This window comes from Williamsia muralis, from assembly GCF_051487485.1.
Lineage (GTDB): Bacteria > Actinomycetota > Actinomycetes > Mycobacteriales > Mycobacteriaceae > Williamsia > Williamsia muralis_B.
Genome location: NZ_JAHVCV010000008.1, coordinates 173015 through 230501, shown reverse-complemented (window position 1 = coordinate 230501; position 57487 = coordinate 173015). Strand labels below are relative to the sequence as shown.

Here is a 57487-nt window from a genome sequence, read left to right as displayed (position 1 = left end):
TTGCGGGTTGCCGGTGTCGTCCACCGCAGCGATTCGAGCACAAAGATGTACACGTGGATGAGTGCCGCAATCGCGGTGAATATGAGGCCTACTACCGTCACGTCGTTGTCCCGTCCGCAGTCATGTGGTCTTCGCTACCGATGTCGGCACGAATATCCGCCGACTGCGAAGACTGCCACAATGAACCGGTGAGCACATCGGCTGCATCGATCACCATCACTTACTGCACTCAGTGCAACTGGGTACTTCGGGCGTCGTGGATGGCAACGGAGTTGCTGAACACCTTCGGTACCGAACTGGGGTCAGTGACCCTGGTGCCAGGTACCGGCGGTGTGTTCACCATCGAGGTCGACGGACAGCTGGTGTGGGAGCGCAAGCGTGACAACGGCTTTCCGGACGTCGTCACTCTGAAAAAACTCGTGCGCGACATCGCGGTGCCGGATTGGAATCTCGGGCACGCCGATACTGCGGCCGAGTAGTACTCGACGTCGCCTGAGCGCGTCGTCGAATATAGGTTTCCCACCCCTGCTAGGAACCTCCGGCAACGAAGTCTCTTCAGATCGTGCGCAGAAGTTGTTTCGAGATAGGCCCACCGGCTTTGAACGCCGGCCACTAGAGCGCGCGTTGGCGATCCGACAACCTCAACCCGGAGCCCTCATCGCGGTCGGGGCCGCACCTGGGAAACGCGTCTCGAAATCGAGTACACCCACCCACGTCGGAACCACGCCGATCCGATGCATCGTGGCGCCATCGGCACGCAACCCGTCGAAGTAGGTATCGGCTTGTGCCGGTGGCATGTCCCGTCGCATGACGAGCTCGTATTCGGGCACGATGCCGTCGATGTCGGTGATTACCGCATTGCCTCGCATCAGTAGGACATGCGGCGTTTCCGACACCGTGTCGATGGTGATCGCCACTGCCGGTCGTCGACGAAGCGCCGAGACTTTTGCGGCCCCGGCGAACGTGGCCATGACCAATTCGGTACCCGTCCACCAGTGATTCATCGGGAAAACCCGCGGGCTGCCGTCGGCCGCCACATACGCGAGCCGAGCAGGCGATGCGAGGCTCAGAAGTTCGCGGGCCACGTCCGTCTCGAGCAGTCCGATGTCGCCCTGCGGAAGCATATTCGGGTCGATGTGCGCCGCGGTTGTCACCGGACTTCCACCAGTCGCCTCAAGTTGTCGAAGCAGCTGTCCCATCCGCCGCGGGCGCCGTCTTCCGGACTCAGCGGTCCCGGTGCGAGGAGGTGGAAGGTCATGGCGGTGGTGCCCGGCGTTGTTTCTTCGAAGGTCACCGTGCAGACGGAGACGCTGTCGGCGTTGGTCGGATCGCCCCAGGTGAAGACGAGGCGGCTTGGTGCCGAAACCTCCTGATAGACACCACCAGTGGCGAATTCCTCCCCGTCGGGGCTGATCATCACCCCGCCGTAGCTGCCGCCCGGTCGTGCGTCGCCATGCATACGGTCACGTGGCATGGTGAAACCCTCGGGGCCCATCCACTGCGCAGCCTGGTCGTTGTCGACCCAGGCGTTGAATACCGCCTCGGGAGTGGCAGCGAACTCTCTGACGATCGTGAACTCGCGAGTTGCCGTGTCTGTCATGATGTTTCCTTTCCTTGGCCGGACCCGGTGATCCGGTTGATGTGTTGTTCGAGACGGTCGAAACTGCCGTCCCAGAAACGGCGATAGCCGGCCAGCCAGTCGCTGGCCGCAGCCAACGGCTCGGCTTCGAGAGAACACGGTCGCCACTGCGCGTCGCGGCCCCGCGAGATGAGTCCGGCCCGTTCCAGGACCTTGAGGTGTTTGGACACCGCCGCCAAACTCATGTCGAACGGCTCGGCCAGCGCCGACACCGTCGCCTCCCCTTCCGCGAGCCGAGCTAGCAGAGCCCGTCGCGTGGGGTCGGCGAGTGCCGCGAACACGGCACTGAGTTGATCGTCCGGCACGTCGTTCTCCCTTATTCAACCAACTGGTTCTGAACCAGTGGGTTGAATACTACGGACTTGGGAGTGGCTGTCAACCCGTTGTGGCCCCTATTGGCGCGCATGAACTCCGACTCCGGTCAGAAACTCCGGCTGCAACCGGAGGAAGTCGACGAAGTCGGAGGGTCTACACAGCCGGCAACGCGGGCCCACAGCAGAACCTCCGACTCCAGCCAGGAGCTCCGGTTGCAACCGGAGGAAGTTCACGAAACCGGAGGGTCTGCCCAACCAGCCGGCCAGGGCCGAACCCAAAACCTCCGACTCCAGCCACAACCTCCGGTTGCAACCGGAGGAAGTCCACGAAACCGGAGGGTCTACGCAACCAGCCGGCCAAACCAAAACCTCCGACTTCAGCCAGAAACTCCGGTTGCAACCGGAGGAAGTCGACGAAGTCGGAGGGCCTACCCGACCAGCAGGGGAAACGGTCAGAGAATTGGGGCCGGCGCATAGCCGGCGGCGTCGGGATACTGATCGACGAGTTTGCCCACCTGAGCGACGACGTCGGCCACCTGGTGCTCTGCTGCGCCGATGAATGCCGATTTGTCGGCAAGCGCGGCGTCGAGCCCGGCGCGGTCGAGCGGGATCCTGTCGTCGGCGGCCAGACGGTCCAGTAGGTCGGGATCGCGACCGTCTTCGCGCATGGCGAGGGCCACGGCGACGGCATTTTCCTTGATCGCCTCATGCGCGACCTCGCGACCGACGCCTGCACGAACCGAGGCGATGAGGACCTTGGTGGTCGCCAGGAACGGCAGGTACCGGTCGAGTTCCTTTGCGATCACCGCGGGGTAGGCACCGAACTCGGCGAGCACCGTCAGGAACGTCTCGAGCAGTCCGTCGATGGCGAAGAAGGCGTCGGGCAAGGCCACGCGGCGCACCACCGAGCAGAACACGTCGCCCTCGTTCCACTGCGCGCCGGCCAGTTCCGCAGCCATCGATCCGTAGCCGCGAAGCACCACGGCGAGCCCGTTCACCCGCTCGCAGCTGCGGGTGTTCATCTTGTGCGGCATCGCCGAACTGCCGACCTGCCCTGCCTGGAAACCTTCCGTGACCAGTTCATGGCCTGCCATCAGGCGGATGGTGTGAGCCAACGACGAGGGTCCGGCAGCGACCTGGACCAGCGCCGAGACCACGTCGTGGTCGAGCGACCGCGGGTACACCTGACCCACCGACGTCAGCGACTTCGAGAACCCGAGGTGGTCGGCAACTCTCGACTCGAGCCGGGACAGTTTGTCGACGTCACCGTCGAGGAGGTCGAGCATGTCTTGGCTGGTGCCCATCGGGCCCTTGATCCCGCGGAGCGGGTAGCGGTCGATCAGCTCGCGCAAGCGGGTGAGCGCGATGAGCAGTTCGTCGGCCGCCGACGCGAATCGCTTGCCCAGGGTGGTGGCCTGCGCCGCGACGTTGTGGCTGCGACCGGCCATCACCAGCGTGGAGTACTGGGCGGCCCGGTCGGCCAGGCGTGCCGCAGTGGCGACACCGTGTGCATGGACGTGCTCGAGCGACCGCAGGATCTGCAATTGCTCGACGTTCTCGGTGAGGTCGCGGCTGGTCATCCCTTTGTGGATGTGCTCGTGGCCGGCGAGGGCGTTGAACTCCTCGATGCGCGCCTTCACGTCGTGGCGGGTGACCCGTTCACGGTCGGCGATGGAGGCCAGGTCGATCTGGTCGAGCACACGTTCGTAGTCGGCGATCGCCTCATCGGGCACGTCGACGCCGAGTTCCTGCTGCGCTTTGAGGACTGCGACCCAGAGTTGCCGCTCCAGGACGATCTTGTGATCGGCGGACCACAACCGCACCAGATCTGCCGACGCATAGCGACCGGCCAGCACGTTCGAGACCCGCGGTTTCTCGGTCGGCGATTTTGTTTCAGACACGCCTCATTATGCGACATGTCAGCCACGGCTCCCGCACACGGCGGTCACGACCGGCGCATCACACCGCGGCGACGGGTGCGAGCTGGTCGATGACCTCGCTCAGGGCGGTGCGGGTCACCTTGACCACGTCCTCCACCGAGTCGGCAAGGGCCCCGATCACCACACCGTCCTCGACAGCCATCAACTGTTCGATCCCACTGGGATCGGTGCTGCGGCCCGACTTCTCGAGAACCTCGAAGTGAGTGTTACGCAACGTGTTTCGGTGGTCGATGAGAACCTGTTGCAGTCGCGGCACCCGCGCACTGAGGACAATTGACTCGAACCGGCAGGTCAGACGCTCTCGCGACGTGTCCTCCCCGATGAAGACATCGGCGAGTACTTCGGCCGTCGCCTCTGCCCCGCGGCGACGCCGAGTCAACCCCCGGCCCCTCTCGATGATCGCATCACAATCATTCGAACAGGCGGACGCCACTGCCTCGGCAACCAAATCCTCAAGTGAGGCAAAGTAATACGTTGTGGAGGCAAGCGGAAGCTGCGCCCGGTCGGCCACCGCCCGATGCCGGACGGCGTCAAAACCGCCTTCCAGAAACAATTCCCCGGCGGCGGCGATCAATCGCGCCCTTCGGCGCGTCCCCTTGGGGGTCGCTGCTGCTCTCACCCCGCCATGGTGGCAAAGGGCACGCGGCGGCGGGATCGTTTCGGCAAAAAACTGACCTCCGGAAAGGATTTCGGTGATGCTCGCTCAGCTGAGCACCGGACGGAGGAGTTGCAACGCCCGCTCGATCTCGTCGGTTGCGCCGGCGAAACTCATCCGCACGGTTCGGTGTCCCTTGTGGGTGTCGAAGTCCAGACCCGGCGCCATGGCGACCCCGGTCTGCTCGAGCACGCCTTCACACCAGCCCAGCGAATCGTCGGTGATCGCACCGACATCGGCGTACACATAGAACGCGCCGTCGGGAGGTGCCACGTCGGTGATGCCGAGCGCGGCGAGGCCGCCCACCAACAGCTCGCGATTTCGCGCGTAACGCCGTACGTGCCCGTCCAGTTCGGCACGTGACTCGGGGGTGAACGCTGCGACCGCGGCGTGCTGGCTGATGGTCGGTGGACAGATGGTCATGTTCGCCGTGAGTCGCTCGACGGGCCGCCGCAGAGGTTCGGGCACCAGCATCCAGCCCAGTCGCCAGCCGGTCATACAGAAGTATTTCGACACCGAACCCATCACCACCGACTGGCGCGACGTCTCCCATGCGCATGAGGTGGGCCGCCCGTAACTGATGCCGTGGTAGATCTCGTCCGAGATGAGCAACGTGCCGTGGGTGTCGCACCAGGCGGCGAGATCGGCGAGTTCCTCGGGCGCGAGGATTGTTCCGGTGGGGTTCGCCGGGCTGGCGACGATCAATCCGGCCGGCGGCCGATCGAGCTGTTCGAGCATGTCGACCGTCGGCTGAAACCGCGTTTCGGGTCCACAGTCGAGTTCGAGTACCTGGCAACCCAGCGCCGAGAGCGTGTTCCGATATGCGGGATAGCCCGGTCGGGCCATGGCCACCGTGTCACCTGCGTCAAAAGCCGCGAGGAAGATCAGGGTGAATGCACCGGATGAGCCCGTGGTGATCACGACGTCGTCCGCACTCACCTCCACTCCGTAGGTGTCGCGGTGATGCGCCGCGATCGCCTCGCGCAGCGGCGCGATGCCGAGCGACTCGGTGTAGCCCAGTGGAAAGGCATGCAAGGCGGCCGCGGTGGCCTCGAGGACCGGCGCCGGAGCCGGGGTCGAAGGCTGACCGGCGGCCAACGAGACGACGTCGAGGCCGCGGGCCCGTCTTTTGGCGATCGCTGCCAGCACGTCCATCACATGGAACATCTCGACCTGGGATCTGTCCGATTGCGACCGCATCTGTCGAAGTTAGCGCCTGCCGTAAACGACATCGCGTCAGAGGGTCGAACGGTCGCTCGGCGCCGCGCCGCAGGTACCGTGTATCTCGCAATGACTACCACAGGCAACCGCTTCCAGCGACCCGGAAGCAACGACGACGGCATTTCCGGACTCGCCGATCTGGCGATACCCCGTCGTTCCCTGCTCACGGCCGGTGCCGGCCTGGGCGCCATGGGGCTACTGGCAGCGTGCGGATCCGGTGACGGGTCAAAGCGCGTGGCACCTCAGCCGGCCCGCGCGGACGACCCCAAGACCACCTCTACCGCGCCGACTGTTCCGCAGAGCGGGACTGCCGAGATGTTCAGTGGCAGCTTTGTCTCCGCCAAAATGCTTGGACGTCAGACCAATTGGATCGTCGCACGGCCGGCCGGCGTCACCGGCGAGTTGCCGGTGGTGGTGGTGCTGCACGCCTTGAACACCGACCAGAGGGCGGCTTTCGGCGGGGGCCTGGAGATGCAGAACCTGATGCAGGACTGGGTGAACCAGGGCAATGCGCCTTTTGCCCTCGCTGCCGTGGATGCGGCGCGCAGCTACTACCACCCCCGCGCCGATGGCACCGACGGCGGCGCGATGGTGCTCGACGAGTTCCTGCCGCTGCTCGACGGCACCCCCGAACTGCAGCTGCGCACCGATCGCATCGGGTTCTTCGGCTGGTCCATGGGCGGCTACGGCGCACTGCGCCTGGGCGCACTGCTGGGCGCACCACGCGTATCGGCCATCGCAGTCAGCTCCCCCGCGCTGTGGGGCGACCCAGCGACCTTCCCGCCGCGAGCGTTCGACAGTCTCGCCGACTACCAGGCCAATTCGCTTTTCGGGCAGCAAGATTCGTTCATGAAGATCCCACTGCTGATCGAGTGTGGATCCAGCGACCAGTTCTTCACCTACACCCGCCAATGGATGGCGGGACTGCGTCCACCACCGGCTTTCGGCACCTCACCCGGCGGACACACCAACCGATACTGGCGCGGCGTCCTGCCGGGGCAGATCGCATTTCTCGGCCGAAACCTAGCTGCCTGAGTCGCCCGCCGGCGGCCTACAAATCGGCTTAAGGCCTTCTTCGGCGGCAATCAGATCGAGATACGGCCTTCTTCGGCTGCCAGGCCGATGTCGCTGCGGTAATGCGCACCCGCCAGCTTGACTGCCGACAGTCGCTGGTAAGCCTGGGCCCGTGCGGCGGCCAGGTCTTCTCCGACACCGACGACGCTGAGCACACGCCCGCCACTGGAGACCACCGATCCATCAACCGATGCGGTACCGGCGTGCAGCACGCCCTCCGCATCGGCACCGGTGATCGGATCGCCCGTGCGGGGTCGACCCGGGTAGTTCTCGGCTGCCAGCACCACGGTGACGGCGGCCCCGGGCTCCCACTCCAGAGGCGGCAGCTGGTCCAGGTGCCCTGTCGCGGTGGCGTTGAGGGCGACGCCCAGCGGCGACTTGAGAAGAGCGAGAACGGCTTGGGTCTCGGGATCGCCGAAGCGACAATTGAATTCGACCACTGCCGGTCCGTCTGCGCCGATGGCCAGACCGGCATAGAGCAGTCCCGAGAACGGGATCCCGCGCCGGGCCAACTCCGCCGCGACCGGTGCGACGACCTCGTCGACGATCCGTGTGGTCATCTCCTCGGGCAGCCACGGCAACGGCGTATATGCGCCCATGCCACCGGTGTTCGGCCCCGCGTCGCCATCGCCGACCCGCTTGTGGTCCTGGGCGGGCAACAATGGAACCACCGTCTCACCGTCGACCAGACAGAAGAGCGACACCTCAGGGCCGTCGAGGAACGACTCCAGCAGTACCGGGTGGCCGCTCTCGAGGAGGTCGGCCGCGTGGGCGCGGGCGGCAACGCGGTCGGCAGTGACCACCACGCCCTTACCTGCGGCAAGGCCGTCGTCCTTGACAACCCAGGTGGGACCGAAGCGGTCGAGGGCGGCATCGAGCCGGGCCGGGCTGTCGACGATCTCGCTGTGCGCCGTACGCACCCCCGCAGCGGCCATCACATCTTTGGCAAAGGCCTTGGAGCCCTCGATCTTTGCTGCCTGCTCACCAGGTCCGAAGGTTGCGAATCCGGCTGCCCGCAGAGCATCGGCAACACCGACCACCAAGGGGACCTCGGGGCCGATGACCACCAGGTCTGCCTCGATCTCCCGGGCCAGCGCCACCACGGCGTCGGACGAGACGATGTCGACCGCATGATTGGTGGCCACAGCTGCAGTGCCGGGATTGCCGGGGGCAACATGCAGATCGGTGACCGAGGGGTCGCGGTCCAGGCCCAATACGAGGGCGTGTTCGCGGCCGCCCGATCCGATCACGAGTACTCGCACGTGCCAGACCTTACCGTCCGCCGCGATCAGCGCGAACCGGCCACCAAAGCCTCGAGTGCCTTCTTGCGTCCTTCACTGCCGAGTCGCTCGTCGACCACGATGCAGAGCGCCGGTGCCAGGGCGATCACCACAAGACACGTCACCACCGACACCCCGTTCGCTGCCAGCAGCACCGCGACCGCCAGGATGGCGCCCGACCCGACGGCCAACGCCACATTGATTCGATCGAAGCCCAGCAGGAAGCCGTACAGCAGGAAGACCGACCCGATGAAGACCCCGACGGGCAGCACCACGGACACCACCGCGGCCAATTCGCTGATGGTCGCCTTGTGTTCGATGAACAGTGCCGCCACGTGAAGTCCCGCCCCCATCATCGCGATCGACATGAAGACGATGATGTGGAAGTACCCGAAGACAAACGCTTTGCCACGCTGCAGGTGCAGGGCGTGGCCGGCCGGAACGATGAAGTAGACCCACCACATGCCGAACGTGATGCCAACTCCGGCGAGGCCGAGGATCGCCGTCTCCAGAGTCCATCCGGCCGAGTGGACCACCGCCTGCAGCGCCACGGTGGTGCCGACGATGCCTTCGCCCAAGGTGATGATCGCGAGCAGACCGTACCGCTCGGCGATGTGATGGGCGTGCCACGGCGTTGTGCCCTCATCGCCGATGTTCTCGGCGATCGCCGGAACCGCCATCTCGCAGACGACCAGCACCCCGATCACCAGCAGGGTCTGCAGCAGGGTGGTGTCGAGGAAGATGGCCGCAATCCAGGCAATTTGCACAACACTGATGCCGGCTGCGTACGTGAGGCAGGTCCGGCGGTAGTCAGGGCTGCTCAGGGCGGCGCGGACCCATTGGATCACCATGGCCAGGCGCATCACCACATACCCGAGGACGAGCACGCGGTTGTCGACGACACCGCCCTTGTCCACCGACGCGAACAGCGGCTCGATACCCAGGGCGAGGATCAGGACACCCACCATCTGCAGCATCGTCGTCAGGCGATACACCCAGTCGTCGGTGTCGAATGCCGAAGCGAACCAGGTGAAGTTGATCCACGCCCACACCGCCGCGAACGTGCAGAACACGAACCCGATCACGGCGGTCTTGTAGTGCCCTTCGGCGACGAAGTGCGCGACTTCGCTGCCGGCAAACGCGAAGGCGACCACAAATGTGAGATCGAAGAACAACTCGAGGCTGGTTGCCGCGCGCCCGTCCTCATGCGGGTCGCGGCCGCGCATACGGGTCACCCGGTGCCTGAGTTGGGCGACACTCGCGGTGGCCGGACGGACGTTGCTCTCGGGCTCGCTCATGTCGGAGACACCTTCTCTGTCAGGCTGTCCTTTTCGCCGAACAGCACTGCGAGCTTAGAAGAAGGTGCCTCCGATCGTTGATCAGGCGGGCGCGGAGAGGTCGTAGAGCGTCACGCCGTCCACTGTTGTACTGGCGAAGTTGGCCTCCACCCACTCGGTGATGTCCGATCCGCTGCCGCTGCCCATCATGCCCCCGCCGCTCATGCCGCCCATCATGCCGCCGCCCGTGGCGATGAAGTAGTGGATCTCGCCGTCCTGCACGTACTTCTGGAACTCCGCGAGCGTCGGAGACGGGTCGCTGCCGTTGAAGCCACCGATCGGCATCACCGAACGCTCGGTCGCGAGCTGGTAGCCCGAGGCACTGTTCGATCCGATGGCGGCCGCGACCCACGTGTAGTCGTCGGCATCGGTGTTCAGCAACGCCACCAGCTCATCGCTCGGGCGCGAGCCCTGCAGTAGACCGCCGCCGGTACCACCCATGCCTCCTGGCCCGCCGGACAGCTCGGACGTACCGTCCTGCGGCACCTGGGCGCCCGCTTGTCCGGGAGGCATGGTGCGGCCCTGACCGTTGGGCATCCCCGGCACGGTGCCTTGAGTGTTCGACATGCCGGGAGGCATACCGCCGCCTGCCGCACCCCGGGCCATTCGCATACCGCCGCCTGGACCGAACCCTCCTTGCGAGGAGGGGCCTGCGCTCGGGATCGATCCCGAGCGTGCGCTGCTCACCGTGTCGATGGCGTATGCCGCCGGCCCCGCGAGCCCGAGGACGACCGCGACCAGAGCCGCGACCAGCGCACCGCGCCGCGCCGCGGTGTTCCGCAGACTCGACAGGAGCAGACCCAGTGCAGCGACGATCGAGCCGACGAGGACGATATATCTCAGCCACGGCATGAAGTCGGCGGATCGACTGAGCAATACAAAAGACATGACGCCGGCCGCCAATGCCGCGGCAGTGAGAGCTGCCGGTACCCAACGCTTCTCGCGTCGACGCCAGCACTCCACCGCGCCCGCACCCACCAGAGCGGCAACGGCCGGCGCAAGCGCCACTGTGTAGTACGCGTGGAAGATCCCCGCCATGAAACTGAAGACCGCCATCGTCGTGATCAGCCACAAGCCCCAGACGACCAGCAGGGCGCGGCGACTGTCGGTTCGGGACGCTCTGCCGCGCAACACGATCGCAGCGATTCCCAGGATGAACGCGGCCGGGATCAGCCAGGCGATCTGACCACCCTGGCCTGAATCGAACATCCGGGTGATGCCGGTTTCACCCCACATCCCGCCACCTGCGCCGGGGCCGGTGAACGTCGCTCCACCGGGCGTCGCGAGTTCATTGACGCCTCCCGTGGCCGGGGCACCGAACCGTTCGGCCATTCCGCCGCCCGGGCTCACGCTACCGGTCTCGTTCCCGTTGAGACGTCCGAAACCGTTGTAGCCCAATGTGAGTTCCAGAATGGAGTTGTTCTGCGATCCACCGATGTAGGGCCGCGAGTCCTTCGGCCACAATTCCACGGCCAACACCCACCATCCGGCCGACACGATCATGGCGCCGAGCGCTGCGAAGAGATGGCCCAGTCTCTTGAGCCAGGTCTTCTGCCCGAATGCGATATAGGTCAACGCGAGCGGCGGTATCACCAGGAACACCTGCATCTGCTTGGTGAGGAAGCCGAAGCCGACGAACACACCCGTCAGGATCATCCAGCGTATCCGTCCGTCGTCGATGGCTTTCAGCGTTGCCCACACCGCGGCGATCATCAGCAGCACCAGCAACGCGTCGGGATTGTTGAACCGAAACATCAACGCCGCCACAGGGGTCGACGCAAGTGCCCCACCGGCGATCAGCCCACCCGCCGGGCCGAATCGATGACGCACGATCCAGTACAGCAGCGCCACCGACGCGACACCCATGAGTGCCTGTGGAGCGATGATCGACCACGAGTTGAGCCCGAAGACACGGACGGAGATCCCCGGGATCCACAACGACATCGGCGGCTTGTCCACCGTGATCGAGTTGGCGGCATCCGAGGACCCGAAGAACCAGGCCTTCCATGACTGGGACCCCGCTTGGATGGCCGCCGAATAGAACGAGTTGGCCCAGCCATTGATGCTCAGATTCCATAGGTAGAGCAGGCCGGTCGCGACAACAAGGATCGCGAAGGCCGGCCATTCCCACCGTGGCCGGGCCGACGCCGCTGACGGCGAATCGGGGGCATCGGGAGCAGGATCGGCCGGCGGTCGATCGATGAGCACAGTCATGCCGAGACCTCTTTCACAGTGCGGTGCGATGCGCGAAACACCCAGCGGAATCCGAGGAAGCGCAGGATCGTGGCTACGAGGTTGGCCACCACGAGCACAACCAACTCGGCGTGCTTGGACGCATCCGGAGCCCAGATGTGGACCAAGAGAAGCGATCCAGCTGTCAGAACCCAACCGAACACGAAGATCGCGATCCCCTGGAGATGATGCTTGGCGGCATCGTCCCGTCCGCGGACCCGAAAGGTGAACGCGCGGTTGGCGGCGGTGTTGAACACGGCCGTGATCAGCAACGACAAGAAGTTGGCCGTCTGTGCCCCGACGATCGAATGCAGAGCCAGGTAGAGCACCGCGTAGGCGATGGTGGAGGCCACCCCGACCACACAGAACCTGGCCAGTTGACCCACCATCCCACGCGGCACCCCGGTCACCTGCGGCCCGGAATCGTTGCGGCCGAAGCTGTCCCGCAGATCCGATACCGGCAGCCGTCCACTGGCGAGAGCTCGTCCGACACGCCAACAACCCTTGACGTCCTCGGTGGCCGTCTTGACGATGTCGACCTTGCTGGCCGGATCGTCCACCCAGTCCACCGGCACCTCGGCGATCCGAAGCCCGGCCCGCTGTGCGATGACAAGCATCTCGGTGTCGAAGAACCAGCCGGTGTCATCGACCATCGGCAGCAGACGCCGAGCCACGTCGGCGCGAACCGCCTTGAATCCGCACTGCGCGTCGGAGAAAGTCGCCCCCATCGTGGTGCGCAGCAGCAAGTTGTAGCCACGAGAGATGAACTCTCGCTTCGGTCCTCGAATCACCCGCGACGAGCGGGTCAGCCGAGAGCCGATCGCCAGATCCGAATGTCCCGACACCAGCGGCGCAACCAACGGCAGCAGTGCATTGAGGTCGGTCGACAGGTCGACGTCCATATACGCGACCACCCGTGCATCGCTGTCCTGCCACATCGCTTTGAGCGCCCGGCCCCGACCCTTCGCGTCGAGATGCGCCACGCGCACCCGCCGCCCGCCATCGATCGCCGCAGCCAGACGGCAGGCGATCTGCAACGTGGCATCGATGCTGGCGTTGTCCGCGATGGTGATCCTGGCCGAGTAGGGCATCTGGGTGTTCAGGTACTCGGCCAGCTGATGCACACACCTGCCCAGGTCGAGCTCCTCGTTGAAAACCGGGACAACTATGTCGAGAACCGGTCCTGGTGGCGTGTGGTCGAAGACGATTGCGGCGGTCTCGCTCGGCGCATCGTCGAGGGTGTCTGCTGTCATGGCACACACTCTGGAATCCGGACCTGCCGCACACCTCGGGCGTAGCTGTCAAAAAGCTGTGTTGTCTGGCTCGCTCCGCTCGCTTTGTCGGCGTGGCCATCGGGCGGTTGCTCTTCCCTTCTCCTCACATCGCTGCGCTCGTTCGTCGGCAGTCCAGATCAACCGCGGCCACACCTCCGGCTTCGCTTCGGCTGCGTAGCGAGTCGCGATATCGCACGTACCAATATGCTCATCCCATGGCATCTGTTTTCAGCATGATCATCAACGGCGACATCCCCGGACGGTTCGTGTGGAAAGACGACGACGTGGTGTCGTTCCTGACCATCAACCCAGTCACCGACGGTCACCTGCTGGTGGTGCCGCGCCAAGAGGTCGACCATTGGGAAAGCGTGGATCCCGAGCTGTTCGGAAAGATCAACACGGTGGCGCAGACCGTCGGCCAGGCCGTGAAGGAAGCGTTCGACGCGCCGCGGATGGGTTTGCTCATCGCCGGACTGGAGGTTCCGCACCTGCACGTCCACGTGTTCCCGGCCTGGCAGCTCGAGACCTTCGACCTCGCCACCGCCGACAAGGACCCCGACCCCGCGGCCCTGGATGCGGTTGCCGACAAGATCCGGGCGAAGCTACGCGAACTCGGTCATACCGATCACGTGGCCGACTGACTCACCGGCTTCCTCAGCGCTCGCGCGGCAACCGGACCCAGAAGGTGGCACCGCCACCCGGTGTGTCGTCGACCCCCACGGTTCCGCCATGCGCGGCAACAAGGGCTGCGACGATCGACAAGCCGAGACCGCTGCCCGAGGAGTGCTCGGTGCGGTGGCGCGAGGCATCGGCCCGGTAGAAGCGCTCGAACACCTGGGTTTTGTCCTCGTCGCGTAGGCCTGGTCCGGTGTCGGCAACCTCCAGAACCGCGTCATCTCCGCTGGTGCCGACCCGCACGGTGATGGTGGCCTGCGGCGGGGTGTGCCGGATGGCGTTGCCGATGAGGTTGCTCAGCACCTGGGCCAGGCGGTCGGCGTCACCCTGCACTTCCGGAAGGCCGGGGCCGTCGAGCACTTGCACCGAGATGTCCCGATCGGGTGCGGTGGCCCGCGCGCTGTGCACCACGTCGGAGGCGAGCGCGAGCAGGTCCACGGGCGCATGCTTGATCGGGCGATGCGCATCAAGACGCGCGAGCATCAGCAGGTCCTCGACAAGCAGTCCCATCCGTCCGGCTTCGGTTTCGATCCGCGACATCAACTGCGCCGTGTCTGTCATCGCGCCCTGCCGGTAGAGCTCGGAGAACCCCTTGATCGACGTCAGAGGTGTGCGGAGTTCGTGGCTGGCGTCGGCGACGAATCTGCGCATCTTGTCCTCGGAGCGACGAGCCTGCTCCTCTGACGCGGCGGTCGCGGCAAACGCGTTCTGGATCTGGTGGAGCATGGTGTTCAGCGACGCACCGAGTCTGCCGACCTCGGTGTTGGGTGCAGCCGGTGGTACGCGCTGGTCGAGGTCGCCGGCGGCGATCGCCATCGCCGTGTTCTCGACGCGCTGCAACGGCCGTAAACTGCTGCGCACCAACAGGTATCCCAGCGCTCCGACCAGAAGTACCACTCCCACGCCGATCCCGAGTTGCAGCCATATCAGCCGCGTGACCGTGTCGTCGACGTCGGTCAGCTTGATGGCGACGATGGCCGTTCCGGTGGGCGAACTCGTCATGATCACCCGCCATCGGGGATCTCCCCCGTCGGCCGATGTGACCGTCACCGGGTCCGACCCGAGTTTGCTCAGGTCGCCGAGGTCGGGTTGACCGCCGAAGTCGTTGATCTTCAGCACGGTTCCGTCAGCGCGCTGCACGTACACAAAGTAGGGCGTCGGAGGCCGGCCGATCTGAACGTCCTCGGGCTTGGGGAGTTGTGGGGGCAGCTCTTTCGGCCGCGCCCAGGTCTGTGAGGCCTCGCGCAACGACTTGTCCGTGCGGTCCATCAGGTTGTTTTTCATCGCCGACGTCACGGCGATACCCGACACCAACAGTCCGAGCATGACGAGCACCAGTGTCAGCGCCACCAGTGACACCCGCAGGGGTACCCCGCGGCGTGGGACTGTGGCCGCCGCGGTCACCGAGGCTCGCGCATCACGTAACCCACGCCGCGCAATGTGTGGATGAGCCGCCGGTCGCCGGTGTCGACTTTGCGGCGGAGGTAGGAGACATACGATTCGACGACGTTGACCTCGCCACCGAAGTCGTAGTTCCAGACATGGTCGAGGATTCGCGGCTTCGACAGGACGGTTCCGGCATTGATCATGAAGTAGCGCAACAACGTGAACTCGGTCGGCGACAGGGAGATCAGCTCGCCGTTCTTCCACACCTCATGGGTGTTGTCGTCGAGCTCCAGGTCGGCGAAGGTGATTCGCGGGTTCTGCGCCGGCTTGTCACCGAAACCTCCGCGCCGCAACAACACTCGCAGACGCGCCACCACCTCCTCGAGACTGAACGGCTTGGTGACGTAGTCGTCTCCCCCGATGGTCAGCCCGGTCACCTTGTCTTCCAGGGAATCGCGGGCCGTCAGGAACAAGGCGGGCGCCTCCACACCGTCGGCCCGGAGGCGACGCAGCAGGCCGAACCCGTCCATCCCCGGCATCATCACGTCCAGGATGAGTGCGTCCGGACGAAAGGTCCGGGCACGGTCGATGGCACGCGGACCGTCCGGCGCCGTCCGGACATCGAACCCCTGGAACTTCAGAGACACCGACAACAGTTCGAGAATGTTCGGTTCGTCGTCTACCACCAGCACTCGTGCACCCTGATCACTCATGGCACCCACTCTGCCGACCCATACTTTTGAGAAACTGCCAGCAAGCTGGGAGGTTCCTGTGAACCGGCAACCACCGCATCGAGCGCCTCGTCATCCACTGAGTGTTTTGTGGAAAGGAGCTGGATACCCAGGTTTGGGGCGGGCCTCCCCCAGGAACAACTCGAGGTCGCGTGCCCTCGCCCTTGCCGCATCGACGGCGGCCCGACCGGCCTTCTCCAGCAGATGCAAGCCGATCGACCCGTCGGGCCGCTGATGCCAGCCGCCGACGATGCGGCCATCCCACCACACCGTCTGCCCGCCGTTGCCGTTGCTGTCGAAGAGGTGCCCCGCATGCGGACCGAGATACCAGTCGCGCTGCTTCCAGCCCATCACGGTGGGGTCGAGTTCGGGTAGCAGCACCGCAGTCGGTGGCGCAGGTTCCACCTCGTCGAGGTCGTCGGCCAACACGAACCCGGTCAAGCCGTCATCCAGGTCCACCTCCACCACGTCGAGCTCCGACAGCGCTTTGCGGACAGCAGTTTTCGTCGAGCCCAGCCACCACACGATGTCGGTTTCGGTACCGGGGCCGAATTGCCGCAACCATCGCCGGATCAGGTTGCGGTGGCCGGTCCCCGCGTCTTCGGTGGGCAGGGGTTCACCGAGCCAGTCCTGCATCGAGATCCATCGAGGCTTGGAGCGCAACCAGTTGCCGTCATTGGGACCGCGCACGATGTCGCCTGCCGCACTCAGATGGCTGAGAATGCGGGGTCCCATCTGGGACACCCCGCCCCACGACTTGCCTTCACCGTGCCGGATGGCGCCGGCGAGTGCGGGCAACTCGTTGCGCAGTTCAGTCGACGAGGCCGACCGTCCGTCGGTGAGGGCACCCAGTACCGCCGCGCGGGCCTCGGCTATCCACCCCTCGGGATCGGGGAAGTTGTCGTCGCGGCGCAGGTCTCGAAGCATGTTGGTGCGTTCGCTTGCCGCGACCCTGGTACCCACCGCGCTCACCGCGTCGGCCAGTGTCGGCCGCGGGAACACAAAAAGGGTCCGGCGCATCGCCAGTTGCTTGACCAGCGTGCGGTCGACGTAGAGCGCCCGTTCCATGTCGGTGATGTCGAAATGTGCCATCCGTGCCCATGTCGAGATGTAAACGGTCGACGGTGTGGTCGCGTGCAGACCCACCACCGATTCGGCGACCTCCTCGGGCGAACGGGCGTGATCAGCCGGGAGCAGCCGATGCCGGCGCATCAACCGCGCACGACGCTGCTCGGTGCCGATCGCGAGCCGAGTCATGAGCCCGAGCGAACCGCCACGGCCTCGATCTCGACGAGCTGGTCGTCGTAGGCCAGAACCGTCACCCCGAGAAGGGTGCCCGCCGGCTTGTGGTCGCCGAACTCCTCGGTGACCGCGTCCCACGCAACCACGAGATCGGCCTGCAGCTTCTCCGCGACGTACACCGTGACCTTTACGACGTCGGTCATTTCGGCGCCCGCATCGGCAAGGGCGTCCCGCAGGTTCGCCATGCACTGGTGCGCCTGCCGGGTGACGTCACCCGGCGAGACCGTCGCCCCCTCGGCATCGATGGGTGCGGCACCGGCGGTGAAGATCAACGCCCCCGGCGAGACGGTTGCACTGCTGGTGTGTCCACCCGAGGACCCATTGATCTGCACTGATGACATGGCGTCATCGTAACCGTCCGCTCCGACGCGCAGATTCGCTCCACGTGCTCGCAAACGAGCCGGTTGCACGCGGCGCGTGCGGCGGCACGTGGAGCGAATTCACCGGGGTCACTCGCCCTCGCGCCTGCGGGCGCAGCGGCCACAGCACTGACACAATGCGTCCATGGGAAATGAGGTGACACCGCAAAGCGCCTACTTTGTCCTCGGGATGCCCGACCATGCTCGAGTCGGAGCCGGCCGCGACATCAGTCAGGCCCAGGTGTTCTTCGACGAAGACCATGCGGTTGCCTCGGTCGACGAGCATTACGAGCTCGCTCGGTCGAACACCTCCGAGCACGTCTTGGCCGCCACCGAGTGGTTTGTGCTCACCGCACTGATCGGCGACGGGCTCGGCCCTGCCTACGGCGAACACTTCCTCACCTATCGCACCGATGACGTGCTGTGGGCCATCGCGGGCGGGTTCACCCGCCCCGAGGAGATGACCGACTGGCTGCCCTTCATCTTTGCTGCCGAGGATCTGCACGACCACTGGTCACCCGGCGGGGTGGAGCATGGCCTCGTGCCCAGCAGCGCCAAGCGGACCGACACCATAGATCTGTCCCGATTGTGGTTCGCACCCGTCATGTCACAGCGTGTCTATCCCGTGCGGGCTCGCTGACACTTCCCTGCGACCGCACCGGAACTCAGCGACACGGGTGCCTATGCGAAAAATATGCACCTTGCCGGTGAAGTATCCCCATGTGCGCGAAACACGCTGAAACGCTGCCGGCAACGGCACCGAAGTCATGAGCGGAACCTCTTGGCGGTTGCCACCCCGGACCGGCGTGACGGGCGCGTTGGTGACAACCGCAGCATTGCTGCTGGTGCTCGGCGGATGCAATGACGACGATTCATCCTCGTCGAACAGCCGCGACGGGCTGGCGCCGATCCCGACGCGGACCACACCACCGACGGCGTCCGTGGTGCCGGCAACAGATCCGGGCGGCACACTGCAGGTGGACGACTTCACCGTCCTCCCGACGTTCACGTGCCTGAAAGACACTCCCCCGCGGTCTGTGGTGACCGTCGGGTGGCGCGCACCATCGGCCACCGGAGTGGAGCTCCGCCTCGACGGCCAACTGCTCCCGGTGGGCATCAAGGAGCAGGTGCCTTTCCAGGTGCCTGCCGGAGGACCGACCGGAATCGGGGCATCGGTGGTCTTCGCGTGCGACGGACCGGCGCAACACACGATCGACGTCACCTGGACCGCTAACGGGATCGGCTCAACCTCACGCACCGTCACCATCACCAAGGAGCCCACCGATGGCTGAGCCGAAATTGCCTGTCCCAGCGGTCAATCGCAGACGTTTCCTCACCGGCGCCGCAGCGCTCGTCGGCCTTCCCCTGCTCGGCGGGTCAGTCCTCACCGCATGCGCCTCGGGCAAAGACAACGCCGGCGGGGTCACCTGGTTCGAACCGACTGTCCGGGCGAGCGAGAACGGTTCGCTGAAAACACAATTGAAGGTCGCCCGCAGCGATGTGGCCATGGGCGGCGGGAAGGTCTCGGCGGTCACCTACGAGAGCAGCTACCCCGGGCCGACGCTGGACGTGCGGCCGGGTGACCGCATCGAGGTGTCGTTGATCAACGACATCGACGAACCCACCAACCTGCACACACACGGATGGCACATCTCGCCGAAACAGCCGAGCGACGACGTTCTCATGGCCATTGAGCCCGGTGAAACCTTCGACTACTCCTACGACCTTCCCGCTGACCATTCCGCGGGCACGTTCTGGTACCACTCGCATCAGCACACCATCAGTGACACACAGGTTTTCGGCGGTCTGTTCGGGGCCCTCATCGTGCGCGGCGAGCTCGATGAACTGCCCGGCGTGAAGGGGCGACCCGAACGCCTCCTGGTCCTGAGTCAGACCGAAATGCAAGACGGCAAGATGGTTCCGGGCGACAAGAGCTCGAACAGCCTGCAGCAGACACTGGTCAACGGCACCTTCCAACCCACCACCGAGATCGCACCGGGCGAAGTGCAACGGTGGCGCATCATCAACGCGAGTTCCTTGTTCCTGCGTCTGCAGCTCGACGAACATCCGATGCATGTGATCGGGATCGACGGCGCTGCCCGCACCTCGGTGTCCACCGTCGACGTTCTGCAGGTGGTGCCGGGTGGACGCGCCGATGTACTCATCGAAGGCGCCAACATCGGCACCTATCAGATGCGGTCGTTGAGCTGGGATGAGTTCGGCCCCTTCTACTCGTCGATGGTGCCCGCACCGATGCCACTGCTGAACCTGGTGTCGCAGGGGGACACGCAGACACCCGAGCCCATACCGGGCGCCCTGCTCCCCTTCGACGACCTGCGTGACGCTGCCATCGACCGCCGACGGGAGTTCGTCTTCGAGGAGATGGAACCGCGCGGAACCGGCGACACCGAGCACTTCATGTACTACATCAACGGCGCGATGTTCGACCACCACGTGGTCAACGAAACGATGACACTCGGCGACACCGAGGAGTGGCATTTCATCAACCGAACCTACGAGCCTCACCCAGTTCACATCCACGTCAACGACTTTCAGGTGGTGGCGATCAACGACCAGCCGGTCGATGAGCAGCACTACCGTGACACGGCCATGCTCCCGCCGTTCGGAACACTCACCATCCGCCACCGGTTCGAGGACTTCACGGGCCAGTTCGTCATGCACTGCCACATCCTCTTCCACGAGGATCACGGCATGATGCAGTTGCTGGAAGTGGTTGACAGACAAGCATGACCGACACCGCCAGAAACCGCCGAGGTCAGCGCGCGGTCGGCAACACGCTCCAGGTTGTCGCCGGACTGATCCTCGGCCCGATCGCCGTCGCGGCGCTGCTGCAAGGTCTTCCGATCGAATCCGGCGCAGTTGTGCTCGCGGTGTCCGCGGTCGCTACGCTCGCGGTGGCCGGTGCCGTCGCGGCACGATTCCGCTCGGTCCGGCCCGGGGCGATCGCCTTCGCAGTGTCGGCAACCCTGGTCAACGTCCTGGTGGCGCTGGTCGTGCTCGACTTCTGAGGGCCGACCCCCACCGGACGGACGACCTGCCCGGTTCACGATCGTGTGCTTACATCATGTGATGACAACACCGGACAGTGTCACTGTTCAGCTGCTCGGTGATGTGTCGCTCCGAAGGGGCGACCGGGTGGTGGACCCGCGGGCAGTGGGCGGTCCACGCTGCGCAGACGCACTCGCCTACCTGACGGTGTACCGGCATCGCGACGTCTCGATGACCGAACTGGCTGCGATGATCTGGCCGGGCACCCGGCCACAATCGTGGAACGCCACGCTACGCAACGTGATCTCAAAAGTCCGCGACACCCTGGAGGCGGTTGCGGTACCCGGCGAGAGCATCAGGTCACGCCAGGGGTACGTGAGGTTCCTGCCACCCGACACCGTTGCGGTGGATCTCGAGATCGTGCGACAGCACGCCCGGATGTCACTTCAGCCCGCGCGCGTTCGGGCCGACCGCGCCCGAGTCGCCCATCGTCTTCTCGCGAATCCACCCTTGCGCGGTGTGAGCGGGGACTGGGCCGACGAGGTCCGGGCCGAATGCGACGATCTGCGAATCGCGGCTCTCACCATCGACGCGCACTCGTCCCTCGAGGCCGGTGATTTCGAACGATCGATCTCGTGCGCCGAGACACTGATCGGTCTCGATCCACTTCGTGAACGCGCGTATCGCCTTGCCATGCGCGGATATCTGGGCCTCGGTGACCGCGCGCAGGCCGTGGCGGTGGCTGCGCGCTGCCGTAGGGCACTGTCCGAAGAACTCGGGATCGACCCCTCCCACGAGACGCAGGAACTCCTACTCCATGCGCTGCGCCACAAGACGGCGACAGTTCCGCCCGCCGACAGCACGTCCTCTCACTCGACGACCACCGCAGCCGCAGTTGTGCCCTCGGTGCCGCGTGGTGACGAACTCGGCATCATCAGGGCCGCGTGGGAGAAGGCAGCCACCGGGGTCGGACAATGTGTGGTGGTCACCGGGGACGCCGGAATGGGCAAGACCACACTGGTTTATGAAGCGGTCGAACAGGCGAGGGAACTCGGCTTCGACGTGTTGTTCGGACGATGCACCGAAGACGCGATAGTTGCGTTCGAACCCTTCGTCGAAGCCGCCGGCCGGGAACTCGACGCCATGGGACCCGTCCGCGCCAGGCAGTGGCTGATCGAGAACGGCGCCGACATATTGCGACTGATCCCCCACGCTGCACGACGCTTCGGCGATCTCGTGCCCACTCCCGCCGGCGACGACCGAGCACAGATCGTCACCGCCGTTCACCAATGGCTCACGGCAGCAACTCGATCGGCACCGACGATCATCGTCGTGGACGACGTGCATTGGGCATCGGATGCCACCCATGCACTCCTCCGGTATCTCGTGCAGGCCAGTACCACGCAGCCGGTGTGTTTCATCGTGACCGCGCGGACGCACGCGCTGGCAGATCCGCACCTCAATGCAACCCTGAACACCGCGACCCGTCTCGGCGGTGTCCACCGGATCACGCTGTCGGAGTTCACGGTTGCCGATGTCGAACACCTCGTCGACGCGCACGGCTCTGGATTGGACCCGGGAGAACTGCACCGTCGCACCAGCGGCCATCCGTTGTTCGTCTCTTCCCTGCTCGGCGAACCCAGCGGCGCCCCGGGCAGGTCCTACCCCGCCTCGATCGTCGAGTTCGTCCGTCGTGCCGAACACGGCCTCGGTGACACCGCTCGTGATCTGCTGCGGGCATGTGCTGTGATAGGCGTGTCGTCCCCAAAGACGTTGCTGCGCATGGTCCTCGGCGACGTCGATGATGTTCGATTCGCCGACGTACTCGATGAATTGCTCCAGACGCGTGTGGTGACCACCACGGACACATCCATACCCGCGCCTTCGTGGAACGCTTCAACAGTGCGATGGCCCGCTCCTGTCGGGGACGACGACGTCGTACTGAGGCACCCGCTGGTGCAGGAGGTGGTGTACGCGGACATCTCACCAGGCGCGCGTGCTGCGCTGCACTCCAAGGTCGGACGTGCCCTCGAGGAGCTCGGCACCCAGGCAGCGGCAGAGGGCGCCGCGCCGATCGCCTATCACCTCAGCCGTGGTCTGCCGGCCGACCAGCGCCGGGCTGGGGCCTACTCTCATCTCGCCGGCGACTACGCCCTGGCGCTGGGCGCATACGAGGACGCGCTCGCCCACTACGGTCATGCCGTCGACCGCATGCCGCCAGAAGACGACTCGGTCACGCACTGCCGCTTGCTGATCGGTCTCGGGCGGGCCCGACGGGCCATTCGCGATCCGGGCGCTCGAGCACCTGCACTGGCGGCCGTGGCCATGGCCCGCCGCCTCGGCGATCGGCACTTGCAGGTCGAAGCAGTCCTCGCCAGTGAACGTCGGGGCATGGAGTTCGTGCAGCAGTACGCAGTCGACACCGAACGCGTCGACATCATCGATGCGATCTGTGCCGACATGGTGAGGGATGGCCACGATACGACCGCGGGTTTTGCCACCCTCCTATCCCAGCTCGCGATCGAGCGTGCATGGGACACAGAGCATCACGACCGCGATCGGTTGATCACCCGAGCCGCTGACATCGCCCGCGAACTCGGTGACGGTCCGTTGCTCGCCCGTGTCGGGGTCGCCGCTCTCATCGGCTTGCGCGTACCCCACAGCGCGGCAATCGCCGAGTCGGCACTCCAGGACCTCAACGACCTCGCCGGCTCACAACCGGGCGCCTTCCGTGACGTCACCACCATCGTCTGGGTGTCTCGCGCACGTCTCGCCTCAGGAGACCTCGCCGGTGCCGGCTCGGCCCTCGAGACGATCACCGATGCGCACATCGATGGCGACCCCGAACTGGACTGGCTCGTGAAATACGGTCGGCTCGGGGTGGACCTGGCGGCAGGCCGTCTCGTCGACGCACAGGAGCAGCTGTCGCGGATCCGCGCCATTCCTCCGTCACCGACCGACGCCGGATATTACGGTCGATTGCTCCCGGCGTTGACCGCACTGGGCACCCTACGGGGGGACCTGGGTGAGATCGCCGCCCAATCGGCCTTCATGCGTGCGCATTTCGATTCGATCCCCGTGATGCGGCCGGCACTCGCGGTTGCTCTGCTCGACGTCGGCGATCGGGACGGAGCCGCTGAACTCGTTTCCTGGTACACCGCTGACCGTCTTGCGGACATCCCCGTGGACCCGATGTGGTTGTCCACTCTCACCCTGATCGCCCGGGCAGCCGCCGAACTCGGAACGGCGTCGCTCTGCAAACAGATCTACGGGCACCTCAGCGCTTACGCCGCGTGCACGGTGCTGACCTGGGCCAGCATCTACGGGGTGGTGCATCACCACCTGGCACACCTGGCGCTCGGCTTCGGCGACCTCACCCGTGCGAGCTATCACATCGCCGACGCACAAGAGGCGAACACAAGCCGGGGTTTTGTCGGATGGGCGTCCGAGTCGGACTACCTGGAGATATTCATCGATTGCGTTGCAACGGGTTCGATCGATGACACCCGCAGGGCCGCTGTGCGGTCCCGAGCGGTCGGCATCGGCGCGACAGCGGTTGTCCGTCGCATCGATGCGCTGACTGCCACGATTTCGAGCTCGTCATGACGGTCGCAGGGCCAACGCCCCAGGCTGCGCTCAGCTGCTACCGAACGCGCCGCTGACGCCTTTCAAGAAGTCATCGAAAAGACCCTCGAGATAGCCGCCGCCCACCGGGGTGTTGATCACCAGGTCGCCATGAAGATAGAAGTCGTACCACCGGTCACCGGTGGTCTGGCCGTGGTCGGTGGTTCTCACGTCGAGATACAACTTCTGCCCGGTGCGGGCCAAGACGCCGAATGCCGGGGATCTGAAACTCGTGATCGTGAAGTCGGCGGAACCGCGGGACGGAATGTTTCCCTCGATCACTTCGCCGGCCCTGGTATAGAACTTCAGGTACGTGCTGCCGCGGCCGTCGGGGGTATAGACAACCCCTCCAACGGAGTTCACGAATCCCGCAGCCTGGCTGTCATCGTAATAACCGGTTGCATCACATCGACTGTCTTCGCGTCCGAAGGGTTGAGTCCTGACGCAGTGCGCGTCACCTGCACCTCCGTCGGATGAGCGCATATGGATATTGAAGTACTTCACCTGCGCTCCCGGCGCAAGGGGCTGCGCCGACGCTGAGCCGGATGGCACGAGCACCCCGGCCGAAAGTGCTGCGCCCACCACAACGATGGCGGCGAATCGTCGGAAGCGAGAGAGCATGGAGCAAGTCCTTACGGTTGCGACACGAGGTACTTCGTCGGCCCAGAGGCTGACATTCCCACTCTTCACCCGCGCCGCATGGTTTTTGCAATCGTTCTCGGTCGTCGTCCACTCGGTTCCGGGTTCTTCGCATTGCAAAAAATATGCATTCGGCCCCTAGGTTGCGAAGCGGGTGTGGCCGCAGTCATTCCTGCCTGTGTAAAAGGAGCCACCGAATTGTTCGCACGCCGCAGCAACACAGCCCGGTTCAGAGCGGGCACGGTGTTGCTCGTCTCGGCCGTCACTGTCGCAACCCTCCTCAACGCAGGGGTGGCGGGCGCGGACGAACCCACATTCCCCTTCGACCTCCCCGGAGCCGGGTCATCGGACGGAGCGCCACTGGACACCGGATCTTCGGGGTCGACCGGGCCGGACAACCCCACGCCCGATCCGAACACACCTGGAACAGGCGGGTTGCAACTGTTGTCCCCGAACGCCGGTGAACCGGTGCTCGGTGTCCCGATCGAAACGCTCTCGGACAACCCGGCGGCCTCCATCATCGTCAACGGCGAGGGCATGCCCGCCGCGTCCGATCGCCAGAACCTCCTCCTGGCCGTTCTGGATGCCCGCACCCACGCCCGGCTCAATTCGGGGACAGCGCCCAACAACGCCGACGGCGTCCGAGTGCTCACGTCGATCACCGAGAGCTACCGGAATCGCAGTGACACGATTGTTGTCATCAGCGGCCACCGCGGGATGAACAATGCCGGCCGCGAACCGGCCGTTGCCGATCTTCTGCGAGCCCTGGGGGCGTCGTCCATGAGCCGCGGCGACCTGAACCGGATGGAAGCCGGTGCGCCATTCTCCATCGTCGGCAAGACCGCAGCTCCCGACGGCACAGCCTTCACCCGCGTCGGCGCCGACGTGGGCGACCGGGCAGGTGCCAACATCACCGGACTGCTCCGCTGGAGTGCGTTGGGACAGCGTTACGACTTCACGCCACCGGCGCCGATACCCTTCACGACTCGCCAGGAAGCCGACGGTCGATCCACTGTGACCATGACGGTCGGCGCCGCCACCTACACGTCGACGCCGAGCGGCTCAGACGGCTTCGTCATCCGCGGCTTCGACAGCCAAACTCTCAAACCCGCGTACGACGCCACCGTGGTCACCACCAGCGACGCGGGCAATCGGGAACTGAGCACCAAACTCGTTGCGGCCGCTGCCGAAGTCGATGCCGGTGGACGTCCACTTCTTGTGATCGTCCAGAGTTTCGGCCGCCCAAAGCCGGCCGGAGCGTGGCAGGACGGCGCCGAGGCCATCGTTCGGCTGGGCGGGTCGCGACTGTCCTTCCTCGGCCTGGGCGGTACAAGCGACTACACCCTCGTCGGCGGAGCAGCCGCCGGATCAGCCGCGGTGGAAATGGGCACGATCCTCGGGAAGCCCGGTCCCGCAACAGGTTTGATCTCCCGCGGTCATGACTCTTCGTTTCTGCCGCTGCAGTCGGGCCCGCTCGGCGGCGTGGACCTCAAACAGAACGCCATCATGTACCAACCGGCCTTCCAGGGCGGCTCGGACAGATCCCCGAATTTCCCGTCCATCAACGCTGCCGCGGAGACGTACATCGGGTGGAAAGCGAATGTCCCCGGGTGCACATCACCGACTGCCAGCACCTGCAACATCCGGGAAAAGTACCGAACCAACTACAACGCGGCCTGGACATCGATCAAACAGGAGCTCGCAACCTCGGTCACCATGCCCACCGACGCGGCTTCCTTCACCGCCGCAGAGTTCAATGCAGCTCTCACGCAGCTACGCAAAGAAGTCACGTCATTTGTTGCAGTCAAAACCTATTACGACAATCTGCAGTCGTCGATGGGACTTGTCCGTGGTGACGCGAAGCTGAATATCGCGAAAATCGGCAACGACATCATCAGAGAGGTGTCACCGCCTCCCGGGAGCACAGCTCTGGCGGACGGTCTGAAACTCATCAACGTCATCATGAACGTGGTCACGCTGGTCGCACCGGAATTGAAGGCCGTGTGGGGACCGATTTCGACTCTCCTCGGACTCGGCGCCTACGTGAGCGGTGAAGGCGAGGCGAATGCGAACGCCAATTCACTGGCCAACAAGACGCGGGTACGTGCCGACCAATTGGCACTACAGGTCGAGGATTCCCTGTCCGCGGCGACCTACGCATTCAGCACCGTCGCCCTCATCATGGCTTCCGATTACGGCAAACTCGAAGCTGCCAACACCGAGATCATGGAAGAACGCTGGGTTGCGCCTACCCAGCCGGGTCAACTGCTGAGCGACGTGACGAGGGGTCTGCGCACCTGGTTTGCGACCACACTCCTGGCAACCACATACCCATGGCTGATCCGTGGAACACCCCCACCGGTCGGACCCGGTGACGTGAACGGCCTGAGCTGTGGCAACTACACGGACTGGGGTGTGAAGATGGAGCAACACCGCCCGTGGAGTTCGATGCCACGCATCGCACAGATGCAGGCGACGTGGAGTTTCGACGCCAACGGGCCGATGCGATGGAACATGTTCTTCACCCGGGAGCGACCGACCACCGACAGAAGCAACTGGACCCCGGACTTCATCGGACCCGACACTGCCAACACCATGTTCGGTACGGGCCGAGACCAGCTGGGCATCAACCTCTACGACTTCATGAGCCCCCGCTACTTCGGACCGACGATGCACCAGGCAAACGACGCCGCGGAAAAGTGCAATCTGTACTGAGGCGAGGGTCACCGGCGACGATTCAGTAAGGTCGACCCTGTCGGCCTGTGCCGTCTCGAAGGAGGGCTCGATGCCGGAGCAACCAGTGGTCCTGTACGACGGGGTCTGCGGATTCTGTAACCACGCCGTGCAATTCCTCCTCCGCGTCGACCGTCGAGGGGAACTACGCTTCGCCGCCTTGGAAGGTGACTTCGCGCGCGGTGTCATCGAACGGCATCCAGAGCTGGCAGGAGTCGATTCGGTTGTCTACGTGGAAAACCCGGGCACAAAGGACGAGCGAGTGTCGGTGCGTTCCGACGCGGCACTGCGCGTGATCACCCATGCCGACCGGCCCTGGCGGTGGCTGAAGGTCGCCCGGGCGATCCCCCGCCCCGTGCGAGACCGGCTCTACGACGGCTTCGCGGCCATCCGATACCGCGTGTTCGGAAAGCTCGACACCTGCCCGCTCCCCTCTCCGGAAGTACGCGCGAGATTCCTGGACTAGGACCGCTTGGTTCGTCACCGACCGGTCGCAGGTCGAAGGAATTCGCCGGCAACCGCCACGGCCGGGGCAGAGCTGTTCCCGCCGACAACAAGTGACGCAAAGGCGATGTCGCCTGCGATCCCGGCGAACCACCCGTGAGAACGGGTGTTGTCGCCGTATTCCGCGGTTCCGGTTTTGCCCCCCAACCCGTCGATGTCGCTGAGTTCGGAGGCGGTACCCGTCGAGACGGTCTGGCGCATCATCGCCCGTAAGGCTTCGACAACCTCGGGGTCGAGTGGCTCGGGCTCCACGCTGGCCGTTGTCGATCGACCGGAGATGAGGGTCGGAAGAACCATCGATCCATGTCCGAGACTCGCTTCGGCAACCGCCATGCCGAACGGCGACGCGGTGACCTCGCCTTGACCGATACCGTTCTCCACCCGCAGAGCAGCGCTGTCGGCACGTGGCACCGTGCCGGTGACCGTGGTGATCCCGGGGACCACAAAATCCACGCCGATGCCAAACCGGGTGGCGGTCGCCGGGAGCGCTTCGGCCCCCAGGCGATTCGAGAGCCCCGCCATGGTGGTGTTGCAAGACCGGGCGAATGCGGTGGTCAAGGGCACCGTCCCGAGATCGAAGTCGTCCTCGTTCGGAATGGTCCGGCCTTCGATGGTTGCTCGTCCCGGACACGGCAGCGGTGTCTGCGGTGTCGCGACCCCCTCGGACAACGCGGCTGCGGTGGTCACCGTCTTGAACGTCGAACCCGGCGGATACAGTCCGCTGAGCGCAATCGCACCTTCCCGATCCGCCGCGGCATTCTGTGCGACGGCGAGGATTCCACCGGCGTTTGTCGAAATGGCCACCAGCGCAGTCGGTTCGGATCGGGTGGCCACAGCTCGTTGCGCGAGCAGCTGCAGACGCCGATCGATGGACAGCTGTAGCGGCTCGGACGCTCGGGGTGGCACCGCCGTGAGCTGATCGATGGCGTCGCCCTCGGCATCCACCAACGACACCGACCATCCGGCGCGTTCGGTGATCACGTCGTTCCAGGTGCGTTCGATGTCGCCCAGAACCGGTGACCGCAGGGCGCGGTCGGTGGTCAGCAACTTTCCCTGGTCCACGATCGTGACGCCCTCGATCGGTTCGAGCTGCGCACGAACGGCCTCGACGTCATCTTCCCGGAGCGTGACGACGGTGACGGCATCGCCTTGCTGCTGCTCCGCAGCCGCCCGGATCGACATCTCCGTGATGGACGCATCGAACCGGCGCAACGCCCGGGCCAACGCGGTGGATGCTGCGTCAACGGCATCGCGTCGCACGGTGACCACTCCGACCGTCTGCCACTCGAGCAGCGCCGCTCCACCGCGGTCCACCACCGGTGTCATCAGATCTTTGTCGTCCGAATACCGGAATGTCGAACCGGGAAGCATGTTGTCGTGCAGCAGCGTCGGATCCCAGACCAGCTTCCGGTCGCCATCGGATTCGACTGTCCTGCCGCGTGTCTCGTACCGGAGATCCTTCCCCGGCCCGAACGTCCACGCCATGGTCAGGCGCCCGTCGCTCCCATCGGACTCCACGCGGTCCGCGGTGACCACCACCTTCGCGCCATCGCCGAGCCCCTCGAACATGTCATTGATCGCCGTGGTTGCCGCGGCAGGATCGGTGGTCAGTTCGGCGGCGTCACCGACGTGCCGCCCACTGAGGGCTGAGGCGAAATCGCCGAATGTGTCTTCGGGGTCGTCACTGAGCCATGAACAGCTGGAGCCGACAAGAGCAAACAGGATCAATGGGATGATTCGACGCAAGTAGGGCGACCGGTGTTTTTCGTCCACGCTCCGACTCAAGCAGGCGGGCCCCGGCCCGGCAATGTCGCATCGCCTCCGCGGCCGATAGCAAATCGCTATCGGCCGTGGCAGAGCCCGTGACGATCGCAGTGTCAGAGCGGGCTTCGCACTGCTGTCACCGCGATTCGCGCAGCTCGCCCGATGGCTGCCTCCACCGTCGGCAGCGACAGTTCAGCTCTGGCTGCCAGCGTGAACACGGCAACAGCGATCGGATGTTCACCGGGATACTCGACAACAGCGATCTCGTTGCGGATGGCGCCGAGTGTGCCGGTCTTACCCGCGATGGTCGCCACGCCCAACGGAAATCCCGACGAAAGACGTTGTTGCCACGCCTGTTTACGCATCGTTGCCCGAACGAAGTCGCTTATCTGTGACGATGCCGCCTGATCGGTCCAGATGAGGTGCAACAGATGTGTGGCGTCGCGGGGCGTCGTCGCGCTGGCAAGCGCCGGGTCGTAGGCCGTGACGGTCATCGTCCGGTCTGCGTCGGCAAGCACCGAGAAAGCCTCCACCACAGTGTTGGTGCCCGTCTCCCGGACCAGTTGCTGTTGCAGTTCTGCCATGCCGCCGACCACCCTGGTCTCGGTCAGCCCGAGCGCATCCAATTTCTCCTGCACCCGCGGTAGTCCCACCCGGTCGAGAATCACGTCGGCTGCTGCGTTGTCGGAAATCACCATCATCTGTACGGCCAGATCACGCCAGCTCAACGTCACCGGGTCGTGCAGGGTTGCGATACCCGTGGGCCCCACCGCCCAATCCGACGGGTCGACCACCACCGTGGACGTCAGATCGATCTGCCCGGTCTCGGCCAGGTCACACAGGGCTAGTAACAGCGGCAGCTTGTAGACCGAAGCCATCACGACCGGATCATCTTCCCCCCAGCCGAATTCCCGTTCGACCGCCCGGCCGATCGTCCTGGCGTGTACCCATCCGGCGCATCCGGCATCAGCGAAGACCTCTGTCATCAGCCTCGACGCGTCCGCATCCTGAGCCGGTCCGCTCACCGCGCGAGCTTCCAGAGAGCCGATTCGATGGCGTCGACCGCGGGCTGGGCCGTGCCCGGGCGACGAACTGTGCGCAGGCGCAACGCCACGTCGTCCGGGATCATCACAACGCGCTTGACGCCGCGGACCTGTGAGGTGCCCGTCGTCAGAGCGAAGGCCTCCCCGCAGGCCACTGCTGCCACCAGTTCACCTGCCGAATGCGTGGGCAGCACAACCGGATCGAGACCGCGCACGTGCAGCGTGTCGATCAGCAGGTCGAAGGCCGGTGGGTTGGTGGCCCGCGGCGCATGGGCACAGGCCAGCCCGTCGAGCATCCGGACCGTCGGCTTCTTTGCCTTGGCCACCGGGTGATCGGCAGGCACCAGAAAGGTTCGGGGTATCCGGGCGGCCGGTCCCGCATCAAGACCTTCGACCACGGACGGGTGTTCCACCACTGCGCAATCGAGGAGACCGGCGCGGACATCCTTGACGAGGTCGATGATCGACGCGGTGGTCATCCGGAAGTGATGGTCGGGGCGCAGGCGGCCGAGGGAGACAGCGCACGCGGCCGCGATCGCAGGGTCGAGGTCGCTCGGCAACCCGCATCTCAGGACATCGTGGTGCCCCCGAAGTCGACGGGCCTCGCCGACGAACCGTTCGGCGTCATCGACCAGCACACGTGCCCGCGGCAGCAGATCCCGGCCCGCGCTGGTCAGCTCGGCGCCCTGGGTGCTCCGGCGGATCAGTTCCACCCCGAGTTCCTTCTCCAGGCGACGCAGGCCCTGCGACACGGGAGGCTGGGTCATCTGCAGGCGCGCGGCAGCGTGCCCGAAATGACCCTCCTCGGCGACGGCGACGAAAAACCTGAGATGCCTGACAAGATCCACGTCACCACTGTGACACGTTGATCAGTCCGGGCGAGGCGGTGAATCGTCGCTGAGTTCTCGCAGCAAGGCGAACCCGTGCTTGTCCACCGAGGCCGCAGTGGCGGACAAGATCACCACGCCTGTCCCCGCGGCACGGTCCACCCCGATCCAACTGGCGAATCCGCCCGTTGCTCCGTTGTGCCAGGTGATCTTTCGGCCCTTCACGTCAAGGGTCATCCAGCCGGCACCGATGCGCGCAGAACCCATCAGCTTGGCAACCGGGTCGAGAGCTGCCATGCCCGGGGAAGATTCGTCGAGCAGAGCGCAAACGAGGCGACCCATGTCCGCGATGGATGCACGGACGCCGCCCGCGGGTGCGACGGCCTCCCCCGTCCAAGGCTGCTGAACCCGGCCGAACCGGCTTCGTCCGACCACGGCGTCCGAGGTCAATTCGGCCGATGTGTATGGGACGTAGGTGTTCTCGAGTCCGAGCGGCCGCGCAAGACGATCACCCAACAACGTCTGAAAACTCTGGCCGGCGGCCTGTGCCACTGCATGCCCGAGTAGCTCGAAACCGAGATTGGAGTACCTCACCTTCGGTGACTTCAGCGTGGTGTTGCGTACCTGCGCGAGGAGCTCCTCGAGGGTCTCACCGTAAGGCGAGGCACCATGCGTCCACATCTGCACGGTGCGACGGAGCGGGTTCATGCCCGCGGGCAGCCGAGGCAGTCCGGATCGATGTGTACTCAACGATCCGAGTGTGATCGCGCCGATCTCCCTGTCCGGCAACGGAAGAAGCGTTCCCAACGTTGTCTCGGGTGTCACCTCGCCGCGCGAGCACGCATCTGCGTACAGCAGTCCGGTGAGCGCCTTGGAGATCGAGCCGATCTCCAGGTCGGCTGTGGTGGTGGCCCCTGCGGTCGCCAGTGACAGCCCGTGGGGACCAACTGAAGCCGCCGCGACGATCGGATGACGCCCACCCAGACGCCGACGGATCTCCGAACCCAGCGTGGCGTCGCGATCCATTGCGGTCATGTGTGCCTTCCCAGGAGACTTCGAGCGCTGTACTTCTTGTGAACCGCCTGTTTGGAAACACCCAAGATCGTTGCGATCTGCGCCCAGGTGACGCCGTTGACACGCGCTCTGCGCACCAGAACACTCTCGGTTCGTTCGAGTTCTGCTCGCAGACGGACGGTCGCCGCGAGGCCCGAGACAGGATCATCGGTGTCGATTGCGTTGGCCAACTCCACGATTCGATTCCCCGTCACGAGGTCAACCGTAGTTGACCTCACTCCGAAGAGTCAACACAGGTTGACGCGCGGTACCACCTGGCTCGGCGATCCGATCACGGCGCACCCACGGGCTGCTCACGAATGATCGGTTTCCTGGCGTCTGGGCGCAGCACGCACGTGCGCACGTTCCCCTTGTTTGCCGACCAGGCTGAGGAACTCCACCGGGCCGGAGCTCGTCGCACCGAACCAATGCGGGGTGCGGGTGTCGAACTCGGCAGCCTCACCGGGCTCGAGGATGAGGTCGTGCTCGCCGAGTACCAGCCGGAGTCGACCGTTGAGAACAAAGGCCCAGTCGTAACCCTCATGGCTTCGCAGATCCGGTTCGACGTCGTCGCGTCCGGCGGGCAAGACGAACTTGTACGCCTGTATGCCCCCTGGCCGGCGGGTCAGCGGAACCACGGTGGAACCGTCGCCTATAGGAATCGGACGCATGTTGACTCGCGGGTCTCCGGTCGGTGGAGCGTCGACGAGCTCATCCAACGTGACCCCATACGCCCGGGCCAGCGGCAACAGCTGCTCCAGTGTCGGCCGCCGTAGGCCGGCCTCGAGTCTGGACAGAGTGCTCGTCGAGATGCCCGTCTCTGCGGCCAGATCGATCAAGGTGAGGTCGCGGTGCTGTCGAAGCTGCTTGAGCCGCGGCCCCACGGCATCAAGAGTGCGGTCGATCGAAGCGTTCATGTTCCGCATTTTGCCATTCGGCAACGAACCTTGCGGTCACGCCCGCTGCCACCGCACCATCAAGCGATCCGATGCCACCGAGCAGCCGGCACCGACAACCCGAGAAAAGAGCACAATGACGCACTCGTTCGACAAGAAGTACTGGGATGAGATCTGGCAAGGCGACCGCGCCACAGCGATGGCAGCCGGCGCACCCAACCCACACCTGACACACGAGGTCGCGGGCCTGACGCCCGGGACCGCTATCGACGCGGGGTGCGGCGGCGGTACCGAGGCAGTGTGGCTGGCAACGCGTGGCTGGCAGGTGACGGGCGCCGACATCGCCGCCGAGGCCCTGGCCCGCGCTGCCGGCAAAGCCGCGCAGGCGGGGGTTGCCGATCAGATGCGATGGGTCGAGGCCGACCTGTCCACCTGGGAACCCGAAGCCGCCTACGACCTGGTCACCACGCACTACGCCCACCCCGCCATACCGCAGCTCGACTTCTACCGCCGCATCGCCGAGTGGGTCTCCCCCGGCGGCATGCTGTTCATCGTCGGGCACCTCCACCACGACCACCACGGCACGACCGCCTCGCACGATGCCGACCACGGACATCACGACGCAGAGACTCAGCCGCCGGAGTCGGCCTCGGTGCGCGCAGCCGACATCACCGCGCAGCTCGACCCGACCGAATGGGATATCTCGACCGCGCGCGAAACACACCGGTCGATCACCGGGCCCGACGGGCGAGATGTTCAGCTCCACGACGTGGTGGTCGCAGCGGTTCGTCGCAGATGAGGCCGCAGCCGCGGCGCCTCCATATCTGAAGCAGGCTCAGCCGAACAGGCGGAACACATGTTCCATGGGAAACGTCTTCAGGGGAACCACATTTCGGGTGACCCGGACCACTCTCACGTTCATCGTCGGACCGGGAGATCTGGCGACTTTGGTGGTCCTCAGGTGGTCGCCCTACCCTGTCCCCGGGAGGTCGATGCGCCCCCGTCGGGGCACCCGGATCGTCGGAGCCCCCTGTCAGGATTGAACTGACGACCGCTCGCTTACAAGGCGAGTGCTCTACCACTGAGCTAAGGAGGCAAACTGCGTGCGCGAGTATATCGCGACTCTTGCGGGCCGCCTCGTCGGGAACCACCGAGCGACGATCGACACCATCGAACCGTTCGAACCGGCGGTTTCCCCACGTCGGCCGATCGACCTCACCGACGATGGCGCCGTCACCGAAGTACTGGATCTAGCGATCAAGGTCGGTGCGGTACTGCTCGACTCCGGAACCGGCGCGATCGACACCCAGACCCAGGTGCGGTTCGTGGCGAGCATGTACGGCGTCGAGAACTGTGAAGTGGACGTCACGTACAACACCATCTGGGTCAGTGCCCGTCGTGGCGCGTCGATGCCGCCCGTGACCGCGATGAGGACGGTGCACTACCGCTCACTCGACTTCACCCGACTGGCGGCGGTCGACCGCCTGGTCCGCAAGATCCGCAGTCGCGCCATCGATCCCGGCGAAGCGCATGAGGTCATCGACTCGATCATCGCCGCGCCGCACCCGTACCGTCGCTGGATAGCCACTCTGGCCTGGTCATCGATGGCGGCGTCGCTGTCGGTGCTCCTCGGAGGTGGCTGGCTCGTCGCCGTGGTCGCCTTCATCACCACCGCCGTGATCGACCGGACCAATCGACTGCTCAACAAGATCGGCACGCCGCTGTTCTTCCAGCAGGTCACCGGCGGCTTCATCGCGGTGATCCCCGCCGCGCTGGTGTTCCAGTATCAGGACACCCTCGGCGTCGACATCGCTCCCTCACAGGTCATCGCGGCGGGCGTCATCGTGCTGCTGTCCGGGTTGTCGCTGGTCGGTTCGGTGCAGGACGCCATCACCGGCGCGCCCATCACCGGAGCCGCCCGGTTCTTCGAACTGATGATCATGACCGGCGGCATCATCAGTGGTGTCGGTATCGCGATCCGCGCCCTCGAAGGCACGGGCATCTATCTTCCGACCATCACCACCTCGACGTCATTCGACCTGGCCACCACTCCGACGCGCGTTGTCGCAGGCGGTCTGGCCGCGGCCGCCTTCGCGCTCGCCAGCTACGCCGAGCGCCGCGCACTCTCCACCGCCTTCTTCGGTGGTGCCCTCGGAGCCGCAGTGGTCGCGGCCGCCGAACACTTCAGCATCGGCTCGGTGATCTCCGCCGGATTCGCCGCAGCCCTGGTCGGGCTGGTCGGTGGTCTGCTTGCCCGCCGAGCGGTGACCCCGCCACTTGTGGTCGCGGTCGCGGGCATCACGCCGCTGCTCCCAGGTCTGGCGATCTACCGCGGCCTCTACGGAATCCTGGGCGACCAGACCGTGGACGGCTTCACAGCCTTGGCGGCCGCGGTGGGTACGGGCGTGAGTCTGGCGGCCGGTGTGACCCTCGGCGAGTTCATCGCACGCACCCTGCGACGGCCTCGTATCCCCACCAAACCGACACGGGTTCTGCTGACCGCCCGCTCGGCCATTCGGCCCGGTCGTCTGACCGAAGAACCCGAGGCCGATCCCGACGCGGCCACCGAGCCGATGCATCAGATCCAGGCGCGCCCCGGCGTGACCGACGGACAAAACTGAACAGGTATTATGGCGCCATGCCTGCCAAGACCAGCGACAAGACTGACCTCGCAGACGAGGATCTGGAGCCCGTCGCCGACGAGACCGCCAATTCCGCGCGACGCGTTGTCGCGGCATACGCCACCGACGCCGACGAATGCCGGATGTTGCTGGCAATGCTCGGAATCGCGCCGGGCGAAGCCTGATTCGTGACTCCGCAGCGATCGAATGAGTCCGATACCCGCGCCGATTTCGTTGTAGTCGCGAATCGCCTGCCGGTAGACAAAGAGACGCTCGCGGATGGCACCGTGCGCTGGAAGCGCAGTCCGGGCGGTCTGGTCACCGCCCTGGAACCGATCCTGCGGTCGCAGACGGGTGCGTGGGTTGGATGGTCGGGTGTCCCCGACGCCGCAGAACACCCCGAGGTCGAAGGACTCCAGCTCTACGCCGTATCACTGAGCGCGCAGGAGATCGCCGACTACTACGAGGGTTTCTCCAACGCCACCCTGTGGCCGCTGTACCACGACGTCATCGTCAAACCCGAGTACAACCGAACGTGGTGGAACAGCTACGTCGCCATCAACCGCAGGTTCGCCGAGGCAGCATCCGAGGCGGCCGCCGAGGGCGCGTTGGTCTGGATCCAGGACTACCAGTTGCAACTGGTACCGAAGATGCTGCGCATGCTGCGCCCCGATCTCCGGATCGGATTCTTCCTGCACATCCCGTTCCCGCCGGTGGAACTGTTCATGCAGATGCCGTGGCGCACCGAGATCATCGAGGGTCTGCTCGGCGCCGACCTGATCGGTTTCCACCTACCCGGCGGCGCCCAGAACTTCCTGTACCTCGCCCGGCGGCTGGCCGGACAAGCGACGTCCAAGGGCCAGGTCGGCGTCCGCTCCAAGTTCGGCGTCGTCCAGGTCGGCTTCCGCACGGTCCGGGTGGGTGCATTCCCCATCTCGATCGACTCCGGCGAGCTCGACACCCAGGCCAAGACCAAAGAGATCCGCAAGCGCGCCGTCGAGATCCGCGAGGAGCTGGGCAGCCCGAAGAAGGTGCTGCTCGGTGTCGACCGCCTCGACTACACCAAGGGCATCGACGTCCGTCTGCAGGCGCTGTCCGAACTCTTCGAAGAGGGCCGGGTCGACCCCAACGAGGTCACCATGTTGCAGCTGGCGACGCCCAGCCGCGAGCGGGTCGACAGCTATATCAAGATGCGCGGCGAGATCGAACAGTTGGTGGGCAACATCAACGGCACCTACGGACGCGTGGGACACCCGGTCATCCAATATCTGCACCAGCCGGTTCCGCGCGAAGACCTGATCGCGTTCTTCGTGGCCGCGGACGTCATGCTGATCACGCCGCTGCGCGACGGCATGAACCTTGTCGCCAAGGAGTACGTCGCCTGCCGCAGTGACCTCGGCGGGGCGTTGGTGCTCAGTGAGTTCACCGGCGCGGCAGCCGAATTGCGTCAGGCATTCCAGGCCAACCCGTACGACACCGAAGGTGTCAAGAACGCGATCGTCGCCGCCCTCGAGCAAGACCCGGATGAGGGGCGTCGCCGGATGCGAGCGCTGCGCAGGCAGGTGCTCGCACATGACGTGCAGCGGTGGGCCGAGAGTTTCCTCGGAGCACTCGGTGCCGACCCCGAGACCATGTCGAGCGGCGACCGCCGCATCGATCTGGTCGAAGAAGTGTGACGAACGCAGCATTTATCGGTCCATGGCAGGACGGATTGGACGCCACAGGGGTCGACGGTCTTAGACTCGCTGAGTGAGTGCACAAGACCTCGACCCGGAATTGCGTCGCGCCCTCAAAACCATCGCACGTATGCCCCGGCTGCTGGTCGCCTCGGACTACGACGGCTGCATGGCCCCGATCGTCTCAAGGCCCGAGGACGCCCGCCCCAACACCGACTCGGTGCGCGCCATGCGCGCGCTGGCCGAGCTCGACAGCACCACCGCAGCCGTGATCTCCGGCCGCGCCCTACGCGACCTGGCGACCCTGTCGCGACTGCCTGCCGAGGTGCATCTGGTCGGTAGTCACGGCAGCGAGTTCGACATCGGCTTCGTTCACGAGATCACCCCGGCCGCCCACGAACTGCTCGACACCCTCGTCGTCGAGTTCCGTGCGATCGCGGCCGACTACGAGGGCGTCACGGTGGAGGCCAAGCCGGCCAGCACCGCTCTGCATGTGCGCAACGCCTCCAAGACCGACGCAGACGCCGCGCTGCATCGCGCCCGCACCGGACCGGCCACCTGGGACGGGGTTCAGGTCACCGAGGGCAAGTCGGTCATCGAACTGGCCGTGATCATCACCGACAAAGGTCAGGCGCTCGACATCCTGCGTCACGAGGCCGGGGCCAGCGCCGCGGTCTTCTTCGGCGACGACGTCACCGACGAGAAGGCATTCCTCCGACTACACGGGCCCGATCTGGGGGTCAAGGTCGGCGAGGGCGACTCGCTGGCCTCCTACCGCGTGGACGACACCGAACAGGTCGCCACAGCGCTGGCCTTCCTCGTCGAGGAGCGACGCACCTGGCTTCGCGGTGGCAATGCGGTCCCCATCGAGCGACTCACGATGCTCGCATCGCCGCGCACCGTCGCCCTCGTCACGCCCGACGCCAAGATCTGCTGGATGTGCCATCCCGAACCCGACTCCGCCGCACTGTTCGGCAGCCTCCTGGGCACCGACGAGGCCGGCGAGTTCGCGGTCGGGCCGCCCATCGAGCCGGGCAAGGCGGCACCCTTGCCGCTCAGCCAGCGCTACATCGACAGCACCATGACGGTCCGCACCCGGTGGGCGGGACTCGAGGTCACCGATTATCTGCCCCACGATGTCCCGGTCGGCCGCACCGACCTCACCCGGGTCATCCGCGGCGATGTCCCGGTGCATGTCCGTTTCGCGCCCCGGCCCGAGTTCGGGCAGGCGGCCGTTCGCATCGAGACGTCCGACGAGGGTTTGCGCGTCCTCGGCTCCAACGAACCGCTGGTCCTCCGGTCGCCCGGAGTCACCTGGGAGATCGAGAGCGAGCGGAACCATCAGACGGCCACCGCGGTGATCGATCCGTCCGGCGGCGAGATCGTCCTCGAATTGCGTTGCGGCACCGAAGATCTCGAAGCCCATTCGCTGCCCGAGGCCGAACGTCGCGCCGCGGCCGAGAGTTACTGGAGCGACTGGGCCAAGACCCTGGACCTGCCCAACATAAAACGCGACCTGATGAAGCGTTCGGCGCTCACCCTGCGCGGGTTGGTGCACGCCGACACCGGCTCGATCATGGCGGCGGCCACCACGTCACTGCCCGAGGAGATCGGTGGAGTCCGCAACTGGGACTACCGCTACTGCTGGCTGCGTGATGCCGCGTTGACCGCGTCCGCGTTGGTCTCGGTCGGTTCGTACACCGAGGCCGAGGACTACCTCGGTTGGCTGCACCAGGTGCTCGGGACGGTCACCGGCCCCGAGTGGCTCCATCCGCTCTACACACTGGCCGGCACCGGCCTTCCCCCCGAGGCCGTGATCGACTCACTGCCGGGATACGCCGGATCGCGTCCCGTCCGCGTCGGCAACGCCGCCAACCAGCAGGTGCAGCTCGATGTGTTCGGCCCGATCGTCGATTTGATCTCCACCCTCTCGCACGCACGCAAGGCAGCCGGCGATCCGAAACCCCTCAGGGACGAAGACTGGGATCTGGTGCGCGACATGGTTTATGCCGTCGAACGCCGGTGGACCGAACCAGACCACGGCATCTGGGAGATCCGCGGCAATCCACGACACCACGTCTATTCCAAGGTGATGTGCTGGATGACCGTGGACCGGGCTCTCAAGCTCGGCGACGAGTTCGGCCGTCAGGTGCAACTCGGATGGCCCGTCCTGCGCGACACCATTGCCCGCCAGGTCCTGCGCGACGGCTGGAACGACACCGCGCGCTCGTACACCGCGGCGTACGACGGCGTCGATCTCGACGCCGCCACACTGCACATCGGTCTGTCGGGTCTGATCGATCCGTCCGATCCGCGATTCACCGCGACGGTCAACGCAACGGAGGCCGAACTGCGCAGCGGCTCAACGGTGTACCGGTATCACCACGACGACGGCCTGCCCGGCGGCGAAGGTGGGTTCCACCTGTGTGCGGCCTGGCTGATCGAGTCCTACCTGCTGATCGACCGTCGCAACGATGCCGAGGCCCTGTTCGATCAGATGGTCAAGGCCGCCGGTCCGACGGGATTGCTGTCCGAAGAGTACGACCCGGTCGCCGAAAGGTCCCTCGGTAATCATCCGCAGGCCTACAGCCACATCGGGTTACTTCGTTGCGCGAGGTTGCTCGGGGTTTGACTAGCGTCGGTATCCGGCGTCGGCGGCGCCAAGTCGGTTCCAAGTGATCGCCAAGCACCGCCGAGCACTGTTGTCGCATGAGCTACGCACCGCGGCACACCAGACGATTCCCACTGGCTTGTCCGGCATCGTCGCCGGCACCGGAGAACCCGGGGTCGGCGACGCCGCCCGGCCACCTCACCCGATGCACCTCACCGTCGTGGCGGTCGTACGTCAGACCACGGTCCCGGTGATCGACGGCGCAGGCAGCGATCAGCGCAACTGAACCTGCTCCGCATGGTCGTCGAGGGGCAGATCGCCCGAGACGACCGCGCTGACCTGGTAGCTGTTCAGCACGACGTCTCCCCCGTGGTTGTCGAGGAACGCGGTGTCGGCGGCATCGCGACCCGTCGCGATGCGCACCAGCGATTGCCGCGGCGCCAGCCCGGTGGCGTCCACCACCACCCAGCGATCATCGATGAGCGCCTCGGCCACCGCGTGAAAGTCCATCGGCGACAGGCCCGGTGCGTACACCGCGACCAGCCGGGCCGGAATTCCCAAGGCGCGCAACAATGCGACCGCGAGATGCGCGAAGTCGCGGCACACGCCCGCCCCCGACATCAAGGTGTCGGCAGCACCGTCGATCGGGTCGCTGGCACCGAAGATGTACGAAATGCGTTGTCGCACGAAGTCGGTCACCGCGACCAGCTGATCAGCCGGAGAGGCGGTGGTGTCGAACTGCCCGGCCGCGAAGCCGAAGAACTTGTCCGCCTCCGCATAGCGACTGGGCCTCAGGTACAGCGACGGATCGAAACGGTCGACCCCGGCAGGATCAGCCTGCCCGAGCACGCGGGCGCGGTACTGGACGTAGAGATTGCCCGGCTCGGCATGGATCCAGTGAATCCGGTTCCCGCTGTCGCTGATGATCTCGTCGGGAACAATGGTGTTGCCGTTCAGCGTGATCGACAACTCGTCGGAGAAATCCAGCCCGGGCATCCGGGCGACCGCGACTTGTAGCTCTATCTCGGTGGCGGCGTTCACGGCGACGTCGAGGTACATCGATACATCGCGCTGGGCTTGGGGATCAAGGTCGGCCATGTGCGGTGGAGGGTCCTTCCGGAAGTCGCGTCATACCCTCGCGTCCTGCAAGGCTCCGATGGGATCAGCGTAGATCGCACCGAGCGACACCACCATCGCGGCACCCTCCTGCACCCGCGCACCGAACCGCGGCGGCGACAACTCCATCGGCGGCAACGTGCTCGCGGCGTCGAAAGCGGCCTGCACCGGCGCCAACCCGTGCGGGTGTTCGGCGAACACCTGGCCCGCGAGAACCACCCGGTCGGGATTGATCAGGTCTCGCACCAGCGCGACCGCTTCGCCCAACACCCGTGCCCGCTCATCGAGGACGTCGTTCACGTTCGCCCCCGCGGCGACAGCCTGGTCGAAGACCTTGCGACCCACCACATCCTGCAACTTCGCGTCGGCGGAACCAGACAGCAGCGGGGCCGCGACCGGAAGATGGCCGATGTTCCCCGGCCGTCGCTGCACCCGGCCGTCGATCGTGGTGGCCAGCCCCACCGTCTCACGCACGTAAAACAGAAGGTCCACGCCCGAACTGTCGCCTGACCCGGCCAGGAGCAACTCGGCCGCGGCCATGGCCTGCACGTGAGGGCTGACCGACACCGGCAGACCCAGCTCGTCGGAGAGCACCTGCCCCACCGGGGCCCGCCGCCATCCGAGCTGCGCATGGTCGACGCTGCCGTCGTCGTAGACCTCACCGCCGACGGCAGCACCGGCCCAGAGAGGGACCCGGTGGGTGAACGACGCCGCCTCCAGCGCAGCCCGTCGGGCGATCAACGCGAGGGCCGGCCCGACGGGTCCGGTGGGTGTCGACATCGCGGCGGTCTGCAGCAATCGGCCACCGAGGTCGGCGACCACCAAGAGTGTGGACCGGGCACCGATGTGAATGGCGATCACGCAGAACCGGTCTCGGTCGATCGTCAGCGGGATCTTCGGTCGGCCGATGGCCCCGGCCGCGATCAGATCCGGTCGTTCGCGTACCAGTCCGAGCCGCTCGAGCGCCTGCAGCTGCCGGTTGACGGTCGCTGCCGAAAGCCCGGTCGCCGACGGCAGACGGTCGCGTGTCACCGGGCCTTCGGTGCGCACCGCACGCAGGACCACCGCCGCCGCGCCGTCGCCGCGCTCGAACGACACGGTCCGCGTGGTCCGGGATCGGGTGTTCACAGTCGACTCCCGCGTCCTGGTCCCATGCTGGAGAAATCTACCGGGCACCACAGCTTTAGACTGTCGGCCATGACAATTGCAGGCAGCCCAGAGTCCAACCCTGGCGGACGCAAGGTCGCCGTAGTAACCGGTGCAAGTTCGGGCATCGGCGAGGCAACCGCCAGAGTTCTTGCCGCTCAGGGCTATCACGTGGTCGTCGGCGCCCGCAGGGTGGACCGCATCGATGCCCTCGCCGCCGAGATCGGCGGAACCGCCATCGCCCTCGATGTCACCGACGACACATCCGTCCAGGAATTCTGCGACCAGGTGCCCGCCGTGGAGGTTCTGGTGAACAACGCCGGTGGGGCCAAGGGGCTTGCCACCGTCGCCGATGCGGACCTCGACGACTGGCGCTGGATGTGGGAGACCAACGTGCTGGGCACCTTGCGGATCACCAAGGCCCTGCTGCCCAAGCTGATCGAATCAGGCGACGGACTCATCGTCACCATCACGTCCATCGCGGCGATCGAGGCCTACGACAACGGTGCCGGCTACACCTCGGCCAAGCACGCCCAGGCACTCCTGCATCGAACGCTCCGGCCGGAGCTGCTGGGTAAACCGGTTCGGCTGACCGAGATCCAGCCCGGCATGGTCGAGACCGAGTTCTCACTTGTCCGATTCGACGGCGACCAGGCCAAGGCCGACTCCGTCTACGAGGGGCTCACACCGCTGACCGCCGACGACGTCGCCGAGGTGGTCGGTTTCGTGGCCAGCCGGCCTCCGCACGTCAACCTCGACACGATCCTGCTCAAACCACGGGATCAGGCATCCGCACGCCGGAACATCAAGACCGGCTAGATCTTTCTCCGATCAGCCGGCGGGGGGTGTGCCGGTGTTCTGCGGGGTCGGCGGGATGCCGGATACGTCGGGGGCGTCGGTGGGTGTCGCCGGGGCGTTCTTGACCTCGGGATCCCCGCCGAGAGCCGACATCGACTTCCAGGTCTGCCAGTCGTAGATCCAGTCGTAGATGTCACCGTCGGCCTCGGACAACGGGATTCGGGTGTTGGTGACCTCCACCGGGTCTCCGTACATCGCGGTGTTGAAGTACTGCTCCGCGTTCGCCAGCGACAGATTGATGCACCCGTTGGTGACGTTGGACGAACCCTGCACTCCGACGGTGTCGGGGTTGGCGTGGATGAACTCACCGTTGTTGGAGATGCGTACGGCGAATCGTTCGCGGACGTTGAAGTACCCGGCCGCCGGGTTGCTCATGTAGAAGTCTTCGTGCTTTTCGCTGACCACATGGATGCCCGATCGGGTGACGTTGCGGTCGAGGTCGCCCTCGCCGTAGCTACAGGGCAGCGTCATCAAGGTGTTGCCGTCGTTCTGTACGACGATCTGATGCGAGTCGGCGTCCGCAAGCACCACCTGGTTCCGCCCGATCACGAAGTCACTGGTGACGTCGGCCTCGCCGTAGTAACCGTCACCGTGGTCGAGGCCGTAGAGCTTTCCGACCATCGAGACCTTGGTGCCTGGCTGGTAGTAGTCCTTGGTACGCCAATGCACCCGCGACCCACCGTCTTCGCCGAGCCAGCCCCAGCTGCCCTCGGTCTCCGGTGTCGTGGTGACTTTCAGCGCCTCCTCGACCGCCTTCTTGTCGGTCACGACCTCATCGAACTTGATGATGAGAGGCGCAGCGACACCCACTTCCTGGCCGTCGGCGATGTTGATGACCACACCGATCTGGTTCTGCGGGGTGACGGTGGTGAAGGTGCCGGCCACGGGAACCGTCTGGCGGTCGTTGCCGGTTGCCGTGCCCGCCCACGTGTACTGGCCGCCGTAGCCCAGGGGCTCGGTGATGGAGAACGACTTGCGGTCCTCGGACATGGTGCCCGCCACCACACGCCCGTTTGCGTTGGTGAGCTGGACGTCGGGGTTCAGCACGCCGTCGTTCACGGTCACCGAGATCTCGCCGACCGGGGAGGCGTCCGTGGAGTCGAGGGCAGGGCTGTACGACACCTCGGCGACAGGCTCTGCGGGGCCCTTCTCGCCGGAGGCAGAGCTGCCCGATTTGTCGTCGGCCGAGCAGGCTGCGGCGGTCACGCCGGCGACGCCGACGGCAAGGGCGGTGAGAGCCGAGCGCCTGGTGAGCAGCATGCGGTCACGGGGTTCGGTCATGCGTCAGACATTACCTGCAGGCAACGATCCCAAACGACGACCAGGCCTGGTCAGCGTCCCAGACCAGGACAGATGTCGTTCAGAGGCTGCAACCAACCAGGACAGGCTCGGGTTCGAGCCAGAGGCCGAACTTGGCGTGAACTCCGTCACGTACCTGCCGCGCGAGGTCGATGATGTCCGACGTCCGCGCGTTTCCCCGGTTCGTCACCGCCAGCGAATGCTTTGTCGACAACCGTGCCGGCGCGTCCGTCCCAGGAAAACCCCGTCCGAAACCGGCTTGTTCGATGAGCCATCCGGCAGACATCTTGACGCCACCATCAGCAGGGAACTGAGGCACCCTCGCGTCGTCGCCGAGTTCGTCGACGATCCTCGTCAGAACCGTCGGAACGTGCTCCTGCGGAACGATGGGATTGGTGAAGAACGACCCGACGCTCCAGGTGTCGTGATCGTCCGGATCGAGAACCATCCCCTTGCTCGCCCGTAGTGCGAGCACGGCTGCTCGCACATCGGCGGCGGGCGCTCGTTCGCCTTCTTCGACTCCCAGCGTCCGGGCCAGTTCGCCGTATCGGATCGGCTGACTGAGTCCATCTGCGTTCAGCCGGAACGACACCCGGATCACCACCTCGTCGCTTCGACGCTTGAGGCGGCTGCTGCGGTAGGCCAGTTCGAGGTCGCCGGGGTCCACCCAGTTCACCGCACCCGTCCGGCGGTCGAGAAGCTGCACCGAACGCATCAGCGACCCCACCTCGACCCCGTAGGCGCCGACGTTCTGCACCGGGGTCGCGCCGGCGGCCCCTGGGATTCCCGACAAACACTCGAGCCCACCGAATCCCCGCTCGACGCTCTGTGCCACCAGCGCATCCCAGTTCACCCCGGCATCGGCGGTCACCTGTGCGTCGCCCCAGTCGAGATCGGTACCGGCGATGCGCACGACAGTGCCGTCGAACCCGTCGTCGCCGACCACCAGGTTGGATCCGCCGCCCACCAGCAATACCGGGATCCCGGCCTCGTCGAGGTCGCGGACGGTGTCGATCAGCGAGTCGGCGTCGGGGCAGGTGATCACCTCACTGGCCGGACCGCCCACACGCAGTGTGGTCATCTTTGCCAGAGGGACACGGTTGTCGGTTTGTGTGGCCACCCAGCAACGGTAGCCTGCACTCATGGCGACCAAGTTGCACCATTCCATCGACTTCCCCTGTCCCCCGGCTCAGTTCGCTGCGGCAGTGGCCGATGAGCAGTACTGGAAAGATCTGGTGGCCAATGTCGCCGCCGACCTCTCCGACCTCGATTCGTTCACCGACGAGGGCGACAAGGTCACCGTGGTGCTGCGACAGCGGGTCCCCGAGAAGAACCTCCCGTCGATGGTGACCAAGATCCGGCCGGGCGATCTGGAGATCACCCGAACCGTGGTGTGGTCCAAAGGCGAGGCCGCCGAAGGGGCTTTCACCGCAGTCGTCTCGGGCGCACCGGCCAAGGTCAAGGGTTCGCAGAGGCTGATCGCGACGTCCACCGGGTGCGAGATCTCGTTCGATGGTTCGGTCGAGGTGTCCATTCCGTTTGTCGGCGGAAAGGTCGAGAAGGCCATCGCCGAGAACGTGGTGCAGCTCATCGAGGCCGAGCATGAATACACCACCGAATGGATCAACACTCACTGACCGGCGTTACGCTCTCCCTCATGGCACGACGTCTCTCCTACTCCGCCCGGTACCACCACCCTGCAAAAACGGTGTACGAGGCGCTCTCCTCCCGGGAGTTCTGGGACGCGCAGATGGAAGAGTTCCGCAAGCTGACGCCACAATCCGACATCGAGTCGCTCACAGTGGACGACAACGGTGTGGATCTGGTGCTCAAGCAGGTCCTTCCCCGCAGCGAGCTCCCGGCGATCGCCCAGACGGTGATGAAAAAAGACATGATCATCACCCGCAAGGAGTTCCTCGGCCCGTTCGACCCCGAGAACACCAAGGGCACCTACGACGCCTCGATCCCCGCCGGGCCCGGCAGCCTGACCGGTTGGCAGGAACTGTTCCCCACCGAGACCGGCAGCACCATCCGCAAGACCACCGAGGTCAAGGTCTACATCCCGTTCATCAACGGCAAACTCGAGCAGCTCATGCTGGTGAACCTGGTGGACCTCTTCCGCGGTGAAGCGGAATTCACGTCGGGATGGATCGACGCCAACCTCTAGCCCCAAACCCGACGGCGCCATCACCAGGGGCACCACCGGGATCAACCGGCTGCGGCGGGTGGACCGCTGGATCGTCCATCACGACCAGATCGTCGAGGCCCTGGCATCGGCTGACAGTCCCCTGGCGGTTGATCTCGGTTACGGCGCACGTCCCGACACCGCTCTCGAACTCGCAGCCCGTCTGCGCACCGTTGTTGCGGGCACCCAACTCGTCGGTCTCGAGATCGACCCCGGTCGGGTGGTCCCGGCGCAGGACGGCGTTCGATTCGCGGTCGGCGGATTCGAACTCGCCGGACTGCGACCCCATCTCGTGCGGGTGTTCAACGTGTTGCGGCAATACGACGAATCAGAGGTCGCCGCGGCGTGGTCGAGGATGCAACGGGGGCTCGCACCCGGCGGATACATCGTCGAGGGAACGTGCGACGAACTCGGCAGGCGGTGTTGCTGGATTCTGCTGGACAACACGAGGCCGTTGACGTTCACCCTGTCCTGGGACCCGGCGCACAGCGACCGGCCGTCCGATCTCGCCGAGCGCCTGCCCAAGGCTCTGATCCATCGCAACGTGCCCGGCGAGCGGATCCATCATCTGCTCACCGTTCTCGACCGATGTTGGGACGTTGCCGCTCCGATGGCCCCGTTCGGTCCTCGCCAGCGCTGGCGTCGCACCCTGGAGTTGCTGTCCGACAACGGGATCGACCCCCTGCCCGATCGCCGTCGTCATCGCGACAATGTTGTCACGGTCCCCTGGGATGTCGTCGCCCCCGCGACGTAGCGCACCCGCCGACCGAGCCTCACCCCGCCGACCGCGACCGGCGCCAGACGGTCGTAGGGTAGGTCGCATGCGTATCGCCCTGGCCCAGATCACCAGCGGCACCGACCCGTCCGCGAATCTGGCCCTGGTGGCCGAGCAGAGCGCCGCGGCCGCGGATGCAGGTGCCGAACTGGTGGTCTTCCCCGAGGCCACCATGTGCCGTTTCGGAGTTCCGCTGGGTCCGGTGGCCGAGCCACTGGACGGCCCGTGGGGACGCGGGGTCGGCGAGGTCGCCCGGGACCACGGGATCACCGTGGTCGCCGGCATGTTCACTCCCGGCGACGAGGGCAGGGTGCGGAACACGCTGGTGATCGCCGACCCGGACGGCGACCTCATCGGTTACGAGAAGATCCACCTCTACGACGCGTTCGGTTTCCAGGAATCCCGAACCGTGCAAGCCGGTGACGATGTGGTCACCTTCGACATCGACGAGACGGCGGTCGGTGTCGCGACCTGTTACGACATCCGCTTCCCCGCGTTGTTCACGGCGCTCGCCGACCGCGGCGCCCAGATGATCGTGGTGCCGGCCTCCTGGGGTGCGGGTGACGGCAAGCTCGATCAGTGGCGCATCCTGGCCGCTGCCCGCGCCCTCGACAGCGGTTGTTTTGTGGTCGCGCTTGGGCAGGCTGTACCCGACGACCCCGATGTCGCAGGGTCGTCGGCGCCGACCGGAATCGGACACTCCCTGGTGGTGGGCCCCTTCGGGAACGTGCACACCGAACTGGGCGACGACCCCGAATTGGCCGTCATCGACCTCGACTTCACCGAAGTCGACCGTGCACGCGCCTCGATCGCGGTGCTGGCGAACCGCCGTCCCATCGAATGATCACCGTGCCATTTCCATGCCATGACCTGCGGCATTGCGATACTTAGCGAACTCTTACCCCGTTTGGCCCTCTGACCATGCATTATCGACGTGATGAATCAACGCGACGACGCCGAATCGACCCAGGCCGGGCAGCCCTCTCCCAATGCCGCCGACCGAGCCGAGGGAAACGATCTCGCCGACACAACCCAGACGCCCCGGCCCGATTCCGGCCATACCCCACAGGCCGATCCAGGTCACCGAACCGGTACTGATGCTGCAGGCACGCCCGGCGTGCCCGACAATGCACAGGATGACCCGAACCCGCCCACCGACAAGTTCGCGCCGGTCGCGGCCGGCCAGCAGCCCGACACGGCGTGGTCGCAGGGTCGCCACGACACCACGCAGCTCGAGGTGCCGCCGGACGGTTTCGCGCCCTACGACGGACCCGGAGAGCCGCCGATCCCCCCGGCCGGACCTTCCTACGGTCCAGGCGGGCCCGATGACGGCGGGGTCACGCCCCAGCGACCGAAGCGCAGGCGTGGCTTGATCGTCGGAATGGTCTCGCTCAGCCTGGTGCTGCTGCTGGTGATCCTCGGGGTCGGCAGTGAGCTGTACCTGCGAAGCAAATCCAAGGACTGCCTCGAACAGTCCTTCGGCGAACTCACCGGAGCACCGACTTCGGTGTCGCTCAGCAAGAAGCCCATGTTGATGCAGTGGATGTCGGGGGAGATCCCGTACGTCCAGGTCGACACCAGCGACGAGGGCGACTCGGCCATGAAGCTGCATGCTCGCGCAGACGACATCAGCAGCGGCGACAAAGACGCCACCGTCGGTGAACTGCAGGGCAACGGCTACGTCCCCTTCAGCCGGATCATGGAGCTCAGCCAGCAGACTCAGGACCCGGCGACCACCACGGACCCGAACACGTCCGACCCGAGCTCGGGTGGTCTCGGTGGTCTCCTGTCGGCCATGGGCGGCGGGCTGAAAGTGGACAAGGTCACCGGCAACGAGGCTGCAGGCACCATCACGATCGGCGGCAACTTCCAGCTGCTGATGTTCTCGCTACCTGCCGAGGCGGAGCTCAAACCGATCACCAAGGACGGCAAGCTGACGTTCGAGGTCGTCGACGCCAGTGCGGCATCGTTCGGCATCCCGACCTCGTGGGCGCAGCTTCTCGTCGACCAGGTCAGTGCCGGCCTGTTCCCGCCGATGTTCGATCAGGTGAGCTTCGACCAGCTCAAGGTCACCGATCGTGGAGTCGAGTTCGCGTTCTCCGGAACCGACATCGCCCTCCCGCAGAGCAGCGACTCGAGCAACAACAGCGAGAGCGACACCTGCAGCGTCGTCTGAGTGCCGGTCGGCTGAACCGTGCCGGCTGAACCCGCGAGGGATCAGCTGAACACCACGGTCTTTCGTCCGTGCACCAGCACGCGGTCCTCGAGATGCCAGCGGAGCCCGCGTGCGAGCACCAGCTTCTCGATGTCGCGGCCCTGGCGCACCATGTCGGCCACCGAGTCGGAGTGGTCGATGCGGATCACGTCCTGTTCGATGATGGGGCCGGCGTCGAGCTCGCTGGTGACGTAGTGGCAGGTGGCCCCGATCAGCTTCACCCCTCGGGTGAACGCCTGGTGGTATGGCCGCGCCCCGACAAACGACGGGAGGAAGCTGTGGTGGATGTTGAGTGCCTTGCGCGCCCAGTGATCACACAACTCCTCGGGCAGGATCTGCATGAACCGCGCCAGCACCACCGCGTCGGGGTTGTGGACGTCAACGAGTTCGCGTAGTTCCTCGAAGGCCGCGGCCTTGTCCTCGCCGAACGGAACGTGGTGGAACGGCACGCCCATCCGCTCGGTGAAGTCCTCGAGTGCCCGGTGGTTGCCGATGACCGCGCCGATCTCGGCGGGCAGCTCACCCCGGTAGGAGCGGCCCAGGAGATCGCCGAGGCAGTGGCCTTCTTTGCTCACCAGCAGCACGGTCTTCTTCGGCACGGCCGAATCGCTTACGCGCCATTCGGTTTCCGGGCCCAGCCCGGCGACCACCTCGGACTCGAACCGTGCCCGCAACTCGTCGACATCCATCTGCACCGAGTCGGCGCGTACAGCCTGGCGGGTGAAGAACCAGCCGTTGTCGGGATCGGAGTGGTAGGCCGCCTCCACGATCCAACCGCCGATCTCTGCCAAGAATCCCGAGATCCGGGCCACGATGCCCGTGGTGTCGGGGCAGCCGAGAGTCAGCACATAGCGGTGGCCGGCGGAATCGGCCGGCGAGAGTGTGGTCACAACCAACCAGTGTGCCAAGCTCGGTTCATGTCCGATACCTTGCCTGCCCCGACCGGTTCGAGTCTCACCCGGCGTGTGGTCGCCGCGATGGTGGATCACACACTTCTCAAACCCGAGGCGACCCGTGCCGACGCCGAGGCAACGGTCGCCGAAGCCGCCGATCTGGGTGTGCTCGCCGTCTGTCTCTCACCGTCAATGCTGCCCATCGACACCGGTGCCCAGCGGAGCTGTGTGGTCGCCGGTTTCCCCTCGGGCAAACATCATTCGTTGGTCAAGGCGGCCGAAGCACGGCTGGCGGTCGATTCGGGCGCGCAGGAGATCGACATGGTGATCGACGTGGGCGCTGCCGTGGACGGAAGATTCGACGAGATCTTCGCCGACGTCCTCACCGTCCGCGAGGGAATCGGCGCGTCGATCACGCTGAAGGTCATCATCGAGTCCGCAGCGCTGTTGTCGCTCGCCGGCCCCGACACCGTCACGGCGGTGTGCCAGGCCGCGGTGCGGGGTGGGGCGTCAATGGTGAAGACCTCCACCGGTTTTCATCCTGCCGGAGGGGCGAGTGTCGAGGCGGTACGTCTCATGGCCGCGGCCGTGGGCCCCGGGGTGGGTGTCAAGGCCAGCGGAGGCATCCGCACCGCCGAGTTCGCTGCCGAGCTGATCGCGGCCGGCGCGACCCGGCTCGGCCTGTCCGGGTCCCGGGCAGTGCTCGACGGGTTCCCCGACTAACGTGGGCGTGGCGTGGCGGAGAAGAGCTCCTCGATCGTCCGATTGAATCGCTCCGGCTGCTCCCAATTGAGTAGATGCGTTGCGCCGCGCCAGGTTTCGAATCGTTCGAGCGAGCCCGTGTAGCGCAGGGCATTGGCCACCGGATCGGCCAGCCGGGGCGGGGTGAGCCTGTCCCGGTCCCCCACCACCACGGCGACGGGCACCGGCATGTTCGCCAACCCGCGCTCGACGTGCAGATCTTCCAGCGATCTACCGACCTTTGCCCTTGTGCGCCAGTCAGTCTCACGCAAGAGTGAGTCGAGGAACTTGAGCTGCGCGCGACTGATCCCGGGGAACAGCGCCCCGGCGACCGTCATACCGGATCGCATCATCAGGTCACCTCCGGGCCAGTGGACCGCCCGAAATGCGAGCCAGGCGAACTCGTACTCGGCCCGGCGTGCGAGGGTGGCCGGATCTCCGAAGCGCATGGCGGCCTTGGTGACCGGCGCCGTGGCCGCGGTCCCGGCGAGCATGATCGCCCGCGCGTACGTTCGGACGCTCGCGGGGAATTGGGCAGCCCAGCTCATGACCGACATGCCGCCCATGCTGTGCCCGACGATCACCGCCCTCTCACCGGCGGGTACCACCGCACGCAGGACAGCGTCCAGGTCTTGGCCGAGGTGGTCGTTCACGCTGGGGTCGGACCCGAGGGCCGAACGTCCGTGGCCACGCTGGTCGTAGATGACCACCCGGTAGCGGTCTGCGAGCCCGTTCACCTGCGGATACCAGTATTTGGAGTTGACGGCGAAGCCGTGCACGAGCACCACCACCGGACCGTCTGCGGGACCGTAACTGCTGACCGCGATCGAGGCGCCTGCCGGCCTGTCGACGGTCCGGTGTTCCACCGGTTGTCGGGGCCTGTGCAGGACGGCCTGATCGCGGGTGGTCATCAGGAGGTGCGTTGCAGCAGATCGGTGAGCAGTTTGTTGTACCCGTCGGAGTTCTCGATACTGCTCATGTGCCCGATACCCGGCCACATCACCAACTCTTCGAGGTGGCCGTGGCTCTGAAGCACCTTGGCCATCTGCTCCGAATGCACCGGCGGAGTGAGCTTGTCGTCGCAGCCGACCACAACAACCGTGGGCACCACCAGGGCGTCGAGTCCGGCGGACACGTTCAGGTCCACCATCGCGTTCCCCCATTTGCCGCGGGAGCGGCCTGGGCACGAGGCCACCATGTCGTCACAGAAGTCGACATGGGATTTGCGCGAAGTGGTGTTCAGCGCGATGTACTGGGTGACCTTGCGCGACATCTGCGTTCGCGGCAGATGGATCGTCGCACCGGCCACGAGTCGACCCGTCAGGTACTCCATCGGCGAGAGCGCCTTGGGGAGGTCGAGCGGGATCAGACCGAGGTTGGGCAGCAGATGGTTGGAACACGTCGAGGTGAGTACCACCGCACGGGCTACCTCTGAGACGGTGTCGGGGAACTGCTGCGCCCAGGACAGAATGGTCATCCCGCCCATGCTGTGCCCGGCGATCAATGCCTTGCGCCCGGCGGGCACCACCGAGGTGAGGACGGACTGGAGGTCCTGACCGAGCAGGTCGGTATTGAGCTTCGTCTTGCCACGCGGCGATTCGCCGTGCCCGCGCTGGTCGTACGCGATCACTCGGAAGCGGTCAGAGAAAGCGTTGATCTGGGGGTACCAGTACTTGGTGTTGCAGGTCCAGCCATGGACCAGCACCATCAGCTCTCCGTCGGGCGGGCCGTACGCGACGACATTGATCGGGGTGCCATCACCCGCGACCACCTCGATGTGTTCGGGTTCCTGCGCCGGCGTGGCGAGCAGCGGATCGGGCTCGTCTTCGATCGGGTCAGGTGCCTTCAGAGCTTCGCGCACGATCGATCCGAGGAAGGTGCCGGTGATCGCCGCTCCGGCCGCGATCACTCCTGCTCCTACCGCGGCACCGCCGACAGCCACTGATCGTGTGTTCATCTGTCCGATCTACCCATCTCTATGTGGAGCCGGACTCCGCCTGGACGCCGGCCTTCTCATCATCTGTTGCCATCATCAGTTCGGCACCGCGATCGAGCGCCTTGGAGATCTCGGTGTCCATCGCCTTGCTGAACGCGACCTCGACGATCTCGTGCGCCATGGGCCGCACGGTGTGCACGAGCTCGGCCAGCCGGATCACTTCGCTCTCCTCGAGTTCCAACGGCGATCCGTCTTCGAAGTACTTGTCGGTGACGATCGAGACGAAGCTTGCCGCGATGTCCTGCAGATCCTGCTGGACCCGCTCCCATCGTGTGAGCAGAACGTCCAGATCAATACCCGCCTTCACCAGCACCTCGGCTCCGGCCAGCACCTCGGGGTTGGTCACGGCGTAACCCGCACCCTCTTTGACCAGCAGGCCGAGACGCTGGCCGAGCGCGATGTTGCTGTCGGTGGCCCCGAGCCCTTTGCGGAGTTCGGTGATCGTGATGGTGGCCATCCGCCGGAAATTCTTCCATCGGCTGCCGCGTTTGGGCTCCCCCTCGAGGACGTGTTCCACCTTCAGTCCATAGCGGGCGGCCATCAACAATTCGCTGATCGTGGCGAAGGTGTACCCGCGCTCGAGCATCTGCGAGATCACCTTGAGCCGGCTCAGATGTTCGGCCGAGTACCAGCCCGTGCGCCCCTTGATCTTTGGCGGCGGCAACAAACCACGGTCCTGATAGACCCTGATGTTGCGAACGCTGACGCCGGAGACATCCGCGAGTTCGTTGATCCGGTATTCAGCCATCCGCTCATTCTAGGTCGGGTCGTGATGCTTGACGGCGGAGGCGGGCCGGTATCGCCAGTCGTCGTCAGATGATTGCGGCCCGCTTGAGCAGCAGTTTGCCGGGGCCACCGACCAGACCGCACTCGTCGAGGAAGCGAATGGTCTTGGCAAAACCGTCCCTGGTGCGGTCGCGGTAGTGCACATTGTTCCGCGCAGCCCGCTTGGCCTCGCGCTTGTCGAGGCCCGCGGCCTCGTACACCTTCGGGTTCACCAGGCTGTACATCACCAGGTACACGGTGACGGCCAGCGAAAGCTGGGTCATGCGACGACGCATGGGGCTCATCTCGGCCGCGATGCGCACCGTTTCTTCGCGGGCGAAGCGTATGTGACGGGCTTCCTCGAGCACGTGGATCTTGCTCACCGTGCGTGTGACCGGTTGTACGCGATCATCTTTCATGAAATCGCGTTGCATCATGTCGAGGATCTCCTCGGCGGCAAGGGTGCCACCGAAGGCCAGAGAACCCGACGCCAGCGCCTTGAAGGGCCGCGAGAGGAAGTTGACCCACCGGGGCCGCTGGTAGTTGGGGATCCCGAAGACTTCTGCCGCCTTGGCGAACATGGTCGAGTGGCGGCACTCATCGGCGATCTCGGTGAGCGCGAACTGGAAGTGCGGGCTCGCCGGGTCTTGCCGGTAGGCGTCACGGATGAGCATCTGCATGAGGATCAGTTCGAACCAGATGCCCGTGGCGCTGATGCTGGCGGCCTCGTGGTTGGTGAGGGTGATGCGCTGCTCTTCGGTCATCCGGTCCCACAGGTCCGTGCCGTAGAGGCTGCACCACTCCGGGGTCATGCCGTAGAGACCGGGGACCACCTCGGCATCCCAATCGACCTCGATGAGCGGGTCGTAGGACTTGCGAGCGGCCGACTTCAGCAGCCTCTTGGCGATGTCCTGCCGGTCGTGCACGCGGTCGAGTCTGGACGCGGGTTCGACAGTCATTGTCATCGCGGACTCCCTTCCCAAGGACGATGTGTGCTCAGGACCACAGTCCTATACGACACCGCCCATTGTCAAGGTTATTCGTCAATCAATGTTGTCATCGTTTGCGAAACCAGGATTGGTTCTGAATGGAGTCGACCCGGGGCCGCACGTCGACGATGTACACGATGGCAGCGACCACGGCGATGATCCCGAGGAGGCTGACGGCGCCGAACAGCCAGATGATCAATGTGGCGGCCGCGAGGATGCTCACCCAGATCACCTTGGTCTGGCGGTCGACCGCCGGAAAGGCATCCGGCCGCTGAAGTGCGGCATGCACCAACGACACCGCCGCCGCGACTCCGGCTGCGACCGTCAATAGCAACAGGACAATGCTCTGCGCGTAACCCATGAAAGAGATGACATCCACGGTGGCAGCCTACTGTCCGGTTTGCAGAAGTTGGCGGTCGCGGCCGAAGAAACACGGCGGCGGTGAGCCTGACGGCTCGTCAGTCGGTGACTATCCGGTGGTCTTCTTGGCCGGAGCCTTCTTGGCCGGAGCAGCCTTCTTGGCAGGGGCCTTCGCTGCGGTGGCAGGCGTGGCGGCCTTCGCCGGAGCCTTTTTGGCGGGGGCCTTGGCCTCGGCCAGCTTCTTGGCCGGCGAGTTCTTCGAGGCGCGAGCCTTGATCTCAACCTTGCCTGCGGTGCCGTTGATCTTGTCGGTGGCCTCGTCGGTGGCGTCCTCGATGGCCTCTTCGATGTTGGCCGAGGCGCGACCCGCGAGCTTGGCGGCGCGCTGGCCGACGGCCCGAGTCTGCGAGGAGATGGTGCCGAGGGTGTCCTCGGTCAGGTCGACCGCGTCGTTGTAGACCTTCTCGGCGCGCGAGATCTGTTCTCCCACAGCAGGAGTGGTGCGCAGGCGCTCGACGGTCTCTTCGCCGCGCTCGGCGAGCGAGTTGTAGATGCCGGTCGCGACCTCGATGTAGGCCTCGGCGACCTTGCGCAGCTCTTCAGGGGTGAACTTGGTGCGCAGCTCTTCCACGGTCGAGGGAACCTCTTCCGGCAGCGCCGTGATGCGCTCGCGGGTTTCATCGATGCGGCTCTGCGCGGTGGTGCGGGTCTCTTCGAAACGCGCCTGTGCCTGTTCGGTGGCGGTCTCGGTGCGCTCGCGCAGCTGGGCGATCACTTCGTTGACCTGCTTGAGGGCGAGGTCTCCGGCGCCGACAGCGGCGTAGATCGGGTTGGCGAGGTTACGGTCTGACTTGGTCATGTGTTGTCTCCGGTATCTGAGGTTGGTGCTGATTGTGTTGCGTCCGTGTCACTTTCGCTCGCAGCCCGGTTCTCTTTACAGAAGGACTCGTAGATCTCGAGCAACACTTGTTTCTGGCGTTCACTGATGGCGGTGTCGGCCATCAGCGCGTCGCGCAACGGACTCGCGGGCCGCTCTTCCAAGATCCCGGCCCGCACGTACAGCACTTCGGCAGACACACGCAGCCCCTTTGCGATCTGGGCCAGTACGTCTGCAGAAGGTTTGCGCAACCCTCGTTCGATTTGACTGAGGTACGGATTGCTCACCCCCGCGCGCTCGGCGAGCTGACGCAATGACACCTCGGCGGCGATCCGTTGAGACCTGATGAAACTGCCTATGTCCTGAGCAGCGGTGGCAACGTTGGCACCGATGTCCTGGGCAATGTCCTGTGCCGCGTTCGCGACAACCGCCGTCACCGGTTCGTCCTCGGATTCAGCTGGTGTGGGAACCATTCGGCTACTCCTTCAGGCTTCGGTTCCCCATACTGCCACGTCTGCTAGCAATTGCAAGCAATCTGCTAATTCGTGATGAAAGCCACAGCAGTTGGCTGGTCAGAGGCGCGACGGCCTGCCGTCTCGTGTCGCCCGCTCTAGTGGAAGAGCAGCACGGACACGGTGTAGATGGTGAGGCCGGCCAGCGATCCCACCACGGTGCCGTTGATCCTGATGAATTGCAGATCGCGACCGACCTGCAACTCGATCTTCTTGCTCGTGTCGTCGGCGTCCCAACCACTGACCGTCTCGGTGATCACCGAGATGATCTCCTGCGAGTAGTTCTGCGAGATGTGCCGGGCCACGCGCACCATCCACTGGTTCATCTTGTTCTGCAGCAC

General features: G+C 65.4%; 58 protein-coding genes and 1 tRNA gene (2 of these 59 cut by a window edge). 23 read left to right on the top strand and 36 right to left on the bottom strand.

Features of this window, described 5'->3' with window-relative positions; translation table 11 throughout:
* On the bottom strand, positions 1-101 hold the 5' end (the start) of the coding sequence (locus KXR83_RS21510; protein WP_437426573.1) for a DUF1304 domain-containing protein. The gene continues 286 nt to the left of window position 1, outside the view; the window shows 101 of its 387 coding nt (coding positions 1-101); it begins with the start codon at positions 99-101; its stop codon lies beyond the left edge, outside the window.
* 87 nt (positions 102-188) lie between these two features.
* On the opposite strand from KXR83_RS21510, the gene KXR83_RS21505 reads away from it, so the two are divergent.
* Positions 189-479: a SelT/SelW/SelH family protein gene (locus KXR83_RS21505; protein WP_437426572.1), complete on the top strand. Its 291-nt coding sequence runs from the start codon at positions 189-191 to the stop codon at positions 477-479.
* Between the two features lie 162 nt (positions 480-641).
* On the opposite strand, the gene KXR83_RS21500 is transcribed toward KXR83_RS21505, so the two are convergent.
* The 6 genes from KXR83_RS21500 to KXR83_RS21475 form a co-directional block, all read right to left on the bottom strand.
* A complete protein-coding gene (locus tag KXR83_RS21500; protein ID WP_437426571.1) occupies positions 642-1154 on the bottom strand; it encodes a pyridoxamine 5'-phosphate oxidase family protein in 513 nt (170 codons plus the stop codon).
* Positions 1151-1600 (bottom strand): SRPBCC family protein, encoded by a 450-nt coding sequence (locus KXR83_RS21495; protein WP_437426570.1) that lies wholly within the window; start codon positions 1598-1600, stop codon positions 1151-1153. The genes KXR83_RS21500 and KXR83_RS21495 overlap by 4 nt, the downstream gene beginning before the upstream one ends.
* Positions 1597-1944 (bottom strand): ArsR/SmtB family transcription factor, encoded by a 348-nt coding sequence (locus KXR83_RS21490; RefSeq protein ID WP_437426569.1) that lies wholly within the window; start codon positions 1942-1944, stop codon positions 1597-1599. Before KXR83_RS21490 ends, KXR83_RS21495 begins: the two co-directional genes overlap by 4 nt.
* Positions 1945-2405: 461 nt before the next feature.
* Positions 2406-3854 carry an adenylosuccinate lyase gene (gene purB / locus KXR83_RS21485; RefSeq protein WP_437426568.1) on the bottom strand — a complete coding sequence of 483 codons (1449 nt, stop codon included), beginning with the start codon at positions 3852-3854 and terminating at the stop codon, positions 2406-2408.
* 58 nt (positions 3855-3912) lie between these two features.
* The gene (locus KXR83_RS21480; RefSeq protein WP_437426567.1) at positions 3913-4512 is read right to left on the bottom strand and encodes a TetR/AcrR family transcriptional regulator; all 600 of its coding nucleotides are present in this window, start codon (positions 4510-4512) and stop codon (positions 3913-3915) included.
* A gap of 84 nt (positions 4513-4596) precedes the next feature.
* Positions 4597-5748 (bottom strand): pyridoxal phosphate-dependent aminotransferase, encoded by a 1152-nt coding sequence (locus KXR83_RS21475; protein ID WP_437426566.1) that lies wholly within the window; start codon positions 5746-5748, stop codon positions 4597-4599.
* 90 nt (positions 5749-5838) lie between these two features.
* Between KXR83_RS21475 and KXR83_RS21470 the strand changes: the two genes are divergently transcribed.
* Positions 5839-6804 (top strand): alpha/beta hydrolase, encoded by a 966-nt coding sequence (locus KXR83_RS21470; RefSeq protein ID WP_437426565.1) that lies wholly within the window; start codon positions 5839-5841, stop codon positions 6802-6804.
* 50 nt (positions 6805-6854) lie between these two features.
* Here KXR83_RS21470 and purD read toward each other — a convergent pair whose 3' ends face one another.
* The 4 genes from purD to KXR83_RS21450 form a co-directional block, all read right to left on the bottom strand.
* Positions 6855-8105: a phosphoribosylamine--glycine ligase gene (gene purD / locus KXR83_RS21465; protein ID WP_437426564.1), complete on the bottom strand. Its 1251-nt coding sequence runs from the start codon at positions 8103-8105 to the stop codon at positions 6855-6857.
* A gap of 26 nt (positions 8106-8131) precedes the next feature.
* The gene (locus KXR83_RS21460; RefSeq protein WP_437426563.1) at positions 8132-9421 is read right to left on the bottom strand and encodes a low temperature requirement protein A; all 1290 of its coding nucleotides are present in this window, start codon (positions 9419-9421) and stop codon (positions 8132-8134) included.
* 81 nt (positions 9422-9502) lie between these two features.
* Positions 9503-11674, bottom strand: coding sequence for an ArnT family glycosyltransferase (locus tag KXR83_RS21455; RefSeq protein WP_437426562.1), 2172 nt, complete (start codon positions 11672-11674; stop codon positions 9503-9505).
* Positions 11671-12945: a glycosyltransferase gene (locus tag KXR83_RS21450; protein WP_437426561.1), complete on the bottom strand. Its 1275-nt coding sequence runs from the start codon at positions 12943-12945 to the stop codon at positions 11671-11673. The genes KXR83_RS21455 and KXR83_RS21450 overlap by 4 nt, the downstream gene beginning before the upstream one ends.
* A gap of 236 nt (positions 12946-13181) precedes the next feature.
* Between KXR83_RS21450 and KXR83_RS21445 the strand changes: the two genes are divergently transcribed.
* The gene (locus KXR83_RS21445; RefSeq protein ID WP_023957423.1) at positions 13182-13607 is read left to right on the top strand and encodes an HIT family protein; all 426 of its coding nucleotides are present in this window, start codon (positions 13182-13184) and stop codon (positions 13605-13607) included.
* A gap of 13 nt (positions 13608-13620) precedes the next feature.
* Here the strand turns inward: KXR83_RS21445 and KXR83_RS21440 are convergent, their stop codons facing one another.
* The 4 genes from KXR83_RS21440 to KXR83_RS21425 form a co-directional block, all read right to left on the bottom strand.
* Positions 13621-14991 (bottom strand): sensor histidine kinase, encoded by a 1371-nt coding sequence (locus tag KXR83_RS21440; protein ID WP_437426560.1) that lies wholly within the window; start codon positions 14989-14991, stop codon positions 13621-13623.
* A gap of 50 nt (positions 14992-15041) precedes the next feature.
* The gene (locus KXR83_RS21435) at positions 15042-15740 is read right to left on the bottom strand and encodes a response regulator transcription factor (protein WP_437426559.1); all 699 of its coding nucleotides are present in this window, start codon (positions 15738-15740) and stop codon (positions 15042-15044) included.
* Positions 15741-15830: 90 nt separating this feature from the next.
* Positions 15831-17015 (bottom strand): winged helix DNA-binding domain-containing protein, encoded by a 1185-nt coding sequence (locus KXR83_RS21430; RefSeq protein WP_437426558.1) that lies wholly within the window; start codon positions 17013-17015, stop codon positions 15831-15833.
* Positions 17012-17401, bottom strand: coding sequence for a RidA family protein (locus KXR83_RS21425; protein ID WP_437426557.1), 390 nt, complete (start codon positions 17399-17401; stop codon positions 17012-17014). The genes KXR83_RS21430 and KXR83_RS21425 overlap by 4 nt, the downstream gene beginning before the upstream one ends.
* 163 nt (positions 17402-17564) lie before the next feature.
* Between KXR83_RS21425 and KXR83_RS21420 the strand changes: the two genes are divergently transcribed.
* The 5 genes from KXR83_RS21420 to KXR83_RS21400 all read left to right on the top strand — a co-directional run bounded on the left by KXR83_RS21420 (position 17565) and on the right by KXR83_RS21400 (position 24034).
* Positions 17565-18059: a hypothetical protein gene (locus KXR83_RS21420; RefSeq protein ID WP_437426556.1), complete on the top strand. Its 495-nt coding sequence runs from the start codon at positions 17565-17567 to the stop codon at positions 18057-18059.
* Between the two features lie 127 nt (positions 18060-18186).
* Positions 18187-18711 (top strand): hypothetical protein, encoded by a 525-nt coding sequence (locus KXR83_RS21415; protein ID WP_437426555.1) that lies wholly within the window; start codon positions 18187-18189, stop codon positions 18709-18711.
* Positions 18704-20170, top strand: coding sequence for a multicopper oxidase family protein (locus KXR83_RS21410; RefSeq protein WP_437426554.1), 1467 nt, complete (start codon positions 18704-18706; stop codon positions 20168-20170). Before KXR83_RS21415 ends, KXR83_RS21410 begins: the two co-directional genes overlap by 8 nt.
* Entirely contained in the window at positions 20167-20448 is a 282-nt protein-coding gene (locus KXR83_RS21405) for a hypothetical protein (RefSeq protein WP_437426553.1), read from the top strand. Before KXR83_RS21410 ends, KXR83_RS21405 begins: the two co-directional genes overlap by 4 nt.
* A gap of 61 nt (positions 20449-20509) precedes the next feature.
* Positions 20510-24034 (top strand): ATP-binding protein, encoded by a 3525-nt coding sequence (locus KXR83_RS21400; protein ID WP_437426552.1) that lies wholly within the window; start codon positions 20510-20512, stop codon positions 24032-24034.
* 30 nt (positions 24035-24064) lie between these two features.
* Here KXR83_RS21400 and KXR83_RS21395 read toward each other — a convergent pair whose 3' ends face one another.
* Entirely contained in the window at positions 24065-24673 is a 609-nt protein-coding gene (locus KXR83_RS21395; protein ID WP_437426551.1) for a hypothetical protein, read from the bottom strand.
* Between the two features lie 216 nt (positions 24674-24889).
* On the opposite strand from KXR83_RS21395, the gene KXR83_RS21390 reads away from it, so the two are divergent.
* Positions 24890-27406 (top strand): hypothetical protein, encoded by a 2517-nt coding sequence (locus KXR83_RS21390; protein WP_437426550.1) that lies wholly within the window; start codon positions 24890-24892, stop codon positions 27404-27406.
* Positions 27407-27476: 70 nt separating this feature from the next.
* Entirely contained in the window at positions 27477-27890 is a 414-nt protein-coding gene (locus KXR83_RS21385; protein ID WP_437426549.1) for a thiol-disulfide oxidoreductase DCC family protein, read from the top strand.
* A gap of 14 nt (positions 27891-27904) precedes the next feature.
* Here the strand turns inward: KXR83_RS21385 and KXR83_RS21380 are convergent, their stop codons facing one another.
* The 6 genes from KXR83_RS21380 to KXR83_RS21355 all read right to left on the bottom strand — a co-directional run bounded on the left by KXR83_RS21380 (position 27905) and on the right by KXR83_RS21355 (position 33532).
* A complete protein-coding gene (locus KXR83_RS21380) occupies positions 27905-29701 on the bottom strand; it encodes a penicillin-binding transpeptidase domain-containing protein (protein ID WP_437426548.1) in 1797 nt (598 codons plus the stop codon).
* A 104-nt stretch (positions 29702-29805) separates the two neighbouring features.
* On the bottom strand, positions 29806-30678 hold the full coding sequence (locus tag KXR83_RS21375; protein ID WP_437426613.1) for a serine hydrolase: 873 nt from the start codon (positions 30676-30678) through the stop codon (positions 29806-29808).
* Between the two features lie 35 nt (positions 30679-30713).
* Positions 30714-31583 carry a LysR family transcriptional regulator gene (locus KXR83_RS21370; protein ID WP_437426547.1) on the bottom strand — a complete coding sequence of 290 codons (870 nt, stop codon included), beginning with the start codon at positions 31581-31583 and terminating at the stop codon, positions 30714-30716.
* A 21-nt stretch (positions 31584-31604) separates the two neighbouring features.
* On the bottom strand, positions 31605-32597 hold the full coding sequence (locus tag KXR83_RS21365) for a serine hydrolase domain-containing protein (RefSeq protein ID WP_437426546.1): 993 nt from the start codon (positions 32595-32597) through the stop codon (positions 31605-31607).
* On the bottom strand, positions 32594-32830 hold the full coding sequence (locus KXR83_RS21360; protein ID WP_437426545.1) for a hypothetical protein: 237 nt from the start codon (positions 32828-32830) through the stop codon (positions 32594-32596). The genes KXR83_RS21365 and KXR83_RS21360 overlap by 4 nt, the downstream gene beginning before the upstream one ends.
* 99 nt (positions 32831-32929) lie before the next feature.
* A complete protein-coding gene (locus KXR83_RS21355) occupies positions 32930-33532 on the bottom strand; it encodes a helix-turn-helix domain-containing protein (RefSeq protein WP_437426544.1) in 603 nt (200 codons plus the stop codon).
* A 115-nt stretch (positions 33533-33647) separates the two neighbouring features.
* Here KXR83_RS21355 and KXR83_RS21350 point away from each other — a divergent pair, with 115 nt between their 5' ends.
* A complete protein-coding gene (locus KXR83_RS21350) occupies positions 33648-34310 on the top strand; it encodes a class I SAM-dependent methyltransferase (RefSeq protein WP_437426543.1) in 663 nt (220 codons plus the stop codon).
* A gap of 225 nt (positions 34311-34535) precedes the next feature.
* Here KXR83_RS21350 and KXR83_RS21345 read toward each other — a convergent pair.
* Positions 34536-34607: transfer RNA gene (locus tag KXR83_RS21345), tRNA-Thr, on the bottom strand.
* Between the two features lie 7 nt (positions 34608-34614).
* Here KXR83_RS21345 and KXR83_RS21340 point away from each other — a divergent pair.
* The 5 genes from KXR83_RS21340 to KXR83_RS21320 all read left to right on the top strand — a co-directional run bounded on the left by KXR83_RS21340 (position 34615) and on the right by KXR83_RS21320 (position 40705).
* Positions 34615-36132 (top strand): threonine/serine ThrE exporter family protein, encoded by a 1518-nt coding sequence (locus KXR83_RS21340; RefSeq protein ID WP_437426542.1) that lies wholly within the window; start codon positions 34615-34617, stop codon positions 36130-36132.
* Positions 36133-36149: 17 nt separating this feature from the next.
* Entirely contained in the window at positions 36150-36317 is a 168-nt protein-coding gene (locus tag KXR83_RS21335) for a hypothetical protein (RefSeq protein WP_189339114.1), read from the top strand.
* 3 nt (positions 36318-36320) lie between these two features.
* A complete protein-coding gene (locus tag KXR83_RS21330; protein WP_116917789.1) occupies positions 36321-37808 on the top strand; it encodes an alpha,alpha-trehalose-phosphate synthase (UDP-forming) in 1488 nt (495 codons plus the stop codon).
* A 73-nt stretch (positions 37809-37881) separates the two neighbouring features.
* The gene (otsB, locus tag KXR83_RS21325; protein WP_437426541.1) at positions 37882-40440 is read left to right on the top strand and encodes a trehalose-phosphatase; all 2559 of its coding nucleotides are present in this window, start codon (positions 37882-37884) and stop codon (positions 40438-40440) included.
* Positions 40441-40483: 43 nt separating this feature from the next.
* Entirely contained in the window at positions 40484-40705 is a 222-nt protein-coding gene (locus tag KXR83_RS21320) for a hypothetical protein (protein ID WP_437426540.1), read from the top strand.
* On the opposite strand, the gene KXR83_RS21315 is transcribed toward KXR83_RS21320, so the two are convergent.
* Entirely contained in the window at positions 40693-41517 is an 825-nt protein-coding gene (locus KXR83_RS21315) for a transglutaminase-like domain-containing protein (RefSeq protein WP_437426539.1), read from the bottom strand. The two genes, KXR83_RS21320 and KXR83_RS21315, sit on opposite strands and share 13 nt — an antisense overlap.
* 30 nt (positions 41518-41547) lie before the next feature.
* On the bottom strand, positions 41548-42663 hold the full coding sequence (locus KXR83_RS21310) for an ROK family protein (protein WP_437426538.1): 1116 nt from the start codon (positions 42661-42663) through the stop codon (positions 41548-41550).
* Between the two features lie 69 nt (positions 42664-42732).
* On the opposite strand from KXR83_RS21310, the gene KXR83_RS21305 reads away from it, so the two are divergent.
* Positions 42733-43500, top strand: a complete 768-nt coding sequence (locus KXR83_RS21305; RefSeq protein ID WP_437426537.1) for an SDR family NAD(P)-dependent oxidoreductase — start codon at positions 42733-42735, stop codon at positions 43498-43500.
* A gap of 12 nt (positions 43501-43512) precedes the next feature.
* Here the strand turns inward: KXR83_RS21305 and KXR83_RS21300 are convergent, their stop codons facing one another.
* Both KXR83_RS21300 and KXR83_RS21295 read right to left on the bottom strand, forming a co-directional pair.
* Positions 43513-44820, bottom strand: a complete 1308-nt coding sequence (locus tag KXR83_RS21300) for a L,D-transpeptidase (RefSeq protein WP_437426536.1) — start codon at positions 44818-44820, stop codon at positions 43513-43515.
* Between the two features lie 79 nt (positions 44821-44899).
* Positions 44900-45982, bottom strand: a complete 1083-nt coding sequence (locus KXR83_RS21295) for a UDP-N-acetylmuramate dehydrogenase (RefSeq protein WP_437426535.1) — start codon at positions 45980-45982, stop codon at positions 44900-44902.
* Between KXR83_RS21295 and KXR83_RS21290 the strand changes: the two genes are divergently transcribed.
* The 5 genes from KXR83_RS21290 to KXR83_RS21270 all read left to right on the top strand — a co-directional run bounded on the left by KXR83_RS21290 (position 45981) and on the right by KXR83_RS21270 (position 49974).
* Complete coding sequence (locus tag KXR83_RS21290) at positions 45981-46475, top strand: DUF2505 domain-containing protein (RefSeq protein ID WP_023957469.1); 495 nt, start codon at positions 45981-45983, stop codon at positions 46473-46475. The two genes, KXR83_RS21295 and KXR83_RS21290, sit on opposite strands and share 2 nt — an antisense overlap.
* Before the next feature lie 20 nt (positions 46476-46495).
* Positions 46496-47005, top strand: a complete 510-nt coding sequence (locus KXR83_RS21285) for a DUF2505 domain-containing protein (RefSeq protein WP_023957471.1) — start codon at positions 46496-46498, stop codon at positions 47003-47005.
* A gap of 19 nt (positions 47006-47024) precedes the next feature.
* On the top strand, positions 47025-47777 hold the full coding sequence (locus KXR83_RS21280) for a class I SAM-dependent methyltransferase (protein ID WP_437426612.1): 753 nt from the start codon (positions 47025-47027) through the stop codon (positions 47775-47777).
* Positions 47778-47844: 67 nt separating this feature from the next.
* Positions 47845-48642, top strand: coding sequence for a carbon-nitrogen hydrolase family protein (locus KXR83_RS21275; RefSeq protein WP_437426534.1), 798 nt, complete (start codon positions 47845-47847; stop codon positions 48640-48642).
* A gap of 93 nt (positions 48643-48735) precedes the next feature.
* Entirely contained in the window at positions 48736-49974 is a 1239-nt protein-coding gene (locus KXR83_RS21270) for an LmeA family phospholipid-binding protein (protein WP_437426533.1), read from the top strand.
* A gap of 41 nt (positions 49975-50015) precedes the next feature.
* Here KXR83_RS21270 and purU read toward each other — a convergent pair whose 3' ends face one another.
* Positions 50016-50903, bottom strand: a complete 888-nt coding sequence (purU, locus tag KXR83_RS21265) for a formyltetrahydrofolate deformylase (RefSeq protein ID WP_437426532.1) — start codon at positions 50901-50903, stop codon at positions 50016-50018.
* Between the two features lie 27 nt (positions 50904-50930).
* Here purU and deoC point away from each other — a divergent pair, with 27 nt between their 5' ends.
* A complete protein-coding gene (deoC, locus tag KXR83_RS21260; RefSeq protein ID WP_030173474.1) occupies positions 50931-51629 on the top strand; it encodes a deoxyribose-phosphate aldolase in 699 nt (232 codons plus the stop codon).
* Here deoC and KXR83_RS21255 read toward each other — a convergent pair.
* The 8 genes from KXR83_RS21255 to KXR83_RS21220 form a co-directional block, all read right to left on the bottom strand.
* Complete coding sequence (locus KXR83_RS21255) at positions 51626-52558, bottom strand: alpha/beta fold hydrolase (protein ID WP_437426531.1); 933 nt, start codon at positions 52556-52558, stop codon at positions 51626-51628. The genes deoC and KXR83_RS21255 overlap by 4 nt on opposite strands.
* A complete protein-coding gene (locus KXR83_RS21250; protein ID WP_437426530.1) occupies positions 52558-53604 on the bottom strand; it encodes an alpha/beta fold hydrolase in 1047 nt (348 codons plus the stop codon). Before KXR83_RS21250 ends, KXR83_RS21255 begins: the two co-directional genes overlap by 1 nt.
* 19 nt (positions 53605-53623) lie before the next feature.
* The gene (locus KXR83_RS21245) at positions 53624-54391 is read right to left on the bottom strand and encodes a MerR family transcriptional regulator (RefSeq protein WP_247207427.1); all 768 of its coding nucleotides are present in this window, start codon (positions 54389-54391) and stop codon (positions 53624-53626) included.
* Positions 54392-54455: 64 nt separating this feature from the next.
* On the bottom strand, positions 54456-55373 hold the full coding sequence (locus tag KXR83_RS21240; protein ID WP_437426529.1) for an AurF N-oxygenase family protein: 918 nt from the start codon (positions 55371-55373) through the stop codon (positions 54456-54458).
* A 91-nt stretch (positions 55374-55464) separates the two neighbouring features.
* A complete protein-coding gene (locus KXR83_RS21235; RefSeq protein WP_437426611.1) occupies positions 55465-55758 on the bottom strand; it encodes a DUF2516 family protein in 294 nt (97 codons plus the stop codon).
* Positions 55759-55866: 108 nt separating this feature from the next.
* A complete protein-coding gene (locus KXR83_RS21230; protein ID WP_437426528.1) occupies positions 55867-56616 on the bottom strand; it encodes a heparin-binding hemagglutinin in 750 nt (249 codons plus the stop codon).
* Entirely contained in the window at positions 56613-57107 is a 495-nt protein-coding gene (locus KXR83_RS21225; protein WP_437426527.1) for a helix-turn-helix domain-containing protein, read from the bottom strand. The genes KXR83_RS21230 and KXR83_RS21225 overlap by 4 nt, the downstream gene beginning before the upstream one ends.
* 137 nt (positions 57108-57244) lie before the next feature.
* Positions 57245-57487 carry the end of a DUF445 domain-containing protein gene (locus KXR83_RS21220; RefSeq protein ID WP_437426610.1) on the bottom strand. Its footprint extends 975 nt past the window's final position, so 243 of the gene's 1218 nt are visible here — the last part of the coding sequence; the start codon falls outside the window, past its right edge; the stop codon is at positions 57245-57247.

Coding starts and splice junctions, on each gene's coding strand:
- KXR83_RS21495 (WP_437426570.1), bottom strand. CDS start 1,600: ATGACAGACACGGCAACTCGCGAGTTCACGATCGTCAGAGAGTTCGCT.
- KXR83_RS21475 (WP_437426566.1), bottom strand. CDS start 5,748: ATGCGGTCGCAATCGGACAGATCCCAGGTCGAGATGTTCCATGTGATG.
- KXR83_RS21470 (WP_437426565.1), top strand. CDS start 5,839: ATGACTACCACAGGCAACCGCTTCCAGCGACCCGGAAGCAACGACGAC.
- KXR83_RS21460 (WP_437426563.1), bottom strand. CDS start 9,421: ATGAGCGAGCCCGAGAGCAACGTCCGTCCGGCCACCGCGAGTGTCGCC.
- KXR83_RS21455 (WP_437426562.1), bottom strand. CDS start 11,674: ATGACTGTGCTCATCGATCGACCGCCGGCCGATCCTGCTCCCGATGCC.
- KXR83_RS21450 (WP_437426561.1), bottom strand. CDS start 12,945: ATGACAGCAGACACCCTCGACGATGCGCCGAGCGAGACCGCCGCAATC.
- KXR83_RS21445 (WP_023957423.1), top strand. CDS start 13,182: ATGGCATCTGTTTTCAGCATGATCATCAACGGCGACATCCCCGGACGG.
- KXR83_RS21435 (WP_437426559.1), bottom strand. CDS start 15,740: ATGAGTGATCAGGGTGCACGAGTGCTGGTGGTAGACGACGAACCGAAC.
- KXR83_RS21430 (WP_437426558.1), bottom strand. CDS start 17,015: ATGACTCGGCTCGCGATCGGCACCGAGCAGCGTCGTGCGCGGTTGATG.
- KXR83_RS21425 (WP_437426557.1), bottom strand. CDS start 17,401: ATGTCATCAGTGCAGATCAATGGGTCCTCGGGTGGACACACCAGCAGT.
- KXR83_RS21420 (WP_437426556.1), top strand. CDS start 17,565: ATGGGAAATGAGGTGACACCGCAAAGCGCCTACTTTGTCCTCGGGATG.
- KXR83_RS21415 (WP_437426555.1), top strand. CDS start 18,187: ATGAGCGGAACCTCTTGGCGGTTGCCACCCCGGACCGGCGTGACGGGC.
- KXR83_RS21410 (WP_437426554.1), top strand. CDS start 18,704: ATGGCTGAGCCGAAATTGCCTGTCCCAGCGGTCAATCGCAGACGTTTC.
- KXR83_RS21405 (WP_437426553.1), top strand. CDS start 20,167: ATGACCGACACCGCCAGAAACCGCCGAGGTCAGCGCGCGGTCGGCAAC.
- KXR83_RS21400 (WP_437426552.1), top strand. CDS start 20,510: ATGACAACACCGGACAGTGTCACTGTTCAGCTGCTCGGTGATGTGTCG.
- KXR83_RS21395 (WP_437426551.1), bottom strand. CDS start 24,673: ATGCTCTCTCGCTTCCGACGATTCGCCGCCATCGTTGTGGTGGGCGCA.
- KXR83_RS21385 (WP_437426549.1), top strand. CDS start 27,477: ATGCCGGAGCAACCAGTGGTCCTGTACGACGGGGTCTGCGGATTCTGT.
- KXR83_RS21375 (WP_437426613.1), bottom strand. CDS start 30,678: ATGACAGAGGTCTTCGCTGATGCCGGATGCGCCGGATGGGTACACGCC.
- KXR83_RS21365 (WP_437426546.1), bottom strand. CDS start 32,597: ATGACCGCAATGGATCGCGACGCCACGCTGGGTTCGGAGATCCGTCGG.
- KXR83_RS21355 (WP_437426544.1), bottom strand. CDS start 33,532: ATGAACGCTTCGATCGACCGCACTCTTGATGCCGTGGGGCCGCGGCTC.
- KXR83_RS21350 (WP_437426543.1), top strand. CDS start 33,648: ATGACGCACTCGTTCGACAAGAAGTACTGGGATGAGATCTGGCAAGGC.
- KXR83_RS21335 (WP_189339114.1), top strand. CDS start 36,150: ATGCCTGCCAAGACCAGCGACAAGACTGACCTCGCAGACGAGGATCTG.
- KXR83_RS21315 (WP_437426539.1), bottom strand. CDS start 41,517: ATGGCCGACCTTGATCCCCAAGCCCAGCGCGATGTATCGATGTACCTC.
- KXR83_RS21305 (WP_437426537.1), top strand. CDS start 42,733: ATGACAATTGCAGGCAGCCCAGAGTCCAACCCTGGCGGACGCAAGGTC.
- KXR83_RS21300 (WP_437426536.1), bottom strand. CDS start 44,820: ATGACCGAACCCCGTGACCGCATGCTGCTCACCAGGCGCTCGGCTCTC.
- KXR83_RS21290 (WP_023957469.1), top strand. CDS start 45,981: ATGGCGACCAAGTTGCACCATTCCATCGACTTCCCCTGTCCCCCGGCT.
- KXR83_RS21295 (WP_437426535.1), bottom strand. CDS start 45,982: ATGAGTGCAGGCTACCGTTGCTGGGTGGCCACACAAACCGACAACCGT.
- KXR83_RS21285 (WP_023957471.1), top strand. CDS start 46,496: ATGGCACGACGTCTCTCCTACTCCGCCCGGTACCACCACCCTGCAAAA.
- KXR83_RS21275 (WP_437426534.1), top strand. CDS start 47,845: ATGCGTATCGCCCTGGCCCAGATCACCAGCGGCACCGACCCGTCCGCG.
- KXR83_RS21270 (WP_437426533.1), top strand. CDS start 48,736: ATGAATCAACGCGACGACGCCGAATCGACCCAGGCCGGGCAGCCCTCT.
- deoC (WP_030173474.1), top strand. CDS start 50,931: ATGTCCGATACCTTGCCTGCCCCGACCGGTTCGAGTCTCACCCGGCGT.
- KXR83_RS21255 (WP_437426531.1), bottom strand. CDS start 52,558: ATGACCACCCGCGATCAGGCCGTCCTGCACAGGCCCCGACAACCGGTG.
- KXR83_RS21250 (WP_437426530.1), bottom strand. CDS start 53,604: ATGAACACACGATCAGTGGCTGTCGGCGGTGCCGCGGTAGGAGCAGGA.
- KXR83_RS21245 (WP_247207427.1), bottom strand. CDS start 54,391: ATGGCTGAATACCGGATCAACGAACTCGCGGATGTCTCCGGCGTCAGC.
- KXR83_RS21240 (WP_437426529.1), bottom strand. CDS start 55,373: ATGACAATGACTGTCGAACCCGCGTCCAGACTCGACCGCGTGCACGAC.
- KXR83_RS21235 (WP_437426611.1), bottom strand. CDS start 55,758: ATGGGTTACGCGCAGAGCATTGTCCTGTTGCTATTGACGGTCGCAGCC.
- KXR83_RS21230 (WP_437426528.1), bottom strand. CDS start 56,616: ATGACCAAGTCAGACCGTAACCTCGCCAACCCGATCTACGCCGCTGTC.
- KXR83_RS21225 (WP_437426527.1), bottom strand. CDS start 57,107: ATGGTTCCCACACCAGCTGAATCCGAGGACGAACCGGTGACGGCGGTT.